The 40,481-nt window shown below is 46.8% G+C and carries 34 protein-coding genes and 1 pseudogene; 23 read left to right on the plus strand and 12 right to left on the minus strand.

The window, feature by feature from the left end; translation table 11 throughout:
• Positions 1-90: 90 nt before the first annotated feature.
• Positions 91-996, minus strand: a complete 906-nt coding sequence (locus tag HGO26_RS21905) for a helix-turn-helix transcriptional regulator (protein WP_006083558.1) — start codon at positions 994-996, stop codon at positions 91-93.
• A gap of 55 nt (positions 997-1,051) precedes the next feature.
• A complete protein-coding gene (locus HGO26_RS21910) occupies positions 1,052-1,924 on the minus strand; it encodes a formate dehydrogenase accessory sulfurtransferase FdhD (protein WP_168827777.1) in 873 nt (290 codons plus the stop codon).
• Positions 1,925-2,261: 337 nt separating this feature from the next.
• On the opposite strand from HGO26_RS21910, the gene HGO26_RS21915 reads away from it, so the two are divergent.
• The 14 genes from HGO26_RS21915 (at position 2,262) to HGO26_RS21980 (ending at position 19,936) form a co-directional block, all read left to right on the plus strand.
• Positions 2,262-2,726, plus strand: coding sequence for a DUF3305 domain-containing protein (locus HGO26_RS21915; RefSeq protein WP_105250549.1), 465 nt, complete (start codon positions 2,262-2,264; stop codon positions 2,724-2,726).
• Entirely contained in the window at positions 2,726-3,403 is a 678-nt protein-coding gene (locus HGO26_RS21920) for a DUF3306 domain-containing protein (protein WP_113940323.1), read from the plus strand. The genes HGO26_RS21915 and HGO26_RS21920 overlap by 1 nt, the downstream gene beginning before the upstream one ends.
• A gap of 189 nt (positions 3,404-3,592) precedes the next feature.
• Positions 3,593-5,254, plus strand: a complete 1,662-nt coding sequence (locus HGO26_RS21925; RefSeq protein ID WP_168827778.1) for a 4Fe-4S binding protein — start codon at positions 3,593-3,595, stop codon at positions 5,252-5,254.
• Between the two features lie 10 nt (positions 5,255-5,264).
• Entirely contained in the window at positions 5,265-5,942 is a 678-nt protein-coding gene (locus HGO26_RS21930; RefSeq protein WP_113940321.1) for a TorD/DmsD family molecular chaperone, read from the plus strand.
• Positions 5,943-6,113: 171 nt separating this feature from the next.
• Positions 6,114-6,305: a twin-arginine translocation signal domain-containing protein gene (locus HGO26_RS21935; RefSeq protein ID WP_113940320.1), complete on the plus strand. Its 192-nt coding sequence runs from the start codon at positions 6,114-6,116 to the stop codon at positions 6,303-6,305.
• A 24-nt stretch (positions 6,306-6,329) separates the two neighbouring features.
• Positions 6,330-9,182, plus strand: a complete 2,853-nt coding sequence (locus tag HGO26_RS21940; RefSeq protein ID WP_168827779.1) for a formate dehydrogenase subunit alpha — start codon at positions 6,330-6,332, stop codon at positions 9,180-9,182.
• A gap of 26 nt (positions 9,183-9,208) precedes the next feature.
• Positions 9,209-9,805: a formate dehydrogenase FDH3 subunit beta gene (gene fdh3B, locus HGO26_RS21945; protein WP_006083566.1), complete on the plus strand. Its 597-nt coding sequence runs from the start codon at positions 9,209-9,211 to the stop codon at positions 9,803-9,805.
• A gap of 49 nt (positions 9,806-9,854) precedes the next feature.
• The gene (locus tag HGO26_RS21950) at positions 9,855-10,883 is read left to right on the plus strand and encodes a formate dehydrogenase subunit gamma (RefSeq protein ID WP_113940318.1); all 1,029 of its coding nucleotides are present in this window, start codon (positions 9,855-9,857) and stop codon (positions 10,881-10,883) included.
• 396 nt (positions 10,884-11,279) lie between these two features.
• Positions 11,280-11,480 carry a twin-arginine translocation signal domain-containing protein gene (locus tag HGO26_RS21955; protein WP_105250556.1) on the plus strand — a complete coding sequence of 67 codons (201 nt, stop codon included), beginning with the start codon at positions 11,280-11,282 and terminating at the stop codon, positions 11,478-11,480.
• 17 nt (positions 11,481-11,497) lie between these two features.
• The gene (locus tag HGO26_RS21960; protein ID WP_131525790.1) at positions 11,498-14,350 is read left to right on the plus strand and encodes a molybdopterin-dependent oxidoreductase; all 2,853 of its coding nucleotides are present in this window, start codon (positions 11,498-11,500) and stop codon (positions 14,348-14,350) included.
• 29 nt (positions 14,351-14,379) lie between these two features.
• Positions 14,380-14,949 carry a formate dehydrogenase FDH3 subunit beta gene (gene fdh3B / locus HGO26_RS21965; RefSeq protein WP_105250558.1) on the plus strand — a complete coding sequence of 190 codons (570 nt, stop codon included), beginning with the start codon at positions 14,380-14,382 and terminating at the stop codon, positions 14,947-14,949.
• 79 nt (positions 14,950-15,028) lie between these two features.
• A complete protein-coding gene (locus HGO26_RS21970; protein WP_131525797.1) occupies positions 15,029-16,012 on the plus strand; it encodes a formate dehydrogenase subunit gamma in 984 nt (327 codons plus the stop codon).
• Positions 16,013-16,461: 449 nt separating this feature from the next.
• Positions 16,462-18,045 (plus strand): methyl-accepting chemotaxis protein, encoded by a 1,584-nt coding sequence (locus tag HGO26_RS21975; protein ID WP_168827761.1) that lies wholly within the window; start codon positions 16,462-16,464, stop codon positions 18,043-18,045.
• Between the two features lie 499 nt (positions 18,046-18,544).
• Positions 18,545-19,936, plus strand: coding sequence for a tetratricopeptide repeat protein (locus HGO26_RS21980; RefSeq protein WP_168827762.1), 1,392 nt, complete (start codon positions 18,545-18,547; stop codon positions 19,934-19,936).
• Positions 19,937-20,008: 72 nt separating this feature from the next.
• Here the strand turns inward: HGO26_RS21980 and HGO26_RS21985 are convergent, their stop codons facing one another.
• Positions 20,009-20,920, minus strand: a complete 912-nt coding sequence (locus HGO26_RS21985) for a bile acid:sodium symporter family protein (RefSeq protein WP_168827763.1) — start codon at positions 20,918-20,920, stop codon at positions 20,009-20,011.
• A gap of 380 nt (positions 20,921-21,300) precedes the next feature.
• Here HGO26_RS21985 and HGO26_RS21990 point away from each other — a divergent pair, with 380 nt between their 5' ends.
• From HGO26_RS21990 to HGO26_RS22000, 3 genes are all read left to right on the plus strand, one after another.
• The gene (locus HGO26_RS21990) at positions 21,301-22,638 is read left to right on the plus strand and encodes a coproporphyrinogen III oxidase family protein (RefSeq protein WP_105250563.1); all 1,338 of its coding nucleotides are present in this window, start codon (positions 21,301-21,303) and stop codon (positions 22,636-22,638) included.
• 132 nt (positions 22,639-22,770) lie between these two features.
• The gene (locus HGO26_RS21995) at positions 22,771-23,004 is read left to right on the plus strand and encodes a hypothetical protein (RefSeq protein ID WP_011787794.1); all 234 of its coding nucleotides are present in this window, start codon (positions 22,771-22,773) and stop codon (positions 23,002-23,004) included.
• 47 nt (positions 23,005-23,051) lie between these two features.
• Positions 23,052-23,993 carry a DUF4424 domain-containing protein gene (locus tag HGO26_RS22000; protein ID WP_168827764.1) on the plus strand — a complete coding sequence of 314 codons (942 nt, stop codon included), beginning with the start codon at positions 23,052-23,054 and terminating at the stop codon, positions 23,991-23,993.
• A 54-nt stretch (positions 23,994-24,047) separates the two neighbouring features.
• Here the strand turns inward: HGO26_RS22000 and HGO26_RS22005 are convergent, their stop codons facing one another.
• Positions 24,048-26,048 carry a ligand-gated channel protein gene (locus HGO26_RS22005; RefSeq protein WP_168827765.1) on the minus strand — a complete coding sequence of 667 codons (2,001 nt, stop codon included), beginning with the start codon at positions 26,046-26,048 and terminating at the stop codon, positions 24,048-24,050.
• Between the two features lie 125 nt (positions 26,049-26,173).
• On the opposite strand from HGO26_RS22005, the gene HGO26_RS22010 reads away from it, so the two are divergent.
• The gene (locus HGO26_RS22010; protein ID WP_168827766.1) at positions 26,174-27,178 is read left to right on the plus strand and encodes a LysR family transcriptional regulator; all 1,005 of its coding nucleotides are present in this window, start codon (positions 26,174-26,176) and stop codon (positions 27,176-27,178) included.
• Between the two features lie 77 nt (positions 27,179-27,255).
• Positions 27,256-28,137 (plus strand): patatin-like phospholipase family protein, encoded by an 882-nt coding sequence (locus HGO26_RS22015; RefSeq protein ID WP_168827767.1) that lies wholly within the window; start codon positions 27,256-27,258, stop codon positions 28,135-28,137.
• On the opposite strand, the gene HGO26_RS22020 is transcribed toward HGO26_RS22015, so the two are convergent.
• Together HGO26_RS22020 and HGO26_RS22025 are read right to left on the minus strand one after the other, a co-directional pair.
• Positions 28,121-29,062 carry a LysR family transcriptional regulator gene (locus HGO26_RS22020; protein WP_168827768.1) on the minus strand — a complete coding sequence of 314 codons (942 nt, stop codon included), beginning with the start codon at positions 29,060-29,062 and terminating at the stop codon, positions 28,121-28,123. The genes HGO26_RS22015 and HGO26_RS22020 overlap by 17 nt on opposite strands.
• A 28-nt stretch (positions 29,063-29,090) precedes the next feature.
• The gene (locus HGO26_RS22025) at positions 29,091-29,948 is read right to left on the minus strand and encodes a DMT family transporter (RefSeq protein ID WP_131525530.1); all 858 of its coding nucleotides are present in this window, start codon (positions 29,946-29,948) and stop codon (positions 29,091-29,093) included.
• A 193-nt stretch (positions 29,949-30,141) separates the two neighbouring features.
• On the opposite strand from HGO26_RS22025, the gene trmL reads away from it, so the two are divergent.
• Together trmL and HGO26_RS22505 are read left to right on the plus strand one after the other, a co-directional pair.
• On the plus strand, positions 30,142-30,606 hold the full coding sequence (gene trmL, locus HGO26_RS22030) for a tRNA (uridine(34)/cytosine(34)/5-carboxymethylaminomethyluridine(34)-2'-O)-methyltransferase TrmL (RefSeq protein WP_168827769.1): 465 nt from the start codon (positions 30,142-30,144) through the stop codon (positions 30,604-30,606).
• 204 nt (positions 30,607-30,810) lie between these two features.
• Positions 30,811-30,936 carry a hypothetical protein gene (locus tag HGO26_RS22505; RefSeq protein WP_282098000.1) on the plus strand — a complete coding sequence of 42 codons (126 nt, stop codon included), beginning with the start codon at positions 30,811-30,813 and terminating at the stop codon, positions 30,934-30,936.
• Between the two features lie 25 nt (positions 30,937-30,961).
• Here the strand turns inward: HGO26_RS22505 and rarD are convergent, their stop codons facing one another.
• Positions 30,962-31,864 (minus strand): EamA family transporter RarD, encoded by a 903-nt coding sequence (rarD, locus tag HGO26_RS22035; RefSeq protein ID WP_168827770.1) that lies wholly within the window; start codon positions 31,862-31,864, stop codon positions 30,962-30,964.
• Between the two features lie 109 nt (positions 31,865-31,973).
• Between rarD and HGO26_RS22040 the strand changes: the two genes are divergently transcribed.
• On the plus strand, positions 31,974-32,426 hold the full coding sequence (locus HGO26_RS22040; RefSeq protein WP_168827771.1) for an Lrp/AsnC family transcriptional regulator: 453 nt from the start codon (positions 31,974-31,976) through the stop codon (positions 32,424-32,426).
• 305 nt (positions 32,427-32,731) lie between these two features.
• Here HGO26_RS22040 and HGO26_RS22045 read toward each other — a convergent pair whose 3' ends face one another.
• Complete coding sequence (locus HGO26_RS22045) at positions 32,732-33,283, minus strand: hypothetical protein (protein WP_168827772.1); 552 nt, start codon at positions 33,281-33,283, stop codon at positions 32,732-32,734.
• Positions 33,284-33,495: 212 nt separating this feature from the next.
• Here HGO26_RS22045 and HGO26_RS22050 point away from each other — a divergent pair, with 212 nt between their 5' ends.
• A complete protein-coding gene (locus HGO26_RS22050; RefSeq protein ID WP_168827773.1) occupies positions 33,496-35,523 on the plus strand; it encodes a prolyl oligopeptidase family serine peptidase in 2,028 nt (675 codons plus the stop codon).
• 88 nt (positions 35,524-35,611) lie between these two features.
• Here HGO26_RS22050 and HGO26_RS22055 read toward each other — a convergent pair whose 3' ends face one another.
• From HGO26_RS22055 to HGO26_RS22325, 4 genes and pseudogenes are all read right to left on the minus strand, one after another.
• Positions 35,612-37,075, minus strand: a complete 1,464-nt coding sequence (locus tag HGO26_RS22055; RefSeq protein WP_168827774.1) for a M16 family metallopeptidase — start codon at positions 37,073-37,075, stop codon at positions 35,612-35,614.
• Complete coding sequence (locus tag HGO26_RS22060) at positions 37,072-38,403, minus strand: M16 family metallopeptidase (RefSeq protein ID WP_168827775.1); 1,332 nt, start codon at positions 38,401-38,403, stop codon at positions 37,072-37,074. Before HGO26_RS22060 ends, HGO26_RS22055 begins: the two co-directional genes overlap by 4 nt.
• A gap of 137 nt (positions 38,404-38,540) precedes the next feature.
• Positions 38,541-39,938, minus strand: a complete 1,398-nt coding sequence (locus tag HGO26_RS22065; protein WP_168827776.1) for an amidohydrolase — start codon at positions 39,936-39,938, stop codon at positions 38,541-38,543.
• A 258-nt stretch (positions 39,939-40,196) separates the two neighbouring features.
• Positions 40,197-40,481: pseudogene (locus HGO26_RS22325) on the minus strand (hypothetical protein); the annotation flags it as partial.

Genomic DNA, 40,481 nt, shown 5'->3' on the forward strand with positions numbered 1-40,481 from the left:
GGCTACATTAATCAGCATGTAGTAGCAGTAATAAGTAGTTCAGAGACCATTCAACTCTATTCACCTTAATCCATTACCGAGTTGAGTGGATTAGCTCGCACTCCATAGCAGTTGTCCGCAGTCTGTAAGATCATAGCCACCAAGTAGTGCCGCCATTTGCCTCGAGTGACCGCTCGCCAACATAGTAAAAAGTTGTTGAAGCTGACGACGGAAGTAAATGCTTTGCGGCATAACGAAATCGAAAGACTCTTTAATCAGTGGCACGAAACTTAAACCACTTTCCAAAGCCACAGATTGACAACCAAAACCAATATCGGCATCCCCCCTAGCGATATAACCCGCCAACTCGCGTTCACTATAGGCAGTTAGCACGACATTAAGTTGATCTAAGCGAGCACCTTGCTTTAACAACCAATGCTCTAAGTGCTGTTGGCTACCTGCGCCCCCCTGACGACTCACCCAACGCCAAGGCAAATTCACGACTTTATCTTCTTCTTGACATCTGTGGTGCATATCGGCACGCATGATCAACCCTTGCTGACGGGAGTAACCATGCACCATGATCCATTGTTGATGGTTGTTATAACCTTTAAGTAAAGCTGGGTGGCGAATATTTCTATCCTCCATGCTACCCCAGTGTAAGGTGCACACATCGGCATAACCTTTAGCAAGCAACTCTAACCCTAAGCGTGAACCTGTTGCGCTGTAGCTTATCAACTCACGGCTACCAACTTGCGCCATCAAACGCGCCACCAGCATAGATAATAGTGGATCGTCACTACCAGTGATCAATAAACGGTCGGTCAGCATGCCACTGTGGCAAGAATCCATTACCCAACGGTCGATTAACACTTTCGGAAATAGCCATTTACCGGTGATTTTAGTGGCGGGGAGAATTCTGTCATTAGCCATGGCGTAGACTTTTTTCTCATTAAGGTCTAAATACTCGGCCACTTGCTTCGCGCTCATGTAGACCAATTCACTGGCAGACGTCATCTTGTTTCCTTGTCTTATTCTTCGTTACTGCATGTAAGTCTTAGCTGACTTGAGGCTAAGGAGCCGTATTGGCATCAAACTGCAGATTTTCACTGCCGTGGTACACCAAAAAGTGACGGCCTTTCGCGCGGGCTATAATAGTAATACCCAACTGCTGCGCTAGTGCTAAGCCCATTTGAGTCACGCCACTGCGTGATAGCAAAATAGGGATCCCCATTTTAGCGACTTTAATCACCATTTCCGAAGTTAAGCGGCCAGTGGTATAAAATATCTTATTATCGCCGCGATCCTGTGTCAGCCACATATCCCCAGCCAAAGTATCTACGGCATTATGACGGCCAACATCCTCGACAAAAGCCATAATTTTATCGTCTTCGCACAAGCCACAACCGTGTACAGCTCCCGCATTTTTATAGGTTTCGTTATATTCGTTGATATTTTTTAATAAGCTATAAAGGGTGCTTTGCTTAAGACTTGGCGTTGGTAAATTGATGCCGTCTAAATCTTGCATAAAACTGCCATAAACCGTGCCTTGACCACAGCCTGATGTCACCGTTTTTTCGGAGAGTTTCTCATCCAAATCGGCGGTTTGTTCACGGGTAACCACGGCTGCAGAACTCACATCCCAATCGACGATAACAGAGTCCAGTAAGTTCACATCCGAAATAAAGCCTTGGTTCTTAAGATAACCTAACGCCAGTGACTCAGGTTTCGCCCCTAGGGTCATAAGTGTCACTATTGGTCGCCAGTTCAAATACACGGTAAGCGGACGTTCGCAGGCGACAAATTTATCCAACACTTCCCCGGCTTCATTCACTGCTTTTACAGCAATGGTTAGCGGTACTTCCACTTGAGTTCTCACAAAAGAACACTGATGCTGAGTTTTTTGAGAAGGATTGGCTGCCGCTATTTCGCTATCTGTGCTCATGTTGTTATCAGGAATAGTGATATTTTCAGAGATCATAATGTTACCGCTTAACTAGTCATGGCCAGAGCATAGCAATATTTATACCTAGACATAAAAATTGGGGTTAAATGCGTGATCTGCCGCAATGCTGATTTTTCATTAGCCCTTTTATGTCCCAAACAAAATCCTGTACTGGACAAAATGTCCAATTTATAGGGTGTTTTTGATGATCTAGCTCAAACTAATCCACTATGTTTACTGGCACCAATATTGCAGTGACCTTTTATCGCAATTTGTTGGTAAAACCGAACCGTTCACTCAACGGTTTGTCCATCAACACGGCTGAGACGGAGAGACAATGCAACATACAACTAGTGTTTGGCCTATGTACGTTTCACTCAAGAAAGTAGAGAAGCAAGTTGGCCGCTGGACCTCAGTACAATGGGAAATTGATCACCTACTTCCCGCCACCCATCAAGCCCCAGACGATGCAACCTTAGTGCTACTCGAACTGCACAAAGACGAACGCGCCAGCTATCGCCTCAATCTCGATTTAGATAACGCCATGCTGTATTTAGTATGTGATGAAACGGCCGATGGCACTTGGATACCGGCGGCATTATCGGCGGATCAGAATGTCGCGGCGGGTTGTCTTGAGGGCAATACCCCTGTCCTCAACTTATTGATGCCAAAAGCTATCGCTTGTTGGATTGAAGCCTTTATCACCCAATATGGTGAAGTCGAAATTGCCGCTCATCGCCGTAAACATGTCGATGGCCGTAATAATCAAGGCCCAAGTCACGATCCATTGCGGAGGGACTAATGGCTGAATCCATACAAAAAACAGGCGGGCTACTGAGTCGCTGGAACCAACGGCGCGAACAAGTTGCAGCAGAGGAAGCGCGAGCTGACGGGGAAATCACACCTCAGGAGACCATCGTAGCCGAGCCCACTATGGCAGTTGAGCAGCTTCAACCCACAGAGTCAGCCATTGAACCTAATACTGCAGAGCATGACGATCCTAATCGCATCCTCACTGCAGCGGATTTACCCAATCCCGACGAAATTGAAGTAGGCGGCAGCTTTGCGAGTTTTATGGGTGCCAATGTTGACCCTGCAGCTAAATCAGCAGCGCTACGTGCACTGTGGAAACAACCGCATTTCAACGAGATAGATGGGCTTTTGGAATATGCACTCGATTACAGTAATCAACCGAAACTCAGTGCAGAAGTCTCAGCTGAATTGATGCAAAAAGTCTTCCGTTACATAGCCGAAGACAGCGAGACCTCGGATGAAGAATCAGCTGTTTTAGCCAAACAAACTGAAGAAAGCAATCCATCCACGAGTCTTGATGTAAGCGAAACAACAACTCATGAGACTAATGAAGTCGAAGTCGAATGGGCAGCTGAGCCGATAACGGACAATTTGGATGGGGAGACTGATGACCTACCCCAAAATGCACCAGAGCCCTTAGCTCAGGTACATACCCGAGTTGTTTAACGTCAGTTTAGCTAATTTTAATGTCCGTAACTTTGGTATGTGAATTGCTGTACTAAGATATAAAAAAGCTTAGATAAAAGCAGAAAAGGCAATGACTTACTTATTACCAGCCGCCTAAATCTGCCCAGATACAGTAAAACAAGAAACAGCCAAAGTACTGTTCAGGAACGCAATGTGAGCACTTATTTGATGACCAATCAAACCCAAGAAGCGTTAAAACAAGCGCGACAACAGGTATTAACGCAAACTCAGATGTTGCAGAATCTGATCCCGCCAACTGTCAGCTATACCACCGAAGGCAATGTTCTTATTATTGGCCCAGAAGATCTGGCTCGCCTCGCCGCAGACAAATTGTCCACTATGGCCCATAGAGTGATTTTAGCCAATGAAGCCATTACCAGCCAAGATGAAGCGCACCTAGAACGTGTCATGGCAGCGGCAACTGATGTCGAAAGCTATTACAACAAACTCATTGGCGTAAAAGGCTTTTTAGGCCAATTTCAAGTCAGTGTTGAACATCAAGATGGTGCAGCCGAACTCAGTTTAGTGTCAATCCGTAAACCCCATTTCGATATCGTGCTCGATTTGAGCAGCGCAGCTTGTTTGAACTTAGAAATGCTGCCACCCGGCTATTTTTACGTAGGCCAAGACGCTGAAAAACTCGAAGATGCCCTTGCGCAAATTCCCGATCTCATCGGCCAATTTGATAAGCCGCGCTACGTCAAAATTAACCCAGATATCTGTGCCCACGACCGCAATGGCATCAATGGTTGTAATCGTTGCCTCAACTTCTGCCCAGCAGATGCGATCAGTAGTGTCGCAAAGAAAATTGAAATCGATCCATATCTTTGCCACGGCGCAGGCAGTTGTACCAGCACTTGCCCAACGGGTGCTATCAGTTACGATTTACCTACGCCGCAAGCTTTGCATTCATACCTGAACAAAATTGTTAGTCGGTTCCGCGAGCAAGCACAAACCGCACCAGTGATCTTGTTCCACGATAATGCCGTCGGCGCCAACTTTATTAGTGACGATTTAGCAGGCGACATCATCCCCGTTGCCCTCGAAGAAATTACCGTTGCTAGCGTAGATCATTGGTTGTCAGTACTCGCTTGGGGCGCGCGCCAAGTGCTGATCCTCAACACAGACGCAACAGCGCCAACCCTAACGCAAATGCTTAAAGGCGAACTGTCGTTAGCCAATAGCATTTTAGATGAAATGGGCCAGCCACAACGCATTAGCCTCATCGACCCGAGCATGCTTGCCGATTTAGATTCGATGCTCGATATCAGCTTAGATTGGCCCGTGATCGTGCCCGCCGCATTTGCCTCGACCACTAAACGCAACACGCTATTTGAATCGATAGATCACCTCAATAGCCAAGCGGGTGAAATCGATACTTGCCTCAGCCTCAACAATATTCCCTTTGGCAAAGTCAGTGTAAATGTCGAAAAGTGCACTATGTGTATGTCCTGCGTGGCAATTTGTCCCACGATGGCATTACAAGATGGTGGCGACAAACCTGCACTACACTTCATCGAGCAAAACTGCGTGCAATGCGGTTTATGTGAGGCAGCGTGTCCTGAAAAGGTTATCAGCCTTACCCCGCAAATTAACTTTAATAAAGCTGCCCGTCAGCAACAACACACCCTGAAAGAAGAAGCCCCCTTCGAATGTATTCGCTGCGGCTCTCCTTTTGCGACCCAATCTATGGTGCATCGGATGCTGGATATGGTCGGCGCGCACAGCGCATTTTCTGCCAATATTGAACGCTTGAAAATGTGTGGCGACTGCCGGGTAAAAGACATGTTTGAAGACATTCTTCAAGATCCTGAAAAGCAACTGCGATAAGAGATCCGCTATGACCGAATCAGTAAGACAAGTTTCAGAAAACGATCAGTTGAGAGCCGATATCTATCAACTGTTAGCCGCCCTATTGCGCCGTCAGCCAAGCCCTGAACTGCTACACTTTTTGGCCAATCTTGAAATTGATGCCAATGAAGACAACGAGATGACTAAAGCTTGGTTATCACTCCAACTCGCCGCACAGCAGTTCAACAGCGCACAACTAGAAGACGAGTATTTTGCCCTGTTCCTCGGTGTAGGTTGCGGTGAGATCCTGCCCTACGGCAGCTGGTTTATGACGGGCTCATTGATGGATAAACCACTGGCATTGCTACGCCAAGACTTAATGCAACTGGGGTTTGAACGCGAAGACAACGTCAAGGAACCCGAAGATCACGTTGCAGCCCTGTGTGAAGTGATGGGAACCCTGATTTTAGAAGCGCCAAGTTATCGCCAATTGGCTTTTTACCAACGCCATATCGGCAGCTGGATTGGCCGTTTTTGCGACAATTTAGCCAAGGCGCCAAGTGCGGCGTTTTACGCCACGGTTGCACAGCTAGCAAAAGCGTTTTTTGCAATGGAAGCCAGTGCTTTTGAGCAATTAAGCTTAGATATTCCAGTCAATTGCCCAGGCAGCGCAGACTTACAGCCAGCCACCAGCGATTTAGCAAAACCAGTAGAGTTAATGAACTAAGACTAAACTGAGTGATAGCGCGGCATGTGCGTGCTAAATGTTAGAGATGAGTTAAAACTGCTAAGGTGAGATTAATGTTTACCTTAGCAACAATAACGGAAGCTTAGGCTTCCACAATAACCGAGGTGGTAGCCGTTTGTACCACCTTATCCAGTAACACAAGGAGACACTATGAAGAAGCCAGCTTCCGACATGGGCCGTCGTCAATTGCTTAAAGCATTGGCACTCGGCAGTGCGGCAGGCGCAGTGGTCACTGTGAGTAGTCAAGCGTTAGCTTCGACAAAAACGGCAGCGACCACAGAGCCTAAAAGTGAGAACTACCGCGAAACCGACCATATTCGTAGCTATTATGCGTCGCTTTAAAACTAAAATAGAGGAGAGTGTGTGATGCGATTAACCCGCAAAACAGACCAGGTTGTCGAAGCTAAAGCGCCAACACTGGGTCTCAATCGTCGTCAGTTCTTAAAATCGGCAAGTCTTGCCACAGGAGGGATCGCTGCGGCATCCATGCTGGGCACAGGCATGATGCGTAAAGCACAGGCCCAAGAAGATATTGGCCATAATGTTCCCACCGAAGTCAAACGTACCATCTGTTCTCACTGTGCCGTAGGTTGTGGTGTGTATGCAGAAGTACAAAATGGTGTATGGACGGGTCAAGAACCCGCATTCGATCACCCGTTCAACGCTGGCGGTCACTGCGCGAAAGGTGCTGCACTGCGTGAACATGGTCACGGCGAAAAACGCCTGAAATACCCCATGAAGTTAGAAGGCGGAAAATGGAAAAAGATCTCTTGGGATCAAGCGATTAATGAAGTCGGCGATAAAATGGCTTCAATTCGTCAAGAGTCAGGCCCAGATTCAGTCTACTTTATGGGTAGCGCTAAGTTCTCTAACGAACAAGCTTATTTATATCGCAAATTTGCGGCACTGTGGGGTACGAACAACGTCGACCATTCTGCACGTATTTGTCACTCTACCACGGTAGCCGGTGTTGCTAACACTTGGGGCTACGGTGCGCAAACCAACTCAATCAACGATATTCGCAACTCTAAGTGCATCATGTTTATTGGGGCAAACCCCAGTGAAGCGCATCCTGTTGCCATGCAGCATATTTTGATTGGTAAAGAACGCGGTGCCAAAATCATCGTTGTTGATCCACGTTTCACCCGTACTGCAGCGAAATCTGACGAGTACGTGCATATCCGTCCTGGCACAGACATCCCCTTCATTTATGGCCTGTTATGGCACATATTTGAAAACGGCTGGGAAGATAAAGAGTTTATCAAACACCGTGTCTATGGCATGGATCGTATCCGCGAAGAAGTAAAAAAGTACCCCCCTGAAGAAGTTGAACTGGTTGCGGGTGTACCAAAAGCGCAGATGTACCGCGTCGCCAAAATGATGGCTGAAACCAAACCTGGCACCATTATTTGGTGTATGGGTGGCACTCAGCACCACGTGGGTAACTCTAACACCCGTTCATACTGCATGTTACAACTCGCTTTAGGCAACATGGGTGTACCTGGCGGCGGCACTAACATTTTTCGCGGCCATGATAACGTGCAAGGCGCAACCGACTTTGGTTTGTTATTTGATAACTTACCGGGTTACTACGGTTTAACGACTGGCGCTTGGGCTCATTGGAATAATGTGTGGGATCTCGACCCTAATTGGGTAGCGAGCCGTTTCGATCAAGGCGAATATCTAGGACAAAAACCGCAAACCTCTGCGGGTATTCCTTGTTCGCGCTGGCACGATGGCGTGTTAGAAGATAAAACCAAGATAGCGCAAAAAGACAATATTCGTCTGGCGTTCTTCTGGGGACAATCGGTCAACACTGAAACCCGTGGCCGTGAAGTGCGTGAAGCCTTAAACAAAATGGATACCGTCGTCGTTGTCGATCCATTCCCAACCATGGCGGGTGTTATGCACCAACGTCAAGATGGGGTTTATTTACTTCCTGCGGCAACCCAGTTTGAAACCTACGGTTCAATCTCTGCGACTAACCGCTCAGTACAATGGCGTTCTAAGGTCATAGAGCCCCTGTTCGAATCCCTGCCTGATCATGTGATAATGTACAAACTCGCCAAAAAAGTGGGTATAGATAAAGAGCTATTCAAGCATATTAAAGTCAATGGTGAAGAGCCTTTGATTGAAGATATCACCCGCGAATTTAACACAGGTATGTGGACTATCGGTTATACCGGACAAAGCCCAGAGCGTTTAAAAATGCACCAAGAAAACTGGGGTACTTTTGATGCTGACAGCCTCGAAGCCCCCGGCGGTCCTGCCAAAGGCGAAACCTACGGCTTACCTTGGCCATGTTGGGGCACACCAGAGATGAAACATCCTGGTACCCAGATTCTGTATAACGAAGCCAAACATGTGAAAGACGGTGGCGGTAACTTCCGTGCTCGCTATGGTGTGGAACATGAAGGCAATAATATTCTTGCCGAAGGTACTTACTCTAAAGGCAGTGAGATCCAAGATGGCTATCCTGAATTTACCGCCGATATGCTTAAGCAATTAGGTTGGTGGGATGACCTGACCGAAAACGAGAAAAAACACGCCGAAGGCAAAAACTGGAAAACTGACATTTCCGGCGGTATCCAACGTGTTGCTATCAAGCACGGCTGTATCCCTTACGGTAACGCTAAAGCTCGTTGTATTGTATGGACATTCCCAGACGATATTCCACGCCACCGCGAACCACTTTACACGCCTCGTCGTGACTTAGTCGCTAAATACCCCACCTACGAAGATCGTATGGTTGCACGTTTACCGACACTGTATAAGTCAATTCAAGACAAAGATTTTGCTAAAGACTTCCCATTGGCACTCACATCAGGCCGCCTAGTGGAATATGAAGGTGGTGGTGAAGAATCCCGTTCTAACCCTTGGTTAGCTGAACTACAACAAGAAATGTTCATCGAAATGAACCCTGCAGATGCAGCGGATCGTGGTATTCGTGACGGTGACAATGTTTTTGTTCATGGTCCAGAAGGCGCCAAAATCACGGTTAAGGCTATGGTGACACCGCGCGTTATTGCCGGTGAATGTTTTATGCCATACCACTTTGCTGGGGTGTTTGAAGGCGAAAGCCTAGCGAAAAACTATCCAGAAGGCACTGTGCCTTACGTGATAGGCGAATCTGCAAACACCATTTTAACTTATGGCTACGACGTTGTGACTCAGATGCAAGAAACTAAGTCCAGCCTATGCCAAATCAGCAAAGCCTAACCTACTTGATGAGGAGATAAGCCATTATGGCAGTCATGAAATTTCTGTGTGACACCAAGCGCTGCATCGAGTGTAACGGTTGCGTCACTGCATGTAAGAACGAAAACGACTCCGCTCTCGAGTGGGGAATTCAACGTCGCCGCGTGGTGACGATCAACGATGGTCTACCTGGCGAAGCCTCAATTTCAGTGGCTTGTATGCACTGTACTGACGCTCCCTGCATGGCCGTATGTCCGGCAGATTGTTTCTACCGTACCGAAGACGGCATAGTGCTGCACAACAAAGATACTTGTATCGGTTGTGGTTATTGCTTCTATGCTTGTCCATTTGGTGCACCGCAATTCCCGAAAAAGACTGCCTTTGGTAGTCGTGGCAAAATGGACAAGTGTACTTTCTGTGCCGGTGGCCCAGAAGAAACCTTCTCCGAAGCTGAGCGTAAAAAATACGGTGCCAACCGTATTGCTGAGGGCAAGTTACCTATGTGTGCTGAGCTTTGTTCTACTAAAGCGCTGCTCGCAGGTGATGCGGAAGTGGTATCAAACATTTACCGTCAACGTATGGCCTCTCGAGGCAATCCTAACGTGATTTGGGGTTACAACCCCAAGACAGGTGAGATTAACTAAGCAGAGCGAGGGTTAGGGAGAAATCCCTAACCTCTGGCAAGGAGTGAAAATGTTAAACAAACAGTTAAACAAATCACTGCGCAGTCTGTTTGCTCTGTTGGTGCTCGTCATGGGATTGGGATTAGGTTCAGTCATGAGCTCAAACCCAGTACACGCAAGTGATCAGCAATCGAGTCAACAACAGGCGAAAGCGCAAACCAGCGATGCCGATCTTTGGCGAGCGGTAAAAGCAGGCGATGCCGGCTATACCACTGCCAAAGGAATAGATACTGGGGTGTTGATTAACGTTGCCGGTAACCAAGGTAAAGAACTGAGAAATGAATACTTAACCCCCGTCATGGCGCTAGCCGTGGTAGGTGTGTTTGGTGCTTTCTTATTGTTTTATCTGGTGAATGGTCCATCAAAACTGAGTCATGGCTTTTCAGGCAAGATGGTTTCGCGCTGGTCAAAGGCGGATCTGTGGATCCATTGGATCATGGCGAGCAGCTGTCTGGCACTGATGTTTACCGGTCTAACCATAATGTTAGGTAAGCATGTCATACAGCCAATGTTAGGCCCCGACCTTTGGGCGCCATTGATCTATGGCAGCAAAACAATCCACGATTGGGCAGGTCCCATTTTTATCGCGGCTTGGGCTGTCTGTGTGGTGAAATGGATGCCGCTACAAACCTTCAAGATGTATGATTTGAAATGGTTTTTAGTGGTAGGTGGTTATATCAACTTTGGCCCGTTCAAAGGTAAGCACCCTGACAGTGGTTTCGCTAACGCCGGTGAAAAAATGTGGTTCTGGACCCTGATGTTGTTTGGTTTATTCATCAGCGTATCTGGCATCATGTTGGTATTGCCAGGCTTGGATTTACCCCGCGAAGCCTCTATGGGCGCGCTGCTGATCCACTCTATCAGCGCCATTATCTTGATTGCCTTTACTATAGTGCATATTTGGATGGCGACCGTACTGAGCGAAGGCGGTATGGAGTGTATGAAGTCAGGCTATTGTGATGAAAACTGGGCAATCCAGCACCATAATCTCTGGTATGACGAAATCAAGGCCAACGGCAGCTTAAAGTATAAAGACTAAGTTAAACCGCAGCTTTTACATCCTCAAAACACCCCGCATCGCGGGGTGTTTTTTATTCGCACTGATACCCATCGCATTAATTCAACAGTACAAAAAATTAACAACTGAAACAGCGAGATACAAAAATCCGCCAACGCCCTCTTACCCAGTAATTCACTAAACTATGAGCGAGTTAACGCTTTAAGAGAACGGCCGCCGATTTCAGGGCTGCAAACTGTCCTAGATCAATTCCTACTCAACCCTTTCCTACTATATTGCCGTCACGCGCGATGATTGATGGTAAACAAGATGATTTCATTATCTTTTCCGCCGCTAATCTTCACTTTTTGATAACAAGATGAACCCCACAAAAAGCCGTGCGATCTCAAAAACTAAACCCTAATTTCAGGAGTCAGCATGAAGCAGCAACCCAGCGATTTATCTCGCCGATCTTTGCTCAAAGCGCTCACCGTCGGCAGCGTAGCGGGTGCCGCCATTGCCGCAACCGGCATGAGCGTGGCACAGGTCAGCGAGAGCAGCAAGGTAACCACTAAAGAGTCAAAGGGTTACCACGAAACTGCGCATATCAGCAGCTATTACGATAGCTTGCGCAGCTAATCTAGGAGAAGTCAGCGATGAAGTTAACTCGCAAGTCCAATGTTGCCACAGTGGCAGACAAACCGGCGTTAGGCATCAGCCGTCGTCAATTTATGAAGCACGCAGGTATCGCTACTGGTGGTATTGCCGCAGCATCTCTGATGGGCACAGGCATGATGCGTCGTGTCGAAGCCAAAGAAGTACCGCATGATGCGCCAATCGAAATCAAACGTACTATTTGTAGTGCCTGCGCCGTCGGTTGTGGCCTGTATGCCGAAGTACAAAATGGTGTGTGGACGGGCCAAGAACCCGCATTCGACCATCCATTCAACGCTGGTGGTCACTGCGCGAAAGGTGCTGCACTGCGTGAGCATGGTCATGGTGAAAAACGCCTGAAATATCCAATGAAATTGGTTGATGGCAAGTGGAAAAAAATCTCTTGGGAAGATGCTATTAACGAAGTGGGCGACCAAATGCTCAACATTCGTAAAGAATCTGGCCCAGACTCAGTGTACTTCATGGGTAGCGCTAAGTTTTCTAACGAAGGTTGTTACATGTACCGCAAGTTAGCGGCGATGTGGGGCACAAACAACGTCGACCATTCAGCTCGTATTTGTCACTCTACCACGGTAGCCGGTGTTGCTAACACTTGGGGCTACGGTGCGCAAACGAACTCTTTCAACGATATCCAGAATGCTCATGCCATCTTCCTGATCGGGGCAAACCCAGCAGAAGCGCATCCCGTTTCGATGCAACATATTCTGATCGCTAAAGAAAGAAACAACGCCAAAATCATCGTCGTTGACCCACGTTTCTCTCGCACTGCAGCGCATTCAGACTTGCATTGTGCAATTCGCCCAGGCACTGATATTCCGTTTATTTACGGTATGTTATGGCACATTTTTGAAAATGGTTGGGAAGATAAAACCTTTATCAAGCACCGCGTATTCGAGATGGAAAGTATCCGTGCTGAAGTGAAGAAATTCCCACCTAAAGAAGTCGAAAATATCACTGGCGTGAGCGAAGCCGAGGTTTATCAAGCGGCTAAATTAATGGCTGATAACCGTCCTGGCACTGTGATTTGGTGTATGGGTGGAACTCAACACCACGTTGGTAATGCCAACACTCGCGCTTATTGTATTCTGCAATTAGCACTGGGCAACATGGGCGTTTCAGGCGGCGGCACTAACATTTTCCGTGGCCACGATAACGTACAAGGCGCAACTGACTTAGGTTTGTTATTTGATAACTTACCCGGTTACTACGGTTTGACCTCAGCAGCATGGAGTCACTGGACCCATGTTTGGGATCTGGACATGGCATGGGTGAAAGGTCGTTTCGATCAAACAGCCTACCTTGGCAAAGATCCAATGACGACACCGGGTATCCCTTGTTCTCGTTGGCACGATGGTGTGTTAGAAGATAAGAGCAAATTAGCGCAGAAAGATAATATCCGTATGGCGTTTTTCTGGGGACAATCTGTCAACACTGAAACCCGTCAGCGTGAAGTGCGTGATGCCTTAGACAAGATGGACACAGTCGTCGTTGTCGACCCATTCCCAACGATGGCAGGTGTTATGCACCGTCGTAAGAATGGCGTATATCTGCTGCCTGCGGCAACTCAGTTTGAGACTCACGGTTCAGTATCTAACTCAGGCCGTTCTATCCAGTGGCGTGAGCAAGTCATCGAGCCACTGTTCGAGTCTAAAACCGACATCGAAATCATGTACCGTTTAGCCCAAAAACTGGGTATTGCCGAGCAGTACACTAAACGCATTGCGATTGAAAATGGATTACCTGTGATTGAAGAAATCACCCGTGAAATCAACCGCGGTATGTGGACTATCGGTATGACAGGTCAAAGCCCTGAGCGTATCAAGTTACACACCCAAAACTGGGGCACTTTCAGCAACAAGACGTTGGAAGCCGCAGGCGGCCCAGCTAAAGGCGAAACCTACGGTTTACCTTGGCCATGTTGGGGCACGCCAGAAGCTAAACACCCTGGCACTCAAATCCTCTATAACCAAGCCAAACACGTTAAAGACGGCGGTGGTAACTTCCGCGCCCGTTACGGTGTTGAATATAAGGGTCAAAGCATTTTAGCCGATGGCACTTATTCTAAAGGCGCTGAAATTCAAGACGGTTACCCAGAATTTACTGCCGATATGCTCAAACAATTGGGTTGGTGGGATGATCTGACGGCGGAAGAAAAAGCGGAAGCCGAAGGTAAAAACTGGAAAACAGATTTGTCAGGCGGCATAGTGCGCGTGGCGATCAAGCACGGTTGTATCCCCTTTGGTAATGCTAAAGCTCGTTGTATTGTTTGGACTTTCCCTGATCAAGTCCCTGTACACCGTGAACCGTTATACACAGCACGTCGTGACTTAGTGGCGAAATACCCAACCTATGACGACATGCAAGTACACCGTCTCCCCACGCTGTATAAGTCTATCCAAGACAAAGACATGAGCGGCAAGTACCCGCTGGTACTGACATCGGGTCGTCTGGTTGAATACGAAGGTGGTGGTGAAGAATCTCGCTCCAACCCTTGGCTGGCTGAACTTCAACAGGAAATGTTCGTTGAGATAAGCCCTGCCGACGCTGCCGATCGCGGCATTCGTAACGGTGAAGACGTCTGGTTAGAAGGCGCCGAAGGTGGCCGTATTAAGGTGCAAGCCATGGTTACCCCAAGGGTAAAACCCGGCGTTACCTTTATGCCATACCACTTTGCGGGTGTGATGCACGGAGAAAGTTTAGCGCCTAATTATCCAGAGGGAACAGTGCCTTACGTTATTGGTGAATCTTGTAACACTGCGCTGACCTATGGTTATGACCCTGTGACACAAATGCAGGAAACCAAGGCATCACTCTGTCAGATTGTTAAAGCGTAAGTGCAGCTTAAGCTAGGAGAATTGCCATTATGGCTACAATGAAATTTTTGTGTGATACCAAGCGCTGCATCGAATGTAACGGTTGTGTCACTGCCTGTAAAAACGAAAACGACTCCGCTCTCGAGTGGGGTATCCAACGCCGCCGCGTAGTGACGATCAACGATGGTCAACGTGGTGAAGCCTCAATCTCTGTCGCCTGTATGCATTGCTCAGATGCACCTTGTATGGCGGTTTGCCCAGCAAACTGCTTCTACAGAACCGACGACGGCATAGTGCTACACGACAAAGATGCCTGTATTGGTTGCGGTTACTGCCTGTACGCCTGTCCATTTGGCGCACCTCAGTTCCCGAAAAAAGGTGCCTTTGGTAGCCGCGGTAAGATGGATAAATGTACCTTCTGTGCCGGTGGCCCAGAAGAAAACCACTCAGATGCAGAACGCCAAAAATACGGTTCAAACCGTATTGCCGAAGGCAAACTGCCTATGTGTGCAGAACTGTGCGCGACTAAAGCCCTGTTAGCAGGTGATGCCGAAGTGGTTTCAAGCATCTTCCGTGAGCGTGTGGCTTATCGTGGTGCTAAAAACGCGGCTTGGAATTAATTCAGGTCAACAGGATCTGTCCACAGACTTAGCTTAGCGCCTACCTAGGTGGGCGCGACTAAGTGAGAGAGGATGTATGATGAACAAATGGTTCAAACACATAGGTTTAGCCATAGCACTGTTATTTAGTGCTGTGTGTATAGCCAATGGTGGTGATGAACTGGCGAATCAAGTTCAACAGTCTGATGCCCAAATTTGGGCACAACTGAAGGATGGTGCCACGGGATACACTACCTCCCAAAGTGAGTTTCATGCTCAGCCGATCAATACCTATGATTTACGGGTATTAGCGCTGCGTAGCGACTGGTTAGCGCCCGCCTTAATGGCAGCACTATTCGGTATGATCATTATCTTTGTCCTATTTATCAAGGTGAATGGCATCTCCAAGCTGCACCATGGTTTTTCAGGCAAGTTAGTGCATCGCTGGTCTAAGTTTGATGTTTCAATCCACTGGTTAGGCGCGATTCCATGCTTACTGTTGATTTTAACAGGCTTAACCTTGCTGGCGGGTCGCTTTTTCTTCCAACCTTGGTTGGGCGAAGGCATCTGGGAAGCAATCGTCTATGGCGCGAAGCAAATCCATGACGTGATGGCGATTCCCTTCATGATAGGTTGGGCATTGATGACCACCCTATGGGCGAAAAACCAACTGCCAAAAATGTACGACGTAAAGTGGTTCATGGTAGTAGGCGGTTACATTAACTTTGGTCCGTTCAAAGGTAAGCACCCAGATGCAGGTTTTGCTAACGCGGGTGAGAAAATGTGGTTTTGGGCATTTGCCCTGTTTGGATTAGTCATTTCAGCCTCGGGCATGTTATTACTCTTCCCTAACCTGTTCGAACCAAGCCGTACATTAAGCTTGATCGCCCTGGTACTGCATTCAGTGAGCGCTATCGTGATCTGTGCTTTCTCTATCGTACACATCTTCATGGCAACTGTGATGTCAGAAGGCGGTATGGAATGTATGGTGTCAGGCTACTGTGATGAAAACTGGGCCAGCCAACATCACAACCTATGGTTTGATGAAATCAAAGCCAACGGCACGCTTAAATATAAAGAATAAGACTGGAATCTAGCTGTAGGTATTCCAAAAATACTTAGCCACTAGCAAACGTAGAGCCCCCGTCAATCACTACTGGCGGGGGCTTTTATTTCAGCATTAGTCATCGGCTTTAAGTATATGTCTGAATTACATTTTGAATCATTTGTAACATTTGAGTACGAGATCACAAAGACCAATTTAAATGCTAAATCACTGTAAAAAAATTGCATGTATCATAGTTATTTAATAATAAAAACAATCATCTAGATAAAAATTGAATTTAAACAACACAACATTTCGTAACTTAGCAACCAACCAGATGCAACAACAATAAAACAATTCAATTAAAAACAGTATCTTAGTGTTAATTCCCATAAAATACTCACTTGCTGGCTAGCTCACGCGCACGCTAAAATTACCTATAGCGTAATTAAATTACGCATTGCTGCTTTTTATCCTAGAAGGTCATCATGTTTAAAAATGCCAAAACCAGTACATTGACGGCATTGCCATCAGTGTTTACAAGTATCTTACTGATCATCATAGGTATTTCGTGCTATCGCAGTTTTAATGAACTCGGTGAGACCAGTAAAAGCCTAGTCGACAACACTCAGCTCGCAGAAACTTTCACTACAGTACGAGAATCCTTTTTTGAGCTGCGCTTAGCCACCTTAGTCCACAACGGTAAAGCTATCGCCGATCAACAACATAAGGTCGCACAACTCGTCTCTCAACTGACCAAATTTAATACCGACTTCATGGGCGCTGATGCTCAAGCTATTCACACTCTTTTACCGCAAACAGAACATTATGTTCGTCTCTACCAAGATGAACTGGCACTCGCTAAACAAACTGGAGCAGTACCTGAACTAACCGCTGAGCGTGCTGCGCTCGGGCCTAAGGTCAGTAATCAAATCAACCAATTAGTCACGCTGATCACTCAGAGAAATCATGAGTTAGGCAAACAAGCTGAAGATAAAGTCACCTCAACAGAAAGCATCCTACTGGGATTGATCTTGTTCGCGATTGTAGCGTCACTCTTCAGCGCCCTCATTATGAGTAAACAACTCGTCCACATAATCAATGAGATAAAACGGGTAATGGAACGTCTTGCCCATGGCGACCTAACTCATAAAACAAATATTAAAGGACAAAATGAGCTCTGCTCACTCGCAGAAGATCTCGACAGCGTGATAGGTAATCTACGTGAAATTATGTCTGAAATTACCCAAGCCTCGGATCATATGTCCGACCAAATTGGGCAATTGAATGTACAGTCAAATGCCAATAATCATGCACTGCAAATCCACGCCGTTGAAACCGACCAAGTCGTGACAGCCATGACTGAAATGAGCGCCACGGCCCATAATGTCGCGGGTGATGCAGCATCTGCAGCCCAGTTTACTCAACAAGCAAATGCGCAAGCGGATAAATCGAAGAAAGCCGTTGAACAAGCTGCCAACACTGTGATTGCCTTGGTCGCTAAAGTCGATGTCGCCGCTGATGCGATTAATGATATGAACGAAAATACTCGTCATATCGCCGCGATTTTGAATGTAATAGGTGAAATTGCCGATCAAACCAATCTGCTAGCGCTTAATGCAGCCATCGAAGCCGCCCGTGCAGGTGAACAAGGTCGAGGCTTTGCTGTTGTCGCCGATGAAGTTCGCTCACTGGCCGCGCGCACGCAAGCAAGTACCGCAGAAATCAACCAGATGCTGGAACAACTTTATCTTGGTGCCAATGCCGCCGTAACCGCAATGGAGCAAACTAAACACAGTTGCCAACAAGCCGCCGATACCACCAATCTGGTAACGGAAAATCTCGATACCCTGACCACTTATGTGTTCGATATTAATGGGCTAAGTAATCAAATCGCCACCGCAGCAGAAGAGCAAAGCGCTGTGACCGAAGAGATAAACCGTAATCTGGCCACCATTCGTGAAATGGTCGATGAACTGAATCAAAGCGGTAAAGCCACCCTCAATAGCGCAACCTCTTTGGCCGCGACAAAGGAACAACTCGTCGGCGTGGTCTCGCATTTTAAGCTTTAGATTTAGGCTCCCTGAAAAAAGCTTTTAAATCTGCGGCCTAATAACAAAAATTATTAGGCTGTCAGATTTTTAGATGAGATATAAGGCGCGTCACACACCTGCAATATAAATCGCAGCCAAGAAAAATAACCTATTATTAATACTGTATTTTTAGAAAAATTATTTATCAAAAAATGATTAAATTGATTCAGTGCCAACAGTACTAAACCAATAATAAGAGCGTGAAGCCTATAGTTCAGGAATGAAGATACGTATTGCCCATCTCCCACTCCCACAATATTGAATACCACTAAAAAACTTCGGACTCAGCTAATCAACGATTAGCTATCGTCGGCTTCCATGTAACGCCAACACACGGCAGTGCTACCGCAGCAATTCATCCGCCTGTCCATAACACAGTGGTAAACCGCAAGGCTTGCTTGTAGCATAACAAGCCTCTACGTTAAACAACTTCACTAGCACTACCGCTTACAAGTACCCGCTTAACGACAAGGATGTTATGAAGATATTCACTATTGCGACTCTCCTATTACTGTTGACAGTAAGCTTTGCAGCAACTGCAGAAAAGTCCGCGCTGGAACAGCTATTTGAGCAACAACAATACGACGCTTTCTTGCAACAAGCACAGCAGCAAGCAGCAGAGAACAATGCTGAGGCGTTATTCTTACTGGGTAAAGCCTACCATCTCGGCCGTGGCGTCACGCAAGACAATGCCACCGCCAGCCAATACTATGAACAAGCCAGAGCCTTAGGTTCGGCCCGTGCCAGCCATAATCTAGGCAGCATGGCGCTGGATAATGATAGCAAAACGCAGGCCATCCCCTTGTTAGAAGAAGCGCTGGCGCGGGGTCTTAAACTACCGACCTTATATAACCTAGGACGAGCACACAGTCCGGCAGATCCCAGCTCAAGGTTCTATCTAGTGAAAGCAATCACTGCGGCGCAGCAAGCGGGGAGTTACTTTGGGCAAGCCTTTGAACTCCAGCCCGATAACCTCTATCTGGATAATGCCTCACGCGAGTATCTGCGTGCTTATTTAATGGCAATGCAAAGTGTCGGCAACGAAAGAGAAAGCCTCAACATCCCGCAGTTACGCCAGCAAGTCATAAAGTGGCTAGAATTGGGTATAGCAGCAGATGACGGTACGGCGTGGACAAACTACGGCGCCCTACTGTTGAATGAAAATGACTACAGCGGCGTGAAAGCCGCATTTTTACAAGGTGCTAAGCGTCAAGTTGCCATCGCTAACTATCATTTAGGCAGTATGGAAGAGCGCGGTTTGGGCGCAGAAGCCGATAAAGTGAAAGCACTGGCATACTACGAGAAAGCGGCGTTAGCCGGCATGGAACAAGCTAAAACGCCCGCATATAATCTGCTTAAGGCACAACTGGAATATGAAGACGATCTCACTAAATTGGAACAGGGCATTGCCCGCTTTAATGCACTAAAACAGCAAGTTCAGTATGTTCCCATCTCACTGGACTCAGTTATTCATCGCCTGGCGTGGGGTAAGTTTCTGACACAGCAGCGACAACAGATTATTTCGCTGCCAACAGCGGCCAAAACCCAATTAAGCTTGCAGGCCTGTGGTTTAGGCTACAACCAACTGCATGGCAGCACATACAATATTGGAGAAAACTCTCACTGGCGTATGGCGGCGTATCTAACCTTAGCTGACAAAATCGCCTTACCACTAGAAGGCAGAGTCGATGAACATGGCTGCGCCAGTTTAACGATTACCATGACAGATCAGCTGTATCACTTGTTACAACAAGGTGTCGTATTCGGATTACGCTTTCCCAACTACACACTGCCACTGGCATTAAGCCGGCAAGAAAATATCTTGCAGCTAACACTCATGCCTGTCGAGACCCCATTACCGGTTAATTAGTCACAGCATTTTAAGCCTGTGGCCTCGCTTGCTAGGCCACAGGAATTATCTATTTTCGACAGCAACATCTTATTAATCTTGCGATTCCCTCGCCCAATATCCCGCCAACATGGCGCCAGACAAATTATGCCATATCGAGAATATCGCGCTGGGAATGGCAGAAATGGGGCTAAAGAATTTAATACATAAAGCAGTGGCAAGACCGGAGTTTTGTAGGCCAACTTCGATGGAGATAGTTTTACAGACTGTGTGGTTAAAGCCTAATAAACGGCAACAGAAATAGCCTAAGGCGAGACCAAGACCATTATGTAAGAACACGGCCAGCAGAATAATGGGGCCAACTTTATCAAACTGATTGGCATTTAACGCCACGATAATCGTAATCGCCATCACAATTGCCAAGATAGAAATCAGTGGCAATGCAGGAGCGACTTTAGCCACCAGCGATTTAAAAAAATGATTGATAATCACGCCAACGCTGACAGGGATCAGCACAATTTTCACTAAACTCAGCAGCATATCGACGAAGGGTATATCGATCATTTCCCCAATCAACAGCTTAATAATCATTGGTGTTAACACCACGCCCGCTAAGGTTGATAGTGCCGTCATGGTTATCGATAAAGCCACATCGCCTTTCGCTAAATAACAGACCACATTAGAGGCGGTGCCGCCTGCAACACTGCCCACCAACACCATGCCTATGGTGAGTTCCCTATCTAATCCTAATAACAGGCTGATCAATAATGCACTGAGCGGCATGACAGAAAATTGCAGCACGAGTCCTGCGAGTACCGCACGTTTCTGTTTGAATGCATTAGCAAAATCCTGAAGATCTAAGGTGAGCCCCATAGATAGCATGATGATCACCAACAGCGGCACTATGGCGGATTTAAGCTCAGTAAACCAACTCGGTATCAGATAAGCTGTCATTGCGCCTATCAGTGCCAACAACGGGAAGAAGCGGTTTACCTTTGCCAACATAGTGGGCCCTTTACATCAAGAGGTTATTTTTATCGCTCGGATGATGACAGCCGCCCCCTGGATAGACAAGCGCTAATCCGTCAGCAACAAAATGCCTCGAATGGTGATTTTCAATCTCAGCATTTAGACTGACACGGCAAGCTAACCCCTCAAATCTACAATAAATTCCGCTAAAAAATGCATGATAAAAATGCATTCTCAATCGCTAAAACATGATCTGCTTAACAAAAAGCCCGTGATTTCCTTGTTAGGAAACCGTAACTTATAACCAGTTCACGTTTTAACAATTACATACGAGGTAGTCTTATTGCGCTAGGTGGTCGTGAATTACCTAAAGCAATTTCGGTGTTTACGGTTAGCACTCTCAGATAGGAATCGTTATGTCATCAGTTATTCAAACGCTCAGCGGCGCTATCGCAACGCCTTATCAAGCGAATATTACCGTCCCTAACTGGATGCTCGGCTCGATGGAACGGGTCATGCAGTACTATGTCGATAAGAATCTTCGCCTCGATACGCTTTCCGCAGAAATGATGCCAGCACCGGTTGAAGGCAAAAAATATATGCTATACGCACATATTCCCTTCTGCCATACCCTGTGCTCTTACTGTACCTTCCACCGTTTTATGTTTAAGGAAGACAAGGCGCGTGCCTACTTCATCTCATTACGTAAAGAGATGGAAATGGTCAAGGCCCTCGGCTATGACTTTGAATCTATGTACATTGGTGGTGGTACCACCACGGTATTAGAAGACGAATTAGCCCGTACCATAGAACACGCTAAAACCCTATTTCCTAGCATTAAAGAAGTCTCCTGCGAGTCCGATCCACAGCATTTAGACAGCCCAGGCTTTAAACAGCTCAAAGGCTTAGTGGATCGCATGTCTATCGGCGTGCAAAGCTTTAATGATGATATTTTAAAAATGACCGACCGACTCGATAAATTCGGCACGGGTCAGCAAACCTTCGACAAGATCATGGGTGCCAAAGAGTTGTTCCCTATTATCAACGTCGACCTGATTTTTGGCTTCCGCGGCCAAACCGATGAAGTGATCCAACACGATCTCGACATGGCATCGCGCTTAGACCCAAGACAAATTACCACCTATCCGCTGATGATCACTCATCAAACCCGTAAGAGCGTTAAAGGCAAATTAGCGGCGCCGCAAGCGGATATGGCAAACCAATATCGCCAAATATTAAACAGTCTTAATGGTCAATATAATCAATTGTCTGCATGGGCATTTGGTAAAACCGATGACGAAGGATTTGACGAATACGTTATTGATTACGACGAATACTTAGGGGTAGGTTCGGGCTCATTTAGTTTCTTAAATGACACGCTTTATGTGAACACTTTCTCGCTACGTAAGTACCAAGAACGCATCGCAGCGGGTCAAATGGGTGTCGAGCAACAAAAGAACTACAGCAAAAAAGACGTGATGCAATATCGCTTTTTACTGGGCATGTTCTCCGGCCGTTTATCGCGTAAATATTTCCGCGAAACCTTTGGCGTCAATTTAGATACCGCCTTATTTAAAGAAATGACGTCAATGAAACTCATTGGCGCCATCAAAAACGACCCAACAGATCCCGACAATCTGATCGTCACCGACAACGGCAAGATGATGGGTCTATTGATGATGAAAGAGTTTTACTCAGGCATGGATAACGTGCGCGCCCAGTTGCGTAAACCGCTCAAACCCTGTGATATGTAACACTTATTGATGATTGTTGATTCATAAAGACTAAACAGGCCCTTCGAGGGCCTTTTTGTTAACTCGGTTTAAAGGTAATCTTGCCCAGTACTATTAATTGAGCACAATCCCAACAATAAAGGAGTATTCGTTATGGGTTTTAATGAACAAGAAAAACAAGCCTTATTAGCACTCAAAGGCGTTGGCCCAACGGTAATTAAACGCTTCGAAGAAATTGGCATCAGCTCGCTGCAACAACTCGCCCAACACGAAGTGGATGATATTGCTAACTTAGTCGCCAGCATGCTGCGCACCACTTGCTGGAAAAATAGCCCACAAGCGCGAAATGCGATAAGTGCGGCCATCGACCTCGCCCGCGCGCAATAATCGTTCCCCATTGATACTTAAAGCATCCAACTAGAGTTAAGAAGTTCATGTCAGCACACTTAGCCATACCCCTTTTTGCTATAGTTTTACTCGTCTACGGAGAAACGGCCTCTGCCAACGACAGCAGTTTTGGCGATGCTAATGGCTCTATTACCTTGAAATATCAGCCTAATATCAGTATGGATAAAGAGTCCCTCTTCATCAGCGAGACCGAAGTCAGGGTCGATTATGTGTTTACCAACACCAGTTCGCAGGATCTTATCGTCCCCATCGCTTTCCCCATGCCACCGATGTTTTTTGGCTCCGCTGATCACAGCAGCATTGATAACTTCACCCTTAAAGTGAATGGTAATACCCAGCCAACTCAGCACAGGCTGGTTGCCCAACTTGCCGATAAAACCGATATTTCAGCCGAGCTGAAACAGCTTGGTTGGGGGATAGATGAAGTCGCTTACTTTGCCGAATATGCCGAAGTCCCCGAGGGCAAACCCGCGCTCCCCAAGCAATGGTTGGATGAGGACCAACAAATCGCCTTTACCCTAAGTGATTACTTTGTGTGGGAACAAACCTTTCCCGCGGGCCAATCTGTCGCTATCAGCCATAGCTACACGCCAAGCCTCTCAACGGGCACCCCCGATACTGCCAGTAGTATTATTGATACTTACACTGAACTGGCCTGTTTAGATGAAAGCGCCAAGCAAGGCATTAGGAAGCGCAACCTTATCGTTAAACAAGACGGTGAAGATCAGGAGATTGGCGTCGAATGGAGCCATCTTAGCTATATTTTGGTCACAGCTAATAACTGGCAAGGGTCAATTAAGGACTTCAAACTCACCCTAAAAAAATCCCAGCCCACAGATCTCATTAGCTTGTGTTTTGATGGCGAGCTTAAAAAAACTGACCCTCTCACCTTTGAGTTCCAGCAAAAACAGTTCACGCCAAAGCAAGATCTCAGCGTCCTGTTTATTCGTAAACCGAATTTTGAATAATCAAAAAAGAAGCCAGCTAAGTGCTGGCTTCTTTCATAACTAACTATTTTTAATTTAAAAACTATAGGTCATACCTAACCAGTAACGGCGGCCATCTTCGATATAACCATATTCCTCTTGAGTAATATCCTTATCGAAGGCGTTATAAATGCCCGCACTAAATTTCAAGCTATCGTTCAACTGGTAGTTAGCCCCCAAATCCAGCAGAGTATAAGAAGGGGCGATTAAACTGCTCGATGAAGGTCCTGTCGTCGGTTGGCTCTCTTCGCCACGGTAGTTCACCCTCAACCAAGTACTTAAATTATCAATAGGCTCGTAGTTGAAAGACGCTTGGATCAAATGCTTAGGCAATTGATTCAATGGGCTACCTTTATAAACACCTGTCTTTTGCTCCGAATCCGTATAGGTATAGTTACCCGTCAAACTCAAGTTTGAGCGAATGCGATAATCGATACTCAGTTCAATCCCTTGGGTCACAGCTTCGTCGACGTTCACATAAGTCGTTGGATTAGAACCAAATTGATTTGGACCATCAGTACATTGAGTCGCAGGACAGGCAACGCGGGTGATCTTGTCATTAAACTCGTTATAGAACACACCCGCGCTGGCGGTAATGCTCTCGGTCAAATCAGAATACAAACCTAACTCATAGTTAACTGAAGTTTCAGGTTGTAAATCTGGATTACCGTACATGTTGCCACCGCGGCTAACTTGTCCCCAGTCGGGCACTGTCTGGCGTAAACTCGGCGCCCTAAACCCTGTTGATACACCGCCCTTCAAGGTGGTGCTGTCGGTTAATCCCCACACGCCATAAACGCGCGGACTGACATGATTACCAAAGTTTTCATCATCATCCAAACGCAGCCCCATGGTCAGAGCAAAGCTATCGACAATGCGCCATTCATCCTCTGAAAACACCGACCATTGTTTGCGACTAATATCAGTTAAGTCACTCACTTGGTTACCTGTTTCGTCGGTGAGATCTTGATGGTTGAATGCTGCGCCAAAGGTCGCTGTATGACTTTGGCCTAACGTAGTGATAAGGCTAGATTGCGCATCCGTGTTAGTGATTTTCATCTTACGGGATTTATTATCAAACACTTCATGCTTGATATAACTATCCGAAGTACCAAAGTCCCAACGACCTGTATGTGAAAGGGAGAAGGTGCTGTTTTCATATTCTGTCGTTGAAGATTCAGGGCAACCGCGACGACCACAGGCTTCGCCCGGTGCTAACGGTGTGACTGTTTTACCTAAACTGCTGTCGAGTTCTTGGTTAGAAGTGCCAACTTCAAACATGATATCGTGATTTTCATTGGGCGTGAGCGCAAATCTCGCGGTCAAGTTAGTCGCATCGCGACCTCGGTAACCACCATAGATTTGATCTTCTTCACGCTGGGTATATTGACCATAAAGTTGCATCCCTAGCAGATCTTTGATCAAACCACCGTTGACGAAAAAGTTGCCTTGATACACATTTCCCGAGTCAGACTTTTCCTGCAAAGTGCTGTCGAGTCGCACCTCACCCTGCCACTCGTTTGGCACTTTGCGAGTGATAATGTTAATTACCCCACCAATGGCATCCGAACCATAAAGTGATGACATAGGCCCACGAACGATCTCAATTCTATCGATAGCAGCCAATGGTGGCGTCCAAGCGCCTTCAACGCCTGGGCCGTCACTGTTGGTCCGTGTCTCGCGCGAGGATTGGCGTTTACCATCCACTAAAATTAACGTGTATTGGCTACCCATGCCCCGCAGACTGATATCCTGACGGTCTGCACCGCCCGTAATCACCACGCCGGGCACTTCTAACATGGCATCGGTTAAGTCGCGGTAGAAGCGGTTATCCAGATCCTCACGGGTGATCACGCTGATAGATGCGGGCGCATCGCGAATTTGCTGTTCAAATCCCGATGCAGTCACCACGATTCTTTCCATCATCTTTTCTTTATCAGGCGCGGTATCCGCAAGGACATTTGTCACAGGTACTGTGGGCAACAAACATAAAGCGGTGATCACTTGAGCGAGGTACTTCTTACGACTTAACAACATAACCGACAAGTCTCCATTAGAGCAAAGATTGTAAATGAGAACAATTTTCAATACGGCAATGTATCTCTATGTTACAATCAGCTCAAGTTAGACTTTAGGTATTCACTTGTAAGAGTTACTTAAAAATGAATAAAAACATGATCAAAGGGATGATCGTTTTTGCGACAATCGCAGAAAAGGGCTCAATGAGTGCCGCAGCGCAGCAATTAAATCTCAGCTCGTCGGCGGTAAGTCAGCAAGTGACCAAGCTCGAAATGGACATGGGGATCAGCCTGTTCCACCGCAATACCCGCAACCTCACACTCACCGAAGCGGGCAGTTTGTTCTATGAGAATTGCCGCAAGGTCATAGCGATAGTCGAAAGCACAGAGCAGAAACTTAATAACTTGAAAGGTATTCCATCAGGGGAATTAAAGATTGCCGCGCCTATAGGATTTGGCGGCGGCCTGTTAAGCGAACCTTTTAATTACCTGTTGGCAGCACATCCACAGATAAGTTTGAATTTACTGCTGCAAGATGGCCCGATAGATATAGTCAACGACGGTATCGATCTGGCGATTTGCATCGGCCCCTTATCGGATTCCAACCTAATTGCCCGCCATTTAGCCGATTGGCGTATGTTACTGTGCGCCTCCCCCAATTATCTGCCAATGCATAAAAACCTTAGCCACCCAACGGAGTTAGCTGAATTAAATCGGATCTATCACACTTATGCTAAAGGCGATATCTTAACCCACGCCTTTAGCCAAGAGTGTTTTGAACTGACAAGCCAGCGAATTAGCGTCAACAATATGCAGGCGTTAATTCAACTCACACTCGATGGTCTAGGATTTGCCGCTCTGCCCGAACCTGAAGTGCACAAATACCTCGAAAGCGGCCAACTGGTCACCCTATTACCCGAATGGTCACTCAATACCTACAGTGTTTATAGCGTAACGTCGGCACGGGATAAGCAGCCCGCAAAAGTGAAAGAAGCGCTCAATGCACTTAGCCAATACTTTAATTTTCACCAAGCCTATCATGTTAATCTGGGCCATCAAAAAGATGGCGTAAACGATAACGTAACCAATATCTTACCAATTAAAACTAAGAAAAAGTCACATCATCTTGATGTTGGTCACGCATCTTGAGGATACCTTACACGCATTCATTTCTGCGCTAAGCTGGGGTATTCTGCGATGATAAACCGATAAAAAGATGTAACCCGATGAAAGATGTGGCCTTAGTGTTGGAAGGTGGTGGCCTCAGGGCCATTTATACCGCAGGTGTATTAGACGCGTTTTTACAGCAGTCACTTCACTTCAACTATGTAATTGGGGTATCTGCAGGTGCCATTTATCCCGCGTCCTATGTATCCCGCCAATTTGGTCGCAATCTCCACATTCAGCAGCAATATCTCAATGACAAACGCTATATGGGCATTCGCCATTGGCTGGCAACGGGTAATTATGTCAATACAGACTTTACCTACCGTCGCATGGCTTATGAGTTGCTACCATTTGATTTTGATACATTTTTAAATAGTAATACCGAATTCAAGGTCGGCGCCTTTAACTGCAATACAGGAAACACCGATTACTTTGGAATGGCCGATTTTAATGAACACGATAAATTGCTCGACGTGCTCATTGCCTCCTCTAGCCTGCCTTTTATGTCTAAACCCTGCGTGATTAACCAACACCATTACCTCGATGGCGGCATCGGCGAACCGATACCGTTAGCGCAATCACGCAAAGATGGTTATGCACGCCAAGTGGTGATCTTGACTCAAGATGAGCATTATCAAAAATCCGCGATGAAAATGAATTGGTTAGCACGCAAAACCTATAAACACTACCCCGCCGTTGCCCATGCGCTAAGTGAACGCCATCGTGTTTATAATCAAGCATTAGTCGAGTTAAACCAAGCCGTTGCGAATAATAACGCCTTTGTGATCCGCCCAGCGCAACCACTTAACCTATCGCGGCTCGATCGCAATATCGGTAAAGTAACCGTCGTCTATCAGCAAGGCTTAGCAGATGGGCAAAATATATTGCCCGCATTAATCACTTGGTTAGCCGCACCAAAAGTGCCTAAAACTGAGGTGTAATCGAATGCAGCACTTGACTAATAATCAACTCTCGCAGCCATTTATGGCTCAAGTCGTGTTCGAAGTGTTTGTGCCACATCAATAAATACGCACCGGGGATCAGCTTGATGGGTGATGGTAAAGACTGAAGCTCAAAAGACTTCATCACAGCCAAGGCATAGCGCGAAGGTGCGCAGAGGATCAAATCGCTCTGTTCACACAGGGTGAGAGCACTCTGAAAGTCGGTCATATTCACGGCAATATCCCGTTTACGGCCCTCGAGTTGCAACACATCATCCAGCAACCAATGCTCTAAACCGCCAAAGGCCACTTGCAGATGGCGATAACTCAAGAAGGTATCTAAATTCCACTCTTGTGTTAACGCCGGATGATCACGACGCATCAAACACACGGGATAATCCTGTACTAACTCAACATAGCATAAGTCATCGGGAATATTATTCACATGCATGGGCGAGCGCTCGTCCCACTCGCGGCAACCTATGGCTAAGTCGATGTCGCAACGCAGTAATCTGTCCATGGTATCGAGTCGCCACGTTTGGCAATTGAGACTCACACCGGGAGCTTGAGTGAGCAACATGGGCATAAAATGGGGAAAGGTCAGTGAATAGGTGGTTTCGACCAAATGCATTCTAAACTGTCGTTGGCTCAAGGCGGGTTCGAAGGTGTCCGGCCGAGTAAATTGCGCCAATTGCTGTAAGCATTGGCGCAACTCAGGCGCAAGTGACAAAGCCTTGGGTGTCGGTTTTAGGCCGTAGGCGGTACGTTCAAATAAAGGATCATCAAACACGTCCCTCAGACGTGTGAGCTGTTTACTCACCGCCGACTGGCTCAAATGCAACCGCGCAGCAGCGGCGGTCACGCTTTGCTCCTCAAGTAGGATTTCGAGTACGGGCAGTAAATTCAGATCCAAACGTTTTAGCATCTATGCCTCATTCACCCCAAAATAATGACTAGGGTTGCACTTTTTTAAATGGATTTAACCTTAAATTCTGCGGCAACTTCATCAATAACAGTGACAATAAAATCACAGCTATTCCCATCCATTGGCGCATATCTAAAGTTTCCCCCACAATCATGACCCCTAATGATACGGCAACCACAGGGTTGACTAAAGCGACCATACCCATGATTTCTGGCCCTAAGTTTCGCATAGACCATAGCCAAGCCCAATAGGCAACGGCGGTGTTGGCAATCACTAACCATATCAGTGAAGGTACAAGCGTCATACTCGGTAGCTGCGGTGGCCCTGCCATAAACCAAGCCAGTGGGATCAACATCAAACCGCCTAATAATAGCTGCCACGCGGTCAGCACTAAAAAGTCACCCACATCCCACTTTTGCATCCAGCGAGAAGAAAAGGCAATTAACGTAGTGGCGCTCAACATGCACAACACGCCGATAGGATCGAGATCCGCCGAAGGGTTAAGCAGTAAAATGACCCCACCTAATCCCATCAAACCTAATAATAACCACTTCATTCCTGGGCGTTTTTTATCAATGAGCCAAGCCAGTATTAAGAAGATGAGCGGCAGAGTGGCCCCTAAGGTTCCCGCCACCGCGCCCGGCAAACGGTAAGCGCCGATAAATAGCAGCGCAAAGAAGGCTCCAATATTACAAAACGCCAGCAAACCAAGCTTTGACCAAACCAAAGTTGGCAAACGAGGACGCAGCATCAGCATTAATATCCCCGCAGGCAAGGCACGCCACACGGCTACCCAGTAGGGCGACATGTCATGTAAGTAGAGACTCACTAACGCATAGGTAGTCCCCCAAAATACAGGAGCGAGTAACGCAATAATAAAGGGCATAATGACTCCTTAAAAAGTATCTTGATGTTAAGATATATTACTTTGAGATAATAAAACAGGCAAGCCTTGAGATAACAATTCCACCTATTACAACCTCTATTGCATGAACTTAGCCAAATCCACCCACAACAGACACTGCGCTTGGGCACCGTTTGCCGTATAATCGGCCGTCATTTTCTACAGGCGGGCCAGTATGTTCCATATCGCACTCTATGAGCCAGAAATCGCACCTAACACAGGTAATATCATTCGCCTTTGCGCAAACAATGGCTGCCAGCTGCATTTGATTGAGCCATTAGGTTTTGATCTAGAAGAGAAAAAGCTACGCCGCGCGGGTTTGGACTATGCCGACTTAACCAATGTGACTCGCCATAAAGACTTCGATGCTTTCCTCGAAGCCATGGCTGGCAAGCGCATTATGGCCTGTACCACTAAGGGGAGCCGCCCACATACTGAGCTGAGTTTTGCCAAAGACGATGTGCTGCTATTCGGCCCAGAAACCCGAGGTTTACCGATGGCGATTATCGAATCCATCCCCACTGAGCAGAGACTACGCATCCCCATGGCGGCCACCAGCCGTAGCTTGAATCTGTCTAATGCGGTGGCAATTATCAGCTATGAAGCGTGGCGTCAGCTTGGGTTTGAAGGCGCGGTTTAATGCGTAGTGATGCTTAAGTGGATTAGTCTGGACTTAACCTGTCAATATTCAAATCACGATGCAATCAGATCCGACGGGTTACTTTAACTCCATTCGCCCCTAAAGCAAGACAGTTGAGCTACGCGCATTACGCATTAATTGTCATTGCTTCCCCAGTGACACGCCATAAATATATCCCTATAGACTCGACGGCGGCATATATCCATGCCGCCAGCGATCACTGGTGCAACAATGCCAATCCTCACTAACCCTTCTGCTGTTCGTTTAGCTAAAAAGCTATTGCCCCAATTTAGCGGTATCAGCCAAGTACTGATTCGTAGTCAGCTATAGGCCAAATGTTGCTAATACTTCATACCTAGCTGTTTTTCGATTTAAATATTCTAAACCCCCCTTCCAGTATCAGCACAATAACGGCAAGCCAAATTCCTATATAGGTAGGCCATTCACCTGGGTTGATGGTTTCACCAAGCATTATTGCAACGACCAATAATAGTAAAGGTTCGACATAGATAAGCAGCCCGAAAAGACTTAGATTTAGGTATGGTGCAGATAAGGATTGTAACCCGAGCGCTAATGCACTAATTGCACCTAAGCCAATGACTAACCATAGTGGTGAGCTGCTATGACTTAATAAGCTTTCAATCACATAGCCACCACTAAAGATAAAGTAGATACTCACTGGCACACTGAGCATCATATCAAACCATACTCCACCAATGTTATTCGTACCGGTTTTATGTCTTAACCAGAAATAGATTGGGTATCCTAGGCAAATGGCAAGTGTTGGCCAAGCTAATGTTTGGGAAATGGCGAGTTGATTTAACACACCTAGCAATGCAAACAGGCAAGCTATCAATTGCATTCGTGACATTTTGTCTTTAAATGCAAATCGGCCAACGACCACCATAGTGATGGGCATAATAAAATAGCCAAGTGACACCGCTAAGCCATATCCATTGCTGGGAGCCCACATGAATAACCAAAGCTGAATGCCGATTAAAAAGCTTGATGCTATTCGAGTTAACCAAAAGTGCTTTTCACGGATTATTCGCTGATAAATAACGATGACTTGCGACCAGTACCCCTGCACGCCGATAAAAACCGTTAAAAGTGGAAGCGTAAATAGTATGCGCCAACCATAAATTTCCTCACCACTGAGAGCGTCCAATAGGGCGGTATAAGCAAACATCAACGCAAAAAGTGCTGATGCGGCCACATTCAAACTTACGCCGAGCAAGGTATTGGAGATTGGTTTCATGACATCCATAACGCAAAAAGTAATTTAGCTGTATTTTATTGTGTTACCTTTGAAATAAGCTCTCTAAGTTGATGCTATTTCCGATAAAATTTCTCACTTGGATGTCAATATGTCACTCGATAAATACGACCATGCTCTTCTCGCGTTACTCCAACTGAACTGCCAAATCCCTCTACGGGAGTTGGCGGAAGCCGTTCATTTATCTACGGCATCGGTTCAGCGTCGTATTCAAAAGCTGAAAGACAGCGGTTACATTCAATCTATGACCGCCATTTTAGATCCCGATAAGCTAAATAAAGTCATCACCATTTTTGTTGAAGTTCAGGTTGAAAAAAACGATATGAATACGCTTCGGCAGTTAAAAAAAGACTTTTCTGGTCCAGAAGTTCAGCAATGTTACTACGTAACAGGGGATGCCGACTTTATGTTGGTGCTGTTAGTTCCTCATATGCAACGATTCCAGGAGATATGTGATCAAATGTTCCACAATAATGCTAACGTAAAATGGTTCAAAACAATTGTGGTGCTGGATAGAGTTAAAGTGACTTTGGATGTGCTGTAATATCGTAGATATATAGCATTTTCTGTTAGTTACCAGTCGCGAAGTTAATTTTAGCCCACTTGTGACAGCATTAATTGCTCCTGTAAGTTAGCATAGGATCTGGGTTGCCCCTCTGCCACAATCCCTGCTCTAAGCAATTGATCACGAGTTTTTCACCCGACTTTAGTCATTCGAAATCTACAGATGAAAGCAAGGGATCTATCACGTATATGTCCCAAAGTGAGTTGTGTGGTGTCAAGTAGAGATTGTACGATTAAGTCGTACTACATAACCAAAACTGCCAGTTCGTGTATGAGTTAGTACACTTATTGAGATGGCGCGACTGGCGTCATCTCTATCCCGCGAAAAAGCTGATAGCGATCAACATCATCGTCTAAATATTGAATATTCTGCGTCCATTGCCATGCGTTAGCTTGAGCACCCGCCCCCTTTGCCTCGAACAGTAATTGAATTAACGCAGACCGGGCAGTCACCACGCCCTCGCCCAGCAAAGAATAATCGCCATTTTGACGATACAAGCTAAAGACTTGCTGCTTCTCTTGGGATACGCCATCGTAATAGGTCAACAACACTTGCTCGCCCTGCTCCCTAAACCACCAGGTTTCACTATAGGGTGCACGCGTGCCAACACTCACAGACAATAACAGCTGCCGCTTATCATGGGAGCAAAATCCGGTGACTGTGACTTTTCGTGGCACTTCCCCCACTTTAGCGGCATCGCCCACCCATTGACCGGTAAACTGAGGGCAAAACTCACTAAAACTTACCTTAGCCGCGTGCGCAGCCAGAGGAATAGCAGCACTCAGTGCAATTGTCACTCCCCATAATAGTCTTAATCGGTTGATTTTATTCTGCATCTACCTAGTCCTCAGCCGAAATCTCATCCTAGATTAGCCTGTAATTCTGCCATCAACAAATCACAATTAGCCGACAACCATTCACAGATGCTTACACAAAGCGCCCCGCTATGGGTTATCACTCAGTTTGCTTTCATGCTCGGTTTCTATACTCTCGAATCTGCACCACAAATAAAATCATTATAACTATATGTATGATAAGGAGACTCACAGTGAAGAAGACAGGAATCTTATTGCTCTGTCTGTTGATGCCATTCGGCTCAGCATTTGCGGAGCAGGGTAAACCGCTCTCGGTGGAATTGCTCTGGCAACTTAAGCGTATTGGTAGCCCAGTCGTATCGCCCTCTGGTGAGCATATTATTGCGCCAGTCACAGAATATGATCTGAAGGAAGATAAAGGTTCGACCCAGTTATGGCGTTTTGATGGCGAAGGTAAAAATAATCGCGCGATTACAGTCAAAGGGTTAAAGGTGAGCGAGCCCGTGTTTTCGCCCGACGGCAAAACCTTGGCCTTTGTGAGTGAGCGAAATGAAGACGACGCAGGCCAAATCTACCTATTGCCTATGGACGGTCCGGGTGAAGCGCAGCGCTTAACCGACATACCTACTGGCGTAAATGGTATTAAATGGGTTGGCAAGCATTTGTATTTCATCAGCAATGTATTCCCAAATCAAACATGGGACGAGATGAAAACCCAACTAAAAGCCGACGAGGACAATAAGGTCTCCGCTCGCCAGTGGAACGCTTTGCCCTACGCTCAGTTTGATCACTGGTTAGATGAACGTCGCCAAGCCCATGTATTTAGGATCCCCGCTTCGGGCGGCGAAGTCGAATCCGTGACGCAAGCGCTCGGCCATGAATTACCACGCTCGAGCCAAAGCAGTTCAAGTTACGATATTTCGCCTAATGAACGCTTAATTGCCTTCAGTACTTATGGCTCAGACAACCGTGTCGACCCTAAACTGGATATTTTCCTTGCGACGATTGGCAGTGGTAAAGCAGAGAATATCACCCCAGAAAATCAAGCCGCAGATGCTGATCCCAGCTTTAGTCCCAATGGCAAAACGCTGGCTTTTACCCGTCAGAAAATCCCCGGTTTCTATGCCGATACCATAAGGCTGATGTTACTGGATATTGATAGCCGTAAACTTAATACGCTAACACCTGAGTGGGATCGTTCGGTCAGCCAATTTAATTGGACCCCCGACAGTAAAGGCTTTTATGCCACCATCGAAGATGCCGCCACTAACCGCATTTATCATATCGATGCCAAAAACGGTAAAGTCAAAGCCATTACAGAGGCAACTGACTTTGGCCAACCCGCCATAGGTAAAGACGGTGAACTGATTGCCACCAACGAGAGCTTTTTGCACCCCGCGCGCTTGGTCAGCATTAATCCCAGCAATGGTAAGACGGTACGCCTAGAGAATTTTAATGACGATATTCTCAAAGATGTAGATTTAGGCACTTACGAATCAGTGACCTACAAGGGATATCAAAATCAAGATATTCAAATGTGGGTTCACTATCCCCCCGGATTTGATCGCAGTAAAAAATATCCCCTCTTTATGCTGGTTCACGGCGGGCCACACAACGCCATTACCGACGGTTTCCATTACCGTTGGAACGCACAAACCTTCGCCTCTTGGGGATATGTCACTGCTTGGCCAAACTTCCATGGTTCTAGCGGCTTCGGACAAGCGTTTGCCGATGCGATTAACCCAGATTGGAAGAATAAATCCCTCGAAGATGTGCTCAAGGCAGCCGACTGGTTTAAACAACAAAGCTGGATAGACAGCGACCGCATGGTGGCGGGTGGCGCAAGTTACGGCGGTTATCTGACCTCAATTATTTTAGGTCAACCACATCCCTTTAAAGCCTTGTTGATCCATGCTGCGGTTTACGACATGTATTCACAAATGGCGTCGGATTTTGCCGTGCACAGTACCCGATTTGGCAACTACTGGGATAATCCTGAGCTGTATAAAGCCATTTCTCCGCATTACTTTGCAGCTAACTTTAACACTCCGACCTTAGTCAGCCACGGTCAGCTCGACTACCGAGTACCTGTGGGACAAGGATTTGAACTGTTCCGCACCCTGCAAACTCGCAATGTGGAATCACGGATGATTTACTTCCCCGATGAAAATCATTGGGTTATGAAACCCAATAACTCTATCTATTGGTATAACCAAGTGAAGGATTGGATGACCCATTATGCTAAGCCGGGTGGACAATAAACACTGCATCTAGCACCAAGAACAGAAAAGCAAAAGGTCTGCACTATGCAGACCTTTTCTTTATTGAATCAAGCCTCGCAATGATGGCTTATTGGCCAAATCCCGTGGCTTTAATATCGACGGTTTGCACTTTGCCGTACTTAGCGGCAATAGGTGCAATCTTAGCCGCATTGCCAATCAGCACAAATTGCAGATCTTTTTGCGGGAAGTAAGTTTTCACTAACCTTTGGGTTTCTTCTAAGGTCAAACCATCCACCTTAGCTTGGAACTCATTGATAAACTTATCATCGAAACCGTATAGATACATGCCAGATAAGAGCCCCGCCAGCTGCCCTGAGGTTTCAAACTGAGGCGGGAACTGACCCTTAACGTAGGCTTTAGCCGAATCTAAGGTCGCTTGATCTACACCTTTTTCCCATAAACGTGCATAGGTTTTTAAGGCTAAATCCATCGCTTCTTGAGTGGTTTCCGTCTTAGTGAAAGTGCTGATTGTGAATACGCCCGAATCGGTATAAGGGCTAAAACCTGAGCGTGCGCCATAGGTTAAGCCTGCGTTCACCCGCAGCTCGTCGTTAAGCCAAGAGGTGAAACGACCACCTAAAATAGTGTTCACTACCGTTAAACCTACATAGTCTGGATTGTCACGACTAATGCCTAAACCCCCAATCACAAAAGTAGTTTCGATTGCATCGGGTTTATCCACCAACAAGACTTTGGCCTCGGTCAACTGAGGCAAACCTTGGTTTAAATCAGGCTGCACCAGCTTTTCGCTGCCCTGCCACTGACCAAAGGTTTGCGTCAGCTTGGCTTTCATCGACGCCACATCAAAGTCACCCACGACAGTTATAGCGGTATTGGCCGGTTGATAGTAACTCTTATGGAAGGCGCGTAGCTGTGACACTGTCACTTGCTCCAGTGAGTCACTGTTACCCGAAGCCGCATTGCCATAAGGATGTGCACCAAATACGAGCTTATCGAAGTAGCGACCAATCACAGCTCGTGGGCTTTCTTTATCTTGCTGCAGCCCAGCAATCGCGCGCTGTTTGAGTTTATCGAACTCGGCGGCATCAAAATCAGGCGTTAACATCGCCGCGCTAAATAAGCCCAGCATCAAGTCAATGTCCTTCGCCATAAAGTCAGCACTCAGATAACTACCTTCCTTATCCGCTTCGGCCACTAAGCTTGCACCGAGAAAATCCACTTGCTGCTCGATATCCGCCTTAGATTTCCCCGCCGCACCTAACAGCAAGCCTTCTGCCGTCATTTGTGCCACGCCTGCGGTGGTGTCATTCACTGCACCGGCGCGTACCACGGCATTTAAGGTAATTAACGGCACTTCGCGCTGCGGCATTAAGTACACAGTTAAGCCGTTATCTAACACAAACTTATCGTAACTTGGCATCGCAAAGCTGCCAGTATCGACCCGTTTTGGTGCCGATGTCGTAGCACAACCCGCTAAGGCTAAACTTGTGCCTAGGGCTAATGCGGCCATTAACTTAGACGATTTCCCAAGTGATTCCATCTTAAGTGATTTCACTGCTGTCGATTTCATAGGGAAGACTCCTCAGTTGCCGCCAGCACAGCCACAGTGCGATTCGATTTACGTAAGTAGGTTTGGGCAACTCGTTGAATATCCGCAGGCGTCACCTTGTTATAGGCTTCAGGTGCATTAAATAACTTGTCGTAACTGCCAAAATACATCTCATAGGTGCCTATGGTATTAGCCTTACCATTAATGGTTTCCATAGAACGATAAAAATCCATCAACTTGATATTTTTAACTTTATCCAGCTCTTGCTGAGTAACGCCCGTTGTCGCAATCGCATCGATTTGCTCAATCAGCGCATGCTCCAGCGTCGAGGCTTTCACCTCAGGTATAGCCACACCCATCACATAGAAAAGGTTAGGATCGACCGACATCGGCATGTAGGTTTGCGCTTCTAAGGCCACTTGTTTATCAACCAATGATTGATATAAACGTGAGCTATTACCTTGGCTTAGAATCGAGCTTAATAAGTCCAGCGCATAAAAATCCGCATGAGTTGCCGCCGGAATATGGTACGCCAACATTACGTTAGGTGTGCTGACCGATGCCTTTTGCACAAAGGTGCGACGCTCACCCTTTTGCTCAGGTTCGACAGTGCGAATCGCTTTAGGCGGAGTCTGTGCCGGAATAGGCGCAAAGTACTTGTCTGCCAAGGCTTTTACTTGGGCAAGCTTTACATCGCCAGCAATCACGACCACGGCATTGTTCGGCGCATAATAGGTTTTATGGTACTGGACTAAATCTTCCAGCGACCAAGCGGCGATATCCGACTCGTGACCGATCACCGACCACGAATAAGGGTGGGCTAAAAACGCCACGCCTTTGATTTCGCCTTCGAGGGCATTCCAGTTAGAGTTTTCTAAGCCAGTGGAACGCTCCGACTGCACTACGCCACGTTCGCTATCGACCATGGCTTGGTTGATATCTAAGTTAGCGATGCGGTCAGCCTCGAGATCGAACATAGTTTCGAGCGCATTGGCGGGGAACCAATCGGTATAAACCGTCATGTCTTCAGTGGTATACGCATTGTTCGCGCCACCGGCGGCTTCCATAGTACGGTCGAACATTTTTGGGCCGTACTTTTTCGAACCGTTGAACATCATGTGTTCGAAAAAGTGCGAAATACCAGTAATGCCGGGCACTTCGTTACGTGAACCGACCTTCCAAAATAAATACATGTTGGCATTGGGAATTGAGGCATCTTCTAGCACCATGATTTTCATGCCGTTATCTAGCGTGAAACTCTTAATGTCTTCTGCCGTGGTGGCCTGTGCTTGGCTTAGGGGGTTCAAAAGTCCCATGGCCAACACCAGAGCCGATAGCGTGCGCTTCATCTTGTTCGCTCCTTGCTGTAAATATCCACATATAGAGGTAAATTGTTTAACAAATCAAGCGCAGGAAGCGTATCCCGCGCCGATTTTTTGTAAGCTCAAGTTATACCGCAGCGCTTACGGAATAATGCATTAGCCACTTATTGGGCTTTGAGCGCCGTTAACGCCACTTTGGTCATGGCCTCAACGCCCACTTTTAGCGCGCTTTCATCCACATAAAATGCCGGCGAATGATTGCTGGCCGCCGTTTCAGGGTCCGTTCCCTTTGGCGTCACCCCGAGGAAGAAAAACATCCCCGGCGTTTCTAAGGCATAGTAAGCAAAGTCTTCGGCACCTGTGATTAACCCGGGTTCAATCAGCATCTTATCGCCCACCACGCTCGCAAGCACAGGCCGCATGCTGGCGACTAATTCAGGATTATTGACCACCACAGGATAACCTTGATGGATCTCAGTAGTCGCAGTCGCCCCTAAGGTTTTCGCCGACAGCTCGGCCATTTGCGCTAAACGCACTTTGATATCGGCGCGCATGGGTTGGTCGAAGGTACGAATCGTACCAATCAGCTCGACTTCATCGGGAATAATGTTAGAGCGAATGCCACCATTTACCGCACCAAAACTCACCACAGCCGGCGCTTTAGTGATATCCACCTGACGGCTGACGATCGTTTGCACGTTAGTGATAATTTGTGCCGCAGCAACAATAGGATCGACCCCATTCCAAGGACGAGAACCGTGGGTTTGGCTGCCTTTCACTTTGATGGTAAAAGAGTCTTCACTCGCCATTGCTGGACCACTGCGCAGGCCAATCATGCCACTCGGCATACTCGAGGTGACATGCATACCAAATACTTGCTCGGGTTTGCGCTGAGCAAACAGCCCTTCTTTGAGCATCAATTCCGCGCCGCCCTCTTCACCCTCTGGCGCACCTTCTTCAGCGGGTTGGAAGATAAACATCACATCCCCCGCTAGACTGTCTTTCACTTTAACCAAGTTTTCAGCCACGCCCATCAACATGGCCACATGGGTATCGTGCCCACAGGCATGCATCACACCCACTTTTTGATCGCGATAAGTGTCAGTCGCCTTAGAGGCAAAAGGCACATCGACCACTTCAGTCACAGGCAGTGCATCCATATCCGCTCGAATCGCAATCAACGGACCAGGCTTGCCGCCCTTCAGCTTCCCGCCTTTCAAAATGGCCACCACGCCCGTATGTGCAACACCCGTTTGCACTTCTAATCCTAAGGATTTCAGATGTTTTTCAATAATCTTGCTGGTGCGAAACTCACGGTTAGACAACTCAGGGTGTTGATGCAAATCACGACGCCAGTCGATCACCTTTTGCTCCACACCCGCCGCCAACTTAGCCGCATCAGGCATAGCACTGGTCGCCGCTTGCACCGAATTAAAACCTGTGCCCATAAAGCTTAAGGCTAAGGCCGACGCGAGTAAGGTCGTGGAAAAATGAGATTTATTTACTAGGGGCTTAAATTCAAATGATGTTGATGCAGCAAGTGATACAGAGGGTAAAGTCATAGCGATAGCCTATTGTTGTTTTTATAAGCTACCTAAACTACACGGACAAGGAGGAATTGTTAATAGATTTAGTGATAAAGGTAAAAGAGACTGTGCTTCATTAGAGGCTGTCTTTAACCGTCATTCCCGCAATGTTTGTGGGCGGGAATCAAACTTTTAGATAAATCAACCTGAAAAAAGATAGGGATGGCGGATCTCAGTTAAAGAAACTCAAGGCAACGGAAAAGCTGTCCTAATGCTTGGCATCGTTAGCTTTAGTCACAAAACAACAAATTCACGATTTTCTTTAAAACCACATGGCCATCGGCCTTGGCTATACAACTCAGCCACCTCACTCCATACGCCCTTTTGTCTGAGAGCGGCCTCTCTCGCTGCCATTTTGAAGGCAAAGAGTGCGCCGCCTCTAAAGCTCTCAGTAAAATCATGAGGACCATACACAAGCAAAGGATGTGACCGGCCAATTTTTCTCAGAGATCTGAGCGCCGATTTATACACAAGCATCTCCGCGTCTTTTGTTTCCTCACATTTTTTCGGACCATTCAA

Origin of the sequence: Shewanella oncorhynchi (genome assembly GCF_012584455.1) — a bacterium.
Lineage (GTDB): Bacteria > Pseudomonadota > Gammaproteobacteria > Enterobacterales > Shewanellaceae > Shewanella > Shewanella oncorhynchi.

Excerpts from the sequence above, each read along its gene's own strand:
- HGO26_RS21905 (WP_006083558.1), bottom strand. The coding sequence starts at position 996 with ATGACGTCTGCCAGTGAATTGGTCTACATGAGCGCGAAGCAAGTGGCC.
- HGO26_RS21910 (WP_168827777.1), bottom strand. The coding sequence starts at position 1,924 with ATGAGCACAGATAGCGAAATAGCGGCAGCCAATCCTTCTCAAAAAACT.
- HGO26_RS21915 (WP_105250549.1), top strand. The coding sequence starts at position 2,262 with ATGCAACATACAACTAGTGTTTGGCCTATGTACGTTTCACTCAAGAAA.
- HGO26_RS21920 (WP_113940323.1), top strand. The coding sequence starts at position 2,726 with ATGGCTGAATCCATACAAAAAACAGGCGGGCTACTGAGTCGCTGGAAC.
- HGO26_RS21925 (WP_168827778.1), top strand. The coding sequence starts at position 3,593 with ATGACCAATCAAACCCAAGAAGCGTTAAAACAAGCGCGACAACAGGTA.
- HGO26_RS21930 (WP_113940321.1), top strand. The coding sequence starts at position 5,265 with ATGACCGAATCAGTAAGACAAGTTTCAGAAAACGATCAGTTGAGAGCC.
- HGO26_RS21935 (WP_113940320.1), top strand. The coding sequence starts at position 6,114 with ATGAAGAAGCCAGCTTCCGACATGGGCCGTCGTCAATTGCTTAAAGCA.
- HGO26_RS21940 (WP_168827779.1), top strand. The coding sequence starts at position 6,330 with ATGCGATTAACCCGCAAAACAGACCAGGTTGTCGAAGCTAAAGCGCCA.
- fdh3B (WP_006083566.1), top strand. The coding sequence starts at position 9,209 with ATGGCAGTCATGAAATTTCTGTGTGACACCAAGCGCTGCATCGAGTGT.
- HGO26_RS21950 (WP_113940318.1), top strand. The coding sequence starts at position 9,855 with ATGTTAAACAAACAGTTAAACAAATCACTGCGCAGTCTGTTTGCTCTG.
- HGO26_RS21955 (WP_105250556.1), top strand. The coding sequence starts at position 11,280 with ATGAAGCAGCAACCCAGCGATTTATCTCGCCGATCTTTGCTCAAAGCG.
- HGO26_RS21960 (WP_131525790.1), top strand. The coding sequence starts at position 11,498 with ATGAAGTTAACTCGCAAGTCCAATGTTGCCACAGTGGCAGACAAACCG.
- fdh3B (WP_105250558.1), top strand. The coding sequence starts at position 14,380 with ATGGCTACAATGAAATTTTTGTGTGATACCAAGCGCTGCATCGAATGT.
- HGO26_RS21970 (WP_131525797.1), top strand. The coding sequence starts at position 15,029 with ATGAACAAATGGTTCAAACACATAGGTTTAGCCATAGCACTGTTATTT.
- HGO26_RS21975 (WP_168827761.1), top strand. The coding sequence starts at position 16,462 with ATGTTTAAAAATGCCAAAACCAGTACATTGACGGCATTGCCATCAGTG.
- HGO26_RS21980 (WP_168827762.1), top strand. The coding sequence starts at position 18,545 with ATGAAGATATTCACTATTGCGACTCTCCTATTACTGTTGACAGTAAGC.
- HGO26_RS21985 (WP_168827763.1), bottom strand. The coding sequence starts at position 20,920 with ATGTTGGCAAAGGTAAACCGCTTCTTCCCGTTGTTGGCACTGATAGGC.
- HGO26_RS21990 (WP_105250563.1), top strand. The coding sequence starts at position 21,301 with ATGTCATCAGTTATTCAAACGCTCAGCGGCGCTATCGCAACGCCTTAT.
- HGO26_RS21995 (WP_011787794.1), top strand. The coding sequence starts at position 22,771 with ATGGGTTTTAATGAACAAGAAAAACAAGCCTTATTAGCACTCAAAGGC.
- HGO26_RS22000 (WP_168827764.1), top strand. The coding sequence starts at position 23,052 with ATGTCAGCACACTTAGCCATACCCCTTTTTGCTATAGTTTTACTCGTC.
- HGO26_RS22005 (WP_168827765.1), bottom strand. The coding sequence starts at position 26,048 with ATGTTGTTAAGTCGTAAGAAGTACCTCGCTCAAGTGATCACCGCTTTA.
- HGO26_RS22010 (WP_168827766.1), top strand. The coding sequence starts at position 26,174 with ATGAATAAAAACATGATCAAAGGGATGATCGTTTTTGCGACAATCGCA.
- HGO26_RS22015 (WP_168827767.1), top strand. The coding sequence starts at position 27,256 with ATGAAAGATGTGGCCTTAGTGTTGGAAGGTGGTGGCCTCAGGGCCATT.
- HGO26_RS22020 (WP_168827768.1), bottom strand. The coding sequence starts at position 29,062 with ATGCTAAAACGTTTGGATCTGAATTTACTGCCCGTACTCGAAATCCTA.
- HGO26_RS22025 (WP_131525530.1), bottom strand. The coding sequence starts at position 29,948 with ATGCCCTTTATTATTGCGTTACTCGCTCCTGTATTTTGGGGGACTACC.
- trmL (WP_168827769.1), top strand. The coding sequence starts at position 30,142 with ATGTTCCATATCGCACTCTATGAGCCAGAAATCGCACCTAACACAGGT.
- HGO26_RS22505 (WP_282098000.1), top strand. The coding sequence starts at position 30,811 with ATGCCGCCAGCGATCACTGGTGCAACAATGCCAATCCTCACTAACCCT.
- rarD (WP_168827770.1), bottom strand. The coding sequence starts at position 31,864 with ATGAAACCAATCTCCAATACCTTGCTCGGCGTAAGTTTGAATGTGGCC.
- HGO26_RS22040 (WP_168827771.1), top strand. The coding sequence starts at position 31,974 with ATGTCACTCGATAAATACGACCATGCTCTTCTCGCGTTACTCCAACTG.
- HGO26_RS22045 (WP_168827772.1), bottom strand. The coding sequence starts at position 33,283 with ATGCAGAATAAAATCAACCGATTAAGACTATTATGGGGAGTGACAATT.
- HGO26_RS22055 (WP_168827774.1), bottom strand. The coding sequence starts at position 37,075 with ATGAAATCGACAGCAGTGAAATCACTTAAGATGGAATCACTTGGGAAA.
- HGO26_RS22060 (WP_168827775.1), bottom strand. The coding sequence starts at position 38,403 with ATGAAGCGCACGCTATCGGCTCTGGTGTTGGCCATGGGACTTTTGAAC.
- HGO26_RS22065 (WP_168827776.1), bottom strand. The coding sequence starts at position 39,938 with ATGACTTTACCCTCTGTATCACTTGCTGCATCAACATCATTTGAATTT.